This window comes from Nocardioides sp. QY071, assembly GCF_029961765.1.
Classification (GTDB): domain Bacteria; phylum Actinomycetota; class Actinomycetes; order Propionibacteriales; family Nocardioidaceae; genus Nocardioides.
Window position 1 is genome coordinate 2717955 of sequence record NZ_CP124681.1, and the last position, 55661, is coordinate 2773615.

A 55661-nucleotide genomic window follows, 5' to 3' on the forward strand; every position below is an offset into this window, starting at 1 on the left:
CCGGCCTGCCCCGCTCCGGTACGACGGCCCTGCACCGCCTCCTGTGCGCCGACCCGCGCCACCAGGGCCTCCAGCTCTGGCTGGCCGCCGCGCCCCAGCCGCGTCCGCTGCGCGACCACTGGGCGTCGAACCCCGACTTCCAGGCGATGCAGGCCCAGATCGACCGCCGCAACGCCGCCGTCCCCGGCCTGAAGGGCATGCACTTCATGGCGCCCGAGGTGGTCGAGGAGTGCTGGTGGCTGGAGCACCAGTCGATGCGCTCGCTCGCGTTCCCGAGCGTGGCCCACCTGCCGTCGTACACCTCCTGGCTCGGTGAGCAGGACCTCGGCGGCAGCTACCGCCGGCACCGCCGGATCCTCCAGCTGATCGGGATGACCAGCCCCGAGAAGCGCTGGGTCCTCAAGAACCCGGGCCACCTGTTCTCGCTCGACGCGCTGATGGCGGCCTACCCCGACGCGCTGGTGGTGCAGACCCACCGCGACCCGTGCACGGTCGTCGCGTCGGTCAGCAGCCTGACGTCGAAGACCTCGGCCGGGAACTCGACCGTCTTCGAGGCCGCCACCGTCGGGCGCGACAGCCTGGACATGTGGGCCGGCGCCACCGACCGGTTCCTCGACGCGCGGGCGAGTTACGACCCGGCCCAGTTCGCCGACGTGCGCTACGAGGAGTTCGTCGCCGACCCGGTTGGCACGGTCGAGCGGTTGTACGACGCCTTCCGGCTGCCGTTCGACGACGAGGCCCACGCCGCGGTGACGGCGGCCGACGACGTGAGCCGGCGCGGGGACCGCCGACCCGACCACGCCTACTCCCTCGAGGAGTTCGGGCTGAGCGCCGGCGAGGTCACCGAGCGGTTCGACCGCTACCTGACGGCCTTCCCCGAGCTCGCCCTGCGCTGATCAGCCGAGCCCGGCGGCCGGCGTCGCCAGCACCCGGAAGCTCGGCAGGTCGGCCAGCGACACCGAGGTCTCGCAGAAGCGGCGGTAGGAGATCTCGGTGATCAGCCAGCCCCGGTCGGGGTCGCGCCGGTAGCGGTCGGTGGAGAGCGAGGCGCCCTCGACGACGTAGCCGACGTCGGTGCACACGGTCCGGTCCGACACCGTCCAGGTGCCGCTGGCCTCGTCGCCGTCGACCTCGATGCTCGGGTTGCCGACCTGGTGGACGGTGATCCGCTCGTCGGTGAGCCGGCTGCTCAGCTCGGCGACCAGCGCGTCGGCCCCCTCGGTGACCAGGTCGGGCCGGTAGCGCGCGACCATCTCCGGCGCGAGGGTCGCCGCGACGGCGTCCCAGTCATGCAGGTCCACGCTGCGCATGTAGCGGTGGCGGACCTCCATGATCGCCCACCGGTCGGCGGACTGCGGGTCGGACATCGGGACTCCTCGGCTCGGGGACGGTCGAGAGCCGAGCGTGGCGGGGGCGACCGCCCGGGGAGAGGTGTCTCCCGATCAGCGGGACCGACCCGTCATGGCAGCCAGTCCCCCGACCTCAGGATCGTGCGCCCCGCGATCTCGTTGGACTCGCGCCAGGCCTGCATCCGTTCGGGCCGGAGCACCAGGAAGACGTAGCCGGGCAGCCCGCGCGGGTCCCAGTCCGCCTGCGCCGCGTAGGCCTCGCCCAGCCCGGCGTCGTCGTCCACGCCGAGCGAGCGCTCGAGCACCGCGTCGATCATCGTGACGTCGCGCGTCGGACCGACGCCGAGGCGCGCGACGCCGGAGGCGAGCAGGTTGCGCGCGGTGGTCGACCTCGCCTCGACCGCGACCACGATCCGCTCCCCCACCCAGGCCAGGGACACCGGCACGAGGTGGGGTACGCCGGCGGCGGACGCCGTGGCGACCCACACGTCGACCGCGGGGGTCGCCAGCAGGGCTCGCGTGTCGGCCTGCCGGGTCGCACGGTCACGCGCCGGGGGCGGGTCGAAGTCGGCCATGGGCGCGCTGCTCAGCCGGCCTGGTTGATGCGGATGTGGTTGCCGGCCGGGTCGCGGAAGGCGCAGTCGCGCACGCCGTACGGCTGGTCGATCGGCTCCTGGATCACCTCGGCGCCGGTGGCCTGGATCCGGTCGAAGGTGCCGTCGAGGTCGGGGGTGCTGAGCACGAGCGTGGCGTAGGTGCCCTTCGCCATCATCTCGGCGATCACGCGCTTCTCGTCCTCGGTGATGCCGGGGTCCGCCGCCGGCGGGGCGAGCACGACCGACGGGGTCGACTGCCCCTTGGGCGCCACGGTGATCCACCGCATCTCGCCGTAGCCGACGTCGTTGAGGATCTCGAAGCCGAGCACGTCTCGGTAGAAGGCCAGCGAGGCCTCGGGGTCGGTCTGCGGGAGGAAGCTGTGCTGAATGCTGATGTCCATGTCGCTCACGCTAGTGGCGGCTCGAAGTGCGGCGCTTCTCGATTCCTGACCGATGCCGGGCCCGCCCCGGGACCGTCCGGGCTGGTCTGCGCGCCGCCTCGTCGTACCGGCCGGGTGACCTTCTTGGTCACGCACGACGGCGGTTCGACGGCACCGTCCCCGGGCACGGGCGCGTCGTCGCGGTACGCGCTCGGCGGCACCCCGACCAGCTCGGTGAACCGGGTGCTGAACGTGCCGAGCGAGGAGAAGCCCACCTCGAAGCAGATGTCGGTGACGCTCAGGTCGCCGCGGCGCAACAGCGCCATCGCCCGCTCGATCCTGCGGGTCATCAGGTAGGAGTACGGCGGCTCGCCGTACGCCTTCTTGAACTCGCGGCTCAGGTGGCCGGCCGACATGTGCACGTCGCGGGCGAGCGCCTCGACGTCGAGCGGACGGGCGTACTCGCGATCGATCCGGTCGCGCACCCTCCGCAACAGCGTGAGGGTGCGCAGCCGTTCGGGATCGAGGGTGCTCACGCCCCCATGATGGCCGATCGGGTGAGTAGGGTCGCAGCCATGGCCCGCCGGATCGAGCTGTCCGCACCCGTCGGCGTCCGCTGGGAGCCGGACGACCCCGTCGGCGTGGGTGCCCTCGTGCTCGGCGGGTCGAGCGGCCGGGTGGACGAGCAGCGGGCCCGGCTGCTGGCCGAGCAGGGCGTGCTCGCGGAGTCGATCCAGTGGTTCGGCGGCCCCGAGCAGCACGACGGACCGTGGGAGATCCCGCTCGAGACCTTCGCCGCCCGGGCCGAGTCGCTCGCCGCCGAGTGCGACCGGGTGCTTCTCGTCGGTCTCTCCTTCGGCGCCGAGGCCGCGCTCGCGACCGCCTCGCTGACCCAGGCGCCGGTCGACGGGGTGGCGGCCTTCGCGCCCAGCGACGTGGTCTGGGCCGGGGTCACCGGTGACGGCCGGCAGACCTCCCACTGGACCCTGGACGGCGCCCCGGTGCCGTTCGTCCGGTTCGTGCACTGGGAGCCGCCGACCGACCCGCCCGCCTATCGCGACCTCTACGCCCGCTCCCGGGCCGCGGCACCCGAGGACGTCGCTGCGGCGAGCCTGCCCGTCGAGCGGATCCCCGACGTCGTCCTCGTCGCCGGCGACGACGACCAGGTGTGGCCCGCGCGTGAGCAGGCGGAGGAGATCGTGCTTCGTCGGGCCCGGCACGGCCGCGCCACCTCCCTGGTCGCGGATCCGCAGGCCGGTCATCGCGCGGTGCTGCCCGGCGAGGACGTCGTGGAGGCCGGTCTGCGGATGTGTCGCGGCGGCACGGCCGATGCCGACCGCCGGCTGGGGTCCGCCGCCTGGCCCGCGCTGCTCGACCTCGTAGGGTCGCGCGCATGAGCGCGCAGCCCCCTCCGCCCCCGCCCGGCTACCTCCGCGTCAACCTCCAGGGCAACCGGATGCTCACCATGATCACGCCCAGCGTCCAGGTCAACGGCTACCCCGTCCCGGCCCAGTTCGGGCCGAACGTCGTCCCGATGCCGCCGGGCGTGCACACCGTGTCCGCACACGCGCAGTGGATGTGGCGCTACGGGCAGGCCAGCCAGCAGGTCCAGCTGGCGCCTGGCCAGACCGTCGATGTCTTCTACGCCGCTCCCGTGCTGACCTTCATGGGCGGCGCGATGGGGTTCACGAAGCAGAAGGTCCCCGGCCTGCTGCCGTTCGTGCTGCTCCTCGCCGCGCTGCTCGTGGTGGCGATCGGCCTGCCGGTCGTCGCGATCCTGGCCTCTTGACTTCGGTTGACCGATCGGTAAATTACCGATCGGTCAACCGAAGGAGAGGTCATGCCGGCCCACACCGGAAGCACGTCGGGCAGCACCGCGGGCAGCAAGGGCGTCCCCCGCGCCACGCGTGAGCAGCAGATCCTGGACGCCGCGGTCGGCGAGTTCGGACGGCTCGGGTACGCCGGCGCCTCGCTGTCCGCCGTCGCGACCGGCGCCGGCGTCTCCAAGCAGCTCGTCCTCGGCTACTTCGGCTCCAAGGACGCGCTCTTCGCCGCCTGCGCCCGGCGCGCCGGAGACGGCATCGCCGACCGGGTCGACGAGGTGCTCGCCCACGGCGGCGGGGCGCTCGAGCTCGCGGAGGGCACCCTGGCAGCGATCTTCACCGCCCTCGAGCCGCGCCCCCACGACTGGAACGTCCTCAACGACCGCACGCCTCCACCGGGCTCGGCCGCCCACGAGGCCGCGCGCGCCGCCCGGCTCCGGATCGCGGCCCAGGCGGGCGCCGGGGTCGGCTCGCTCGCGGAGGTCGGCGACGCGGACGACGTCGCGATCCTGACCGAGATCTGGATGAGCAGCGTGTCCGCGCTGGTCGCCTGGTGGCTGCGCCACCCCGACCGCAGCCCCACCGAGATGACCGCCCGCGGCCGCCGCGCCCTCACCGCACTCGCCAGGAGCACCTCGTGAACCCGAGCACCGACCGGTCCTGGTGGGGCTGGGGAGCCGACGCCGCCCAACTCACCCCCACCGAGACCGCCGCCCTCGTCGACCGGGTCGCACCGCTGCTGCCCGGCCACGACCTCACCGACCACCAGCCGCCCGACCCGCACGCGCTCGGCGTACCGGCTCCCCGGGTGGCACCGCCCGCGGCGCTCGCGGGCCTGTGCTCGACCGGCGTCGTCGACCGCCTCTCCCACGCCCGCGGCAAGGCGTTCCGCGACGTCGTGCGCAACCTGCACGGCGACGTCGCCCACGTCCCGGACCTCGTCGTGCGGCCGCGCACCGAGCAGGACGTCGTCGACGTCCTCGACTGGTGCACGGCGATCAGCCTCCCCGTGGTCCCGTACGGCGGCGGCAGCTCGGTCGTCGGCGGCGTCGAGCCCCGCTTCGACGGCCCCGCGGTCACCCTCGACCTCGCCGCGCTCGACCGGGTCCTGGAAGTCGACCCGGTCAGCCGCGCCGCCCGGATCCAGGCCGGCGCCTACGGCCCGGCTCTCGAGGACCAGCTGCGCCCCCAGGGCCTCACGCTGCGCCACTTCCCACAGTCCTTCGAGTTCTCCACCCTCGGCGGCTGGCTCGCGACCCGCGCCGGCGGTCACTTCGCCACCCTCACCACGCACATCGACGACCTCACCGAGTCGATCCGGGTCGTCTCCCCCTCCGGCACGGGCGAGTCCCGCCGGCTCCCCGGGTCGGGTGCCGGTCCGTCCCCCGACCGGATGTTCCTCGGCTCCGAGGGCGCCCTCGGCGTCATCACCGAGGCATGGATGCGACTGCAGCGGCGCCCGGAGTGGCAACGCACCGCCACCATCGGCTTCGGGTCGTACGACGACGCGGTGGCCGCGACCCGCGCCATCGCCCAGTCCGGGCTGCACCCCGCCAACTGCCGGCTCCTCGACCCGGCCGAGGCGCTGGTCAATGCCGGGACCGCCGTCGACGGCGGCGTGCTCATCCTCGCGTTCGAGTCCGCCGACCACCCGGTCGACGCCTGGCTGGACCGGGCGCTCGAGCTGGTCGCCGACCACCGCGGCACCGTCCTGGCAACCCGCGACAAGGCGGCCGGCACGACCGGCACCGACGCCTCCCAGGCCTGGCGATCGTCCTTCATCCGGATGCCCTACCAGCGCGACGCGCTCGCCCGCCGCTCGATGGTCGTGGAGACCTTCGAGACCGCGTGCACCTGGGACGCCTTCCCCGCGTTCCACGCCGCGGTCACCGGCGCCGCGCAGCGGGCGATCGACGAGGTGTGCGGCGGCCAGGGTCTGGTGACCTGCCGCTTCACGCACGTCTACCCGGACGGCCCGGCGCCCTACTACGGCGTCTACGCCGGCGGCCGGTGGGGCAGCACCCTGGCCCAGTGGGACGAGATCAAGGCGGCCGTCTCCACCGCCATCGCCGACCACGGCGGCACGATCACCCACCACCACGCGGTGGGCCGTGACCACCGCCCGTGGTACGACGCCCAGCGGCCCGAGCCCTTCGCCGCCGCCCTGCGGGCGGCCAAGTCCGCCCTCGACCCGGGCGGCATCCTCAACCCCGGAGTACTGGTCTGACCCACGCCTCGCTGCGCTCCCACAGCTCGGCGGCGAGCTCGTCGGTGACGACCTTCGACGGCGTCTTCTCCCGCTCCGAGTCGTAGTAGCGCCCGGTGTCGCCGTCGACGTCGGGCGAGGTCGCGCAGTACAACGAGGTCCGGGCGCCCTGCTCGGGCGACTTCATGAACAGCTTCATGACGTGGCGCAGCCCGAACGGCACCTCGCGCCACACGTCGGAGGCGATCGCGCCGGGGTGCAGGGAGTACGTCGTCACGCCCGTGCCCTCCAGCCGTCGGCCGAGCTCGCGGGCGTGCAGCACGTTGGCCAGCTTGGAGACGCAGTACTCGTCGAACGCGGTGCGGGTAGCCGACGGCTGCCGCACGGCGTCCCAGTCGATGCCCGGGGCGCGGTAGTGCCCGGCGCTCGCGACGTTGACGATCCGCCCGGGCCCGGTCTCCACGATCCGGTCGCGGAGCAGCTCGGTGAGCAGGAACGGCCCGACGTGGTTGGTGCCGAAGGCGAGCTCGAAGCCGCTCGCGGTCATCCCCCGCCTGCCGGCGAGCCCGGCGTTGTTGACCAGCACGTCCAGGCGCTCGCCCGAGGCCAGGAACCTCTCCGCGGCCCTGCGCACGGACGCCAGGTCGCCCAGGTCGAGCGGCAGGAAGTCGAGGTCGGTGCTGCCGGTGTCGGACGTGATCTCGCCGATCGCGGCGCGGGTCCTCTCCTCCGAGCGGCCCGCGACCACCACCCGCGCGCCGCGAGCCGCCAGGCCGCGGACGGTCTCCTTGCCGATCCCGGTGTTGGCTCCGGTCACCAGGAAGGTCTTGCCGCTCAGGTCAGGCACGAGGTCACCCATGGCGCGATCCTCGCGGGCGACCGGCCGACATGTCGTCCTCCCCCGGTCGCAATCGGCTGCCGCGCCATGTGACCTGCATCACCCTTGGGATGTGACCTGCGTCATGCGAGGGTGGGACCCATGAGTCTCCTCGCCATCGTCGTCCTGCTGGCGCTCGTGCTGCTGTTCGTCCTCGCCATCGGCGCGCTCTTCGGTGTCGTCCTGGTCGCCGGCCGGTCCGGACGCAAGGCCCAGGCCGCCCAGGTCGCTGAGCCCCGCGGTCAGTCGATCGCCTGACCCAGCACCGCCCCGACGTGGGCGCGCACGTCGTCGTCGCCGGTGATCGTCACCCGCTCGTCGCCGACGCGGTGCCACAGCCACGCGTCGAGGTCGGCGGCGGTGCCGGCGACCACCAGGTCGGCGGGTACGCCGGGATCGGCCACCACGTGCTGGTCGGGCTCGCCGCTGCGCTCGACGCCCTCGGGCGTGGTGCCCGAGAACGTGCCGAGCCGGACCCACACCGACGTGGCGGTGTCGCTGGCCCGGAACTCGGCATGGTGCGGGCCCGGCTCGAACCGCCCCCAGGGCGGCAGGCCGCCGTACATCACGGCGAGGGCCTCGTCGATGCCGTCCGCGGCCAGGGCGTCCGGGAGCGGGGTGACCTGGCCCGCAGCGAGCTCGGCGTCGAGGCGGTGGATCAGCGCCTCGTGGGCCTGACGCCGGAAGGTGAAGCCCACGTGCTGGTCGCCGGGCACGGACCACGACCAGGCCGGTTCGGCGGGGTCGGCCGTCTCGAGGGCCGCCACGAACGCCGCGTGGGTCGCGCCGAAGGCGGCCAGCACCTCGGCGTACGTCGCCGGTCGCTCCGGCTCGGTGTAGGCCTCCGGCGGCGCGGGCCGGTGGGTGATGACGTGCTCCCAGAAGTGCTGGACCTCGGTGAGGTGCCAGGCCAGGTCGGCGGCGTCCCACTCGGGGCACGACGGCACCCGCGCGTCGGGCCGGCAGGCGGCGAGCACTTCGGCGAAGCGGGCCGACTCGGTCCGCATGTGGGCGAGGTAGGTCGCGGGGTCGAGTCGGGTCACGGCTGCAGCAGCACCTTGATCGCCCGGCGCTCGTCCATCGCCACGTAACCGTCGGGCGACTCCTCGAGAGGGAGAGTGAGGTCGAAGACCTGCCCGGGGTCGATCCGGCGCTCGAGGACCATCGGCAGCAGCTCGGGCAGGTAGCGGCGCACCGGCGCCATGCCGCCGCGGACGCCGACGTTCTTGTCGAACAGCCGGCGGGCAGACAGCTCGACACCGTGGGGCGCCCCGACGAACCCGACGCCCCCACCGGGGCGGGTCACCTCGATCGCGGTGGTCATCGCGTCGTTGGTGCCTACGCACTCCAGGGTCGCGTCGACCCCGACACCGTCGGTCAGGTCGCGGACCTCGGCGACGGCGTCGTCACCCCGGGCCGCGATCACGTGGGTCGCTCCGAAGGCACGGGCGACCGCCTGGCGGGGCTCGTGGCGTGACATCGCGATGATCCGCTCGGCGCCCATCACCGAGGCGGCCAGGACGCCGGACAGGCCGACCGCGCCGTCGCCGACCACGACCACGGTGTCGCCGGGCTTCACCCCGGCAGAGACGGCGGCGTGCCACCCCGTCGGCATCACGTCGGAGAGGGCGAGGACCGAGGGCACCAGGTCGGCGTCGGGGACGCCGCCGGTGCGCACCAGGCTGCCGTCGGCCTGGTTGACCAGGGCGTACTCCGCCTGGCCGCTCGCGGTGAAGCCGAGGTTGGTGCACACCGACTGGGCGCCGTTGAGGCAGTGGGGGCAGGTGTTGTCGCAGTGGCAGAACGGGACGACGACGAAGTCGCCGACCCGGACGTCGCGGACCTCGCTGCCTGTCTCCTCCACGACGCCGATGCACTCGTGGCCGATCGTGGCGCCGGGACGGATCGGGTTCTCGCCGCGGTAGGGCCACAGGTCGGAGCCGCAGATGCAGCCCGCGGTCACCCGGACGATCGCGTCCGTGGGCCGGCGCAGGGTGGGGTCGGGGACCTCGTCGACCCGGATGTCCCGGGCGCCGTGGATGGTCGTCGCACGCATGTGAGGATCCTTCCAGATCGTCGTGGCGTCTTGCGTTATCTCATATGTGAGTTACGGTCGTGACATGACCTTCGAGGCGCCCCACGAGGACTACAAGGGCCGGATCGGCAACCTCATCCGCGACGCCCGCAAGCACCGCGGCCTCACCCAGGCCCAGCTCGCCGAGCGGCTCGGCACCAGCCAGAGCGCGATCAACCGGATCGAGAAGGGACACCAGAACCTGTCCCTCGAGATGCTGGCCCGGATCGGTGCCGCCCTCGACTCGGAGATCGTCGCGCTCGGCGCCGGACCGACCCACCTGCGGGTCAAGGGCCCCACCACCTTGTCGGGCAGCATCGACGTCAAGACGTCGAAGAACGCGGGCGTCGCGCTGCTGTGTGCCTCGCTGCTCAACCGCGGGCGCACCACGCTGCGCAAGGTCGCGCGGATCGAGGAGGTCAACCGGCTGCTCGAGGTGCTCGACAGCATCGGCGTGCAGACCCGCTGGATCAACGCGGACAACGACCTCGAGATCATCCCGCCCAAGGACCTCGACCTGACCCGGATCGACGAGGAGGCCGCGCGCCGTACCCGATCGGTCATCATGTTCCTCGGCCCGCTGCTGCACCGCGCCGACACCTTCGAGCTGCCCTACGCCGGCGGCTGCAACCTCGGCACCCGCACGGTCGAGCCGCACATGTCGGCGCTGCGGCCCTTCGGCCTCGAGGTCAAGGCCACCGACGGCTGGTACCACGCCCAGCTCAACCGGGCGATCGTCCCCGGCCGCCCCATCGTGCTCACCGAGCGCGGCGACACGGTCACCGAGAACGCACTGATGGCGGCCGCCCTGCACCCGGGCACCACCGTCATCCGCAACGCCTCGTCCAACTACATGGTCCAGGACCTGTGCTTCTACCTGCAGGCACTCGGCGTCGAGGTCGACGGCATCGGTACGACCACCCTCACCGTCACCGGCCGCGAGTCGATCGACGTCGACGTCGACTACTCCCCCAGCGAGGACCCGATCGAGGCGATGTCGCTGCTCGCCGCAGCGATCGTGACCCGCTCCGAGATCACCGTGCAGCGCGCACCGATCGAGTTCCTCGAGATCGAGCTGGCCGTCCTCGAGGGGATGGGCTTCCGCTACGACCTGTCCGAGGAGTACCTCGCCGCCAACGGCCGCACCCGCCTGGTCGACATCACCACGCACCCCTCCGACCTGGTGGCGCCGGGCGACAAGATCCACCCGATGCCGTTCCCCGGCCTCAACATCGACAACCTGCCCTTCTTCGCGGTGATCGCCGCGGTGGCCGAGGGCACGACGTACCTCCACGACTGGGTCTACGACAACCGGGCGATCTACCTCACCGAGCTCAACAAGCTCGGCGGCCGGGTCACGCTGCTCGACCCCCACCGGGTGCAGATCGACGGACCGACGTCGTGGACCGGCACCGAGCTGGTCTGCCCGCCGGCCCTGCGGCCCGCGGTCGTCGTGCTCCTCGCGATGCTGGCCAGCAAGGGCACCTCGGTGCTGCGCAGCACCTACGTGATCCACCGCGGCTACGAGGACCTCGCCGAGCGGCTCAGCTCGCTCGGCGCGGACATCGAGACCTTCCGCGACATCTGATGCCCTACCTCGCCCCGGGCAAGGTGCTGGCCTTCGCCCATCGCGGCGGCGCCTACCACCCCGAGATCGAGGGCCTCGAGAACACCCTCGCCGCGTTCCGGCACGCCGCCACGCTCGGCTACGACTACCTCGAGACCGACGTCCACCTGACCGCCGACGGCGTGCTGCTGGCGTTCCACGACGAGGTGCTGGACCGGGTGACCGACCAGCAGGGCGCGGTCCGCGACCTCACCCTGGCCGACGTACGCCGGGCCCGGATCGGCGGCCGCGAGCAGGTCCCGACCCTGGTCGACCTGCTCGACGCGTTCCCGGACGCCCGGTTCAACATCGACCTCAAGGCCGACGGCGCGGTCGACGCGCTGGCCGACCTGGTCCGCGAGCGCGGCCTGTGGGACCGGCTGCTGGTCGCGTCCTTCTCGCGCCGGCGGATCCGCCGGTTCCGGGACCTGACCGACGGACGGGTGCCGACGGCCGCCGACCCGTGGCAGATCGTGGCGTTCCGGCTCTCTCCCAGCGTCCGGGTGGCCCGGCTGATCGCGGGCGACGGCTTCGCCGCCTTCCAGGTGCCGCACCGGCAGCGCGGGCTCACCGTCACGACGCCCGGCTTCGTGCGCCGGGCCCACGCCGCGGGCCACCAGGTGCACGTGTGGACCATCGACGACCCGGCCGAGATGACCACCCTGCTCGACCGCGGCGTCGACGGAATCTTCACGGACCGCACCGATCTGCTCAAGGATGTCCTCCAGGGACGCGGCCAGTGGTGGTCCGCGCAGGGAGGGACATCAGCATGAACGCATCGGCGCCCATCGCCGACCTGGGGCCGCTCAACCGCGCCCGGGAGCAGCGGGCCTGGTACTTCACCGACTGGGCTGCATCGGCGTTCCAGACGACCGTCGCGGGCGTGCTGTTCGCGCCCTACCTGATCTCGGTGGCCGAGAACGCAGTCGGCGAGCACGGGCGGATCCACCTGCTGGGCCTGTCCATCGCGCCGGGCTCGCTGCCGTCGTACGTCATCACGCTGTCGACGGTGCTCAGCGTCTTCTTCTACCCGGTGATCGGCGCCTACGCCGACCGGATCGCTCGCAAGCCCGACCTCCTGGTCGCCTTCTCGTGGCTCGGCGCGGCCGCGGCCGGCGGCCTGTTCTTCATGAGCGGCGAGAACTGGCTCTACGGAAGCATCGCGTTCATCGTCGCCAACCTCGCCGGAGGCGCCGCCATCGTGGTCAGCGACTCGATCCTGCCGGTCATCTCGACCGAGGACGAGCGCGACCGGGTGTCGTCGAACGGCTGGGCCTACGGGTACGCCGGCGGCGGGCTGCTGCTCGCCGTGAACTTCCTGGTCGTCAGCTTCCACGACGCGCTCGGGCTCGACAAGGAGATGGCCGTCCGGCTGTCCCTGCTGTCGGCGGCGGTGTGGTGGGCGGCCTTCATGGTCATCCCGTGGCGCGGCATCCGCCGACACGAGCCGGTCGCCGTGGAGGCGGTCGAGGGTGGCGTGCTGACCCGGTCGTTCGGCCAGCTGTGGGCCACGCTGAAGGACCTGCGCAACTACCCGGTCGCGCTGACCTTCCTGGCGGCCTACCTGTTCTTCAACGACGGCATCCAGACCGTCATCAACTCCGCCTCGACCTTCGGCACCAAGGAGCTCGGGTTCGGCGACGGGTTCGTGCTCGGCACCTACCTGCTGGTCCAGCTCGTCGGTATCGGCGGCGCGATCCTGTTCGCCCGCGTGGCCGGCCGCCTCGGCGCCAAGAAGGTGATCCTCGGCGGCCTGGTTGGCTGGATGGCGATCGTGACGGTGGCGCTCGTCGTGCCCGAGAAGACGATGGTGCCGTTCCTGCTGCTCGGCGTCGCGATCGGCATCGTGCTGGGCGGCACCCAGGCGCTGGCGCGGTCCTACTTCTCTCTGTTCATCCCGCGCGGCAAGGAGGCGGAGTACTTCAGCCTCTACCACGCGATGGACCGCGGCACCTCGTGGTTCGGCACGCTCACCTTCGGCCTCGTCTACCAGTTCGCCGACTCCTACCGACCGGCGATCTTCGCCCTCATCGCGTTCTTCGTGCTCGGCGGCCTGCTCCTGCTGCGCGTCGACACCGAGCGCGGCATCCGCGAGGCCGGCAACGCCCGGCCGGCGGTCATCTAGGACGCCGATCCGACACGACCAGGACGGGGTCCCGACCTGCTCGGTTCCGGATTGGAACCTTTTCGGGCTGGGTAGCGTTGAGGGGATAGACGAAACATGGGAGGTGGAGTCTGATGGCTGAGCGCACACTGCGCGGTGCCCGACTGGGGGGCCAGTCCTTCGAGGACGAGCGGGGTATCGAGTTCGCAGCCCGGCAGCAGGTCGGCTACAAGTGTCCCCAGGGGCACGAGTTCGAGATCACGATGTCCATCGAGGCCGAGGTCCCCGCCGTCTGGGAGTGCCCGCGTTGCGGCCTCGAGGCCGAGTCGACCGCCGGCATCGAGCGCGAGGTGAAGGCCGAGAAGCCCCAGCGCACGCACTGGGACATGCTGCTCGAGCGCCGCTCCGAGAAGGAGCTGGAGGAGATCCTCACCGAGCGCCTGGAGCTGCTGCGCGGCGGCGAGATCGGCCCGGCGCACCTGCACCGCGCCAACGCCCGCAAGAAGAAGCCGGCGAAGGCCTGATCGACCGCTCGATCACTGCTCGTCGATGACCTCGCCCCGGACCACGGTCGGTCCGGGGCGAGTGTCGTCTCCGGGCCCGGATGCCGGACCGTACGACACGGTGGCGCGCCGCGCGACCTGGCGGCCGGCGTACGACACCAGCAGGCCGCGGAACAGCGGACGGGTGACCGGCAGGATCAGCAGGATCCCGAGCACGTCGGTGACGAAGCCGGGGCTGAGCATGAACGCTCCGCCCAGTACGACGAGAGCGCCGTCGGCGAGCTCGCGGTGTGGGAGGCGACCGGTCTCGACCCGCTCGCGCAGTGCCTGCCAGGCCTTGCGTCCCTCGCGCTTGATCAGCCAGGCGCCGACGAGGCTGTCGAGGACGAGCAGCAGGATGGTCCACCAGGGCCCGATCACCTGGCCGACCTTGATGAGCACGACGATCTCGAGGATCGGCATCACCACGAAGGCGAGGAACAGCAGCAACGCTGCCCGCCGGCTCCTCCGCCTGCTCATCGCACCCTGCCTCTCAACTCGTCACCTCGTGTCCTGGAGCTCCCGGGTCGAGGCGACCTGCGGCTGGCCCTTGAACCGCTCCCAGCGCTGGCGCAGGCCCCACCAGGTGATCCGCTTCAGCGACTCCAGGGCGACCTGGCCGCTCATCTTCGACTCGCCACGGACCCGCTCGACGAACTCGATCGGGACCTCGCGCACCGTCAGCCCGGCCTGCAGGGTCCGGGTGACCAGGTCGGTCTGGAAGACGTAGCCGGTCGAGCGGACCTCGTCGAGGCGGATGCGCTCCAGAGTGGAGCGGCGGAACAGCCGGTAGCCCGCGGTCGCGTCGCGCACCGCGATGCCCAGCAGCATCCGGACGTAGAGGTTGCCGCCGCGGGAGAGCAGCTCGCGCTGCCAGGGCCAGTTGACGACCGAGCCGCCGGGGACCCAGCGAGACCCGATGACGAGGTCGGCGTCCTGCAGGCCCGCGAGCAGTCGCTGGAGCTGCTCGGGCTGGTGCGATCCGTCGGCGTCCATCTCGCCGATCACGTCGTAGCCGGCGTCGAGGGCCCAGCCGAAGCCGGCGAGGTACGCCGCGCCGAGGCCGCCCTTGGCGGTGCGGTGCAGGACGTGGACCTGCGGGTCGGCCAGGGCGATGCCGTCGGCGACGGCGCCGGTGCCGTCGGGCGAGCCGTCGTCGACGACGAGCACGTCGACGTGCGGCTGGGCCGTGCGGACGCGCTCGACGATCCAGGCGATGTTGCTGGCCTCGTTGTAGGTCGGGATGACCATCACCGTGCGGCCCAGGGTGGAGTGCTGCTCAGACAACGGGTGCCTCACTCGGGGTCGGGGAGAGCGCAGGCGGCTCCTCGGTGGGATCGCCCTGCGCGGGGCCATCGAACTGTCTCCTTCGACGGTACGCCACGGCACCTGACACGAGAGCGGCGAGCGTCAGCAGGGTGAACATCCGGGTCGGCCATGCTCCCAGCCGCATCGCGGGGGTCAGCGCGGTGCTCAGCCCGACCTTCTCGACGAGCACGGCCGTGGTGCGTGGCTCGGCCGAGGCGACGACGCTGCCGTCGGGGGCGATCACTCCGCTCTGGCCGTTGGTGGACGCCACCGCCAGCCACCGGCCCGCCTCGATGGCTCGCAGCCGGGTGATCGCGAACTGCTGCTCGATCTGGTGGGTGAAGATGAAGCTGGCGTTGCTGGTCTGCACGGTCAGCAGCTCGGCACCGTCGCGCACCTGCGGTGGCATCACGTCGTCGTAGGCGACGTCGAAGCAGATCGCGTCACCCACCCGCACCCCGGCGACCCGCAGCGGCGTGGTGCGGGTGCCGCTCTTCATGTCGCGCGTGATGAGGGCGAGCTGGCCGAACTTGGGGTTCCAGATGTCGCGGAAGGGGATGTACTCGCCGTACGGCACCGGGTGGTGCTTGGTGTAGCGGTCCCCCGGCCCGGTCTGCGGGTCCCACACGACGCCCTGGTTGAGGACGTACTTGCGACCACCGTCGACGATCCCGCCCACCACGACGGGCACCTGCGCCGCGTCGACCGCCTCCCGGATCCCGGAGTTGACCTGACCGGGCTCGAACGGGTCGACGGCGGTCGAGTTCTCGGGCCAGAGCACGAAGTCCGGCTCGGGCACCCTGCCGGCGGCGGCGTCGGCCGCGAGCCGCACCGTCGCGTCGACGTGGTTGCGGGTGACCTGCTCGTGGTCCCACAGGATGTCGTTGCCCGGGCCGGGCACGTCACCCTGGACGACCGCCACCGTGGTGGAGCCGGTCTGCGGGACGTCGTACGCAAGCACGGCGGGGGTCACCAGCAACGCGAGGACGCCGACGGCCGCCGCGGCCCACACCCGCCGGCGCTCGCGGGCCAGGGCCGCCTCGGCGAACCGGGCCAGGCAGAAGCCGGACAGGGCGAGCAGGAAGGAGAGGCCGGTCATGCCGACGTACGCGACGGCGGGGGCGGCGGGGGTGTCGATCGCGGCGAACGCCAGCCGGCCCCACGGCATCCCGCTGAAGGGCCACCCGCTGCGGACCGTCTCCATGGTCGTCCACGCGGCGGCCAGCCACAGCGGCCAGCCGGGCAGCCGGCGCAGCAGCGGCACGGCCAGGCCGAGCAGGCCGTAGAACAGGGCCTCGACGCTCGAGAGGGCCAGCCAGGCGTCGGCCCCGATCGAGTCCTTCATCCAGGAGATGTGGCTGAAGTAGAACACCACGCCGAAGACCAGGCCGACCAGGCCGGAGCGGCGTACGGCCAGCCCGCGGGTCGCGAGCGCGAAGCAGGCCACGCCGAGCGGCAGCAGCCACGGCAGCGCCACCGGCTCGTAGGAGGCGGTCAGCAGCACGCCGCCGACGGCGGCGAGGCCGACGGCCGGGATGAGGGGGCGCTGCACCACGGCGTAAGGCTAGACGAGGCCCGGGTGCGCGCTTGCAGGTGTCGGAAGGACCCGGGCCACCTTCGGACCATCCCGGCTCCCGACTGGCTGCCGACGCCCGCGACGTTGTCTAGGGAGACCCGGGCCCTTCCGGCTCGCTCTCGAGGAGCGAACCGACCTCCGCGAACCGTCCCCGTGCGGAGCTGGTGCTACTCCGCCGACATACGGCCACTCGGACGTCGGTCCGCCGGCCACGACCTGCACGAGCGAACGACTCCGTACTCTGGTGACGCGCACCACATCTGTCAACCGCCGCCTGACCTGCGGTGATACACGTTCCCGCAGGTCAGCGAGGGCTCCGCGAACCGCAAGATCTCGCAAAAAGTCGACCGATCAGCGGCGTGTCGCACGGCGACACGCCGGTCAGTGACCGACGGGACGGTTCTCGTAGTACGTCGACAGGACGATCGTCGTGCGCGTCGAGACGTTGGCCGCCGCGCGGATGCGGCCCAGCAGCAGCTCCAGCTCGACGGGGCTGGTGGTGCGCACCTTGAGGAGGTAGGACTCCTCCCCCGCGACCGACCAGCACGACTCGATCTCGGGGATGTCGACCAGCCGCTCGGGGCAGTCGTCGGGCTGCGAGGGGTCGATCGGGCGGATCGCGATGAACGAGGTGAGCGGTACGCCGATCTCGGCGTAGTTGACCGTGGCGCCGTAGCCGAGGATCAGGCCGCGCTGCTCGAGGCGCTTGACCCGCTGGTGCACCGCGGAGGTGGACAGCCCCGTGGCCCGACCGAGGTCGGTGTAGGACATCCGGCCGTCCTTGGCCAGGAGCTCCAGGATCTGCCGGTCCGTCGCCTCGACAGCTGGATTGATGCTCTGACTCACATCGCGCAGCCTAATAGGCTGTGCCGCGATGACTGAGCGCCTTCTACTCCTCGATACGGCCAGCCTCTACTTCCGAGCCTACTTCGGCTCCCCGGAGATCCTCGCGCCGGACGGCACCAACGTGAACGCGGTGCGCGGGCTGCTGGGCTACATCTCCCAGCTGGTCGACCAGTACCGGCCCACCCACCTGGTCTGCTGCTGGGACGACGACTGGCGTCCGCAGTGGCGCGTCGACCTGATCCCGACCTACAAGGCGCACCGGGTGGTCGAGGAGGTCGTCGGCGCACCGGACGTGGAGGAGGTGCCCGACCCGCTCGAGCTGCAGGTGCCGGTCATCCGCGAGGTGCTCGGGGCCTTCGGCATCGCCGTCGTCGGCGCGCCCGGCTACGAGGCCGACGACGTCATCGGCACCCTGGCCACCGGCGCCGGCATGCCGGTCGACGTGGTCACCGGCGACCGCGACCTGTTCCAGCTCGTCGACGACGCCGCCGCCGTCCGGGTGCTGTACGTCGGCAAGGGCGTCGGTCGTCACGAGCGGGTCGACGAGGCCTGGGTGCTCGACAAGTACGGCGTGCGCGCCGACCAGTACGCCGACTTCGCCACCCTGCGCGGCGACGCCTCCGACGGCCTGCCCGGCGTCAAGGGCGTCGGCGAGAAGACCGCCGCCTCGATGCTGCAGAAGTACGACGACCTGGCCGGCATCCTCGCCGCGGTCGACGACCCGGCCAGCGACCTCGGTCCGGGGCCTCGGGCCAATATCCGTGAGGCCGCTCCCTACCTCGCGGTGGCGCCGGAGGTGGTCGCGGTCGCCCGCGACATCGACCTCCCGCGCGACCACCTCGCGCTCCCGTCCTCCCCCGCCGACCCGGATGGGCTCGCTGCGCTCGTCGAGCGCTGGTCGCTGGCCTCGCCGGTGGAGCGGCTGACGGGGATCCTGGCCTCGGTCGGCGAGTAGCACCGCCCGCCGTACCGCCGGCCGGGCGTCGGCCGGGCGTCGGCCGGGCGTCAGCCGGTGGCCACGATCCCGCGCCGCAGCTGCTTGACCAGCTGCCGGGCGGTGTCGCGGACCGGCGTACCGGCGGCGGCGTCGGCGATCTGGCCGGCGAAGTCGATGAGCTGCTTCATCTGGCGCACGAAGTCGCCGGCGGTCTGGTCGTTGCGGGTGATGATCTCGTCGAGCTCCTGTCCCTCGGCCCACCGCCACGCGGTCCACGCGAACCCGGCGTCGGGCTTGCGGAGGAAGTCGAGGCGGTGGTCACGCTCGAGTCGCTCCAGCTCGCCCCACAGCCGCACCATCGCCTCGATGGTGACCGCGATCGCGCCACCCGGCATGTTCGGCGGGCCCTCCTCTGGGCGCCGGGCCTCGTAGACCAAGGCGGAGAGCACCGCGCCGAGCTGGGAGGGCGTGAGGTCGTCCCACAGGCCGGTGCGCAGCGACTCCGCGGCGACCAGGTCGAGCTCGGAGTAGATCCGCATCAGGCCGCGGCCGCGCTCGGTGACCTCGTCGTCGTGGAGGTAGTCGAGCGCCTCGAGCACCTCGCACACCCGGTCGAAGGTCCGCGCGACGGTGTTGGTACGACGCTCGATCCGCTGCGCGAGGAGCTCGGTGTCCTTCTGCAGCTTCGCGTACCTCTCCGCCCAGCGGGCGTGGTCCTCGCGGTCGGCACAGCCGTGGCAGGGGTGCTCGCGGACCTGGGCACGCAGGGCCTGGATCTGGCGGGCGACGTCCTCGTCGACCGGACCGCGCTCGCCGCGCGGCCGGGTGACCGACAGCGGCAGCGCCCGCACCGCCTCGCGGACCTGCTGGGCGATGTCCTTGCGCTGGTGCGGGTTGCGGGCGTCGACCCGCTTCGGCAGCTTGATCCGGGCGACCGGCTCGACCGGCGTCGGGAAGTCCATCATCGCCAGCCGGCGGCCCTGCCGCTCGGCGGTGATGACCAACGGGCGGTGGCCGTGCTCGGACAGGCCGGGGTCGACGACGACGGCCGGCCCGGCGAACTTGCCGACGGGTACGACGATCACGTCGCCCGGCTGCAGCCGCTCGAGGGAGGCCAGCGCCTCGTCGCGGCGATCCTGCCGGCGTACCTTGCTCGACTCCTTCTCGAGCTCCGAGATCCGCCGGCGCAGCCCGGCGTACTCCATGAAGTCTCCGAGGTGGCACTGCGCGGCGTCGGCGTACCCGGCGAGCGCGTCCTCGGCCTTGCGCAGCTGGCGGGCCAGCCCGACGACGGCACGGTCGGCCTGGAACTGGGCGAAGGACTGCTCGAGCAGCTCACGCGCCTGGTGGCGGCCGTAGGAGTGCACCAGGTTGACCGCCATGTTGTACGACGGGCGGAAGCTGCTCCGCAGCGGATAGGTGCGTGTCGAGGCGAGTCCGGCGAGCTCGCGCGGGTTCATCCCCGGCTGCCAGAGCACGACGGCGTGGCCCTCGATGTCGAGGCCGCGACGACCGGCGCGGCCGGTGAGCTGGGTGTACTCCCCCGGCGTGATGTCGGCGTGGGTCTCGCCGTTCCACTTGCTCAGCTTCTCGAGCACCACCGTGCGGGCGGGCATGTTGATGCCGAGGGCGAGGGTCTCGGTGGCGAAGACGATCTTGATCAGCCCGCGCAGGTAGAGCTCCTCGACGCACTCCTTGAAGGCGGGCAGCATGCCGGCGTGGTGGGCGGCCACGCCGCGCGAGGCGGCGTCGAGGAAGTCGTGGTAGCCGAGGACGTGGAGGTCGGCCGACGGCAGCCCGCCGAGGGTGCTCTCGACGTACGCGATCACCTCGTCGCGCTCCTCGGCGGAGGTGAGCCGGAGGTTGGCGTCGAGGCACTGCTGGACGGCGGCGTCGCAGCCGGCGCGGCTGAAGATGAAGTCGATCGCGGGCAGCAGGTTGTCGCGCTGCAGCCGCTCGACGACGTCGAGGCGGCCCGGGATCCAGATCCGGCGCCCGTTGCCGACGTTGCGGCTGCCGGGACCGCCCTGCCGGGACCCGCGCGGCTGCCGGTGCCCCTTGAGCCGGCTCGAGGCCCAGTCGTCGCGGGCCAGCTTCATCAGCTCGTCGTTGACCGGCGCACCCTCGCGGACGAACCCGGCGGCGGCGTCGACGTCGGAGGAGGCGAACAGGTCGAGGAGCCGGCGCCCGACCATCACGTGCTGGAACAGCGGCACCGGACGGCGCTCGGCGACGATGGTGCGGGTCGCGCCGCGGACCGTCTCCAGCCACTCGCCGAACTCCTCGGCGTTGGACACGGTCGCCGACAGCGAGATCACCGACACCGACTCGGGCAGGTGGATGATGACCTCCTCCCACACGGCGCCGCGGGAGCGGTCGGCGAGGTAGTGCACCTCGTCCATCACGACGAACCCGAGCCCGACGAGGGTCCGGGACCGGGCGTAGAGCATGTTGCGCAGCACCTCGGTCGTCATCACGACCACCGGCGCCTCGCCGTTGATCGTGGTGTCGCCAGTCAGCAGGCCGACCTTGTCCTTGCCGTAGCGGGCAGCCAGGTCGGCGTACTTCTGGTTCGACAGCGCCTTGATCGGCGTCGTGTAGAAGCACTTGCGGCCGGTCTCCAGCGCGAGGTGGACCGCGAACTCCCCCACCACCGTCTTGCCCGCGCCGGTGGGCGCGGCGACCAGCACGCCGTCGCCGTCCTCGACCGCCTTGCAGCCCTCGACCTGGAACTCGTCGAGCTCGAAGGGGAAGCCGGCCGCGAAGTCGCGGAAGACGGGATGGCCCTTGTGCTTGCGGTACGACGCGTAGCGCTGCGCCGGGCTGAGGTCGTCGTCGTGCTCGCTCATTGGTGCACCATCCCTTCGGTAGCGGTGATGGATGGTGCGGGATGAGGCTTCCTGACGAACCGCCGGCCGGTGGCTGACCGCCCAGCGCGCTTGTCCCTCGAGGACCAGCGTGAGATCTGCGGCAGCCGCCGGGCCGGGAAGCCACAACCGGCGCTAGGGATATGCGGGTTGGACCGCCACGCAATGAGCATCCGGCACGGCTTCTCGACACCGACGGTGCCACATCCATCATCACCGGAAGGACCGGACGAATGTCCACACATCAAGGCCGGCTGTTCGCTGGCATCGACTGGGCCACCAAGACCCACGCAGTCTGCGTGGTCGACGATCAAGGCGCCATCAAGGTGCGTTTCGAGATCCCCAACACCAACAAGACCTTCACCGGGCTGGTCAAGCGCCTGAGCAAGCTCGATGTCGAAGGAGTCGCCATCGAACGCTGCGACGGGCCCTTGGTCGAGGCGTTCCTCGACGCAGGGCTGCGCGTCGTGGTCATCACCCCACGCCAGGTCAAAGGCCTGCGCAGCCGCTACACCGGCTCCGGCGCCAAGTCCGACGCCGGTGATGCCTACCTGCTGGCAGACGTGCTGCGCACCGACGGCCACCGCCTCACCCCGCTGACCCAAGACAGTGAAGCCACCCAGGTACTGCGATCCCTCTCGCGCACCCGCAAGCAGCTGGTCGAGTCCCGCGTCGGACTGGTCAACCAGCTCCATGCCCAGCTGGAACGCTGCTTCCCCGCAGCGATCGGACTGTTCTCGCGACTCGACAGCGACGTCACCATCGCCTTCCTGCGTCGCTACCCCACCCAGCATGCGGCCAGCCGGCTCACTCCGGCCCGGTTCGCTGCGTTCCTGCGCCGCATCGCCTATTGCGGCCGCAAGCCCGTTGACGAGCTCTACGCCCGCATCGCCGACGCCCCATCCGCAGGCCTGTCCGCGACCGAAGCCGAAGGACGAGCCGTGTGCGTGCTGGCCCTGCTGCGCACCATCGAGACCACCCGCCACGAGGAACGCGAACTCGAGGCCGAGATCATCGAACGCCTCGACGCCCACGCCGACGCGCACATCTTCACGTCCCTGCCCAAAGCCGGACACGGCGTCCGCGCAGCCCTGCTGCTGTCCGAGATCGGCGACGTCCGCGCCCGGTTCCCCGACGAGGAATCCCTCGCCGCCCTGGCCGGCGTCGCGCCCGTCACCAAGGCCAGCGGCAAGCTCCACACCGTCGGGTTCCGCTGGGCCGCGGACAAGAAGCTCCGCAACGCACTCATCGACTTCGCCGACGACTCCCGCAACGCGAGCCCATGGGCCGCGAAGATCTACGCCGACGCCATCGCCCGCGGCAAACGCCACCCCCACGCCGTGCGCATCCTGGCCCGCGCATGGGTCCGCGTGATCTGGCGCTGCTGGCAAGACCACACCGCCTACAACCCCGAACTCCACGGAGGCGCCATGCAACTTCAAGCCGCCTGAGGTTGACCTAGGGAATCTCATGCGATCACCTGCAGCGCCGCGGGAACGGACTCGACGGTCAGGGGCAACGGGCCGAAGCGCTCGCCGTCGGCGTACCCGACGATCCCGGAGCAGGCGACGGTCACCCGGCGCACCCGGTGGCGCTCGTACTGCGGATGGGTCACGTGGCTCCCGTCGAACAGCTTCGGATAGGTCCGCACGAGCTCGCGGCGGCTCAGCGGCTTGATCAGCACCACGTCGAGGAGCCCGTCGTCGAGCAGTGCGCCCTCGGTGATCCGCAGCCCGCCGCCGAAGGACGGGCCGTTGCCGACCGCGACCAGCATCGCCTCGACCTGCCGCTCGACCCCGTCGAGCTCGAGGACGTAGCGCAGCGGCCGGAAGGTGCGCAGCTCGGCGAGCGTGGCGAGGTTGTAGCGCATCTGTCCCTTGGGCCAGCGCATCCGGTTGGCGCGCTCGTTGACGACCGCGTCGAAGCCGGCGGCGAGGACGCCGCCGAAGTACCGCTCGCCGATCCTGGCCAGGTCGATGGTGCGGCGGGTGCCGTGCAGGATGCGTACGGCGGCCGCGGCCCCGTCGCCGCGCGGCAGGTCGAAGTAGCGGGCGAAGTCGTTGCCGGTGCCGGCGGGCAGGATGCCGAGCGGCACGTCAGTCCCGGCGACGGCCTGGATGCCGATGTTGACCATCCCGTCACCGCCGCACACGACCAGCGCGTCCGGCTCCTCGGCCGCGGCCACCCGAGCCAGGTCGAGCGCGTCGTCGGCGTCGCGGCCGGTGAGGACCGTCGTACGCCACCCGGCGCCGTGGAACCGGGGCAGCGCCTCGTCGCGCATCCGCGCACCCCGCCCCTTGCCGGAGGTGGGGTTGGTGAGGACGATCGCGCGGGGCACGGGTGAAGGCTAGCCGCGGGTCACAGCTCGAGCGGGCTGGCCTCGTCGGGCGAGAGCCCGGCGTTGATGGCCTTGCGCGCGCGCCGGCGGTCGTTGAGCCGGGCGATCACCTCGGAGACGAGGAACAGCACGATCATCGGCACGGCCATGAACGTCATCGTGAACGGGTCCGTGGACGGGGTCGCGGCCGCGGCGAAGATGAACGTGCCGATCACGATCCACGGCCGGGCGGCGCCGAGGGCCTTGCCCTTGACCACGCCGGCCATGTTGAGCAGGACGACGAACACCGGGATCTCGAACGCGATGCCGAAGACGAGCAGCGTGCGCGTGAAGAAGCTGAGGTAGTCGTTGAACTCGACCAGGTTGGTGAGGTCGGCCTGGGTGAACCCGATCAGGATCTCCAGGCCCTTGGGCAAGGTGAAGTACCCGAGCGCGATGCCACCGAGGAACAGCGGGCCGGCGATCAGCGCGAACAGGATCGTCCAGCGCTTCTCGTTGGCGTGCAGCCCGGGCAGGATGAACGCCCAGATCTGGTAGAGCCAGATCGGGCTGGTGCCGACGACGGCGGTCAGCCCGCACAGCTTCAGGTAGAGGATGAAGCCGCCCGCGACGCCGCTGGTCGTCGCCATGGTGCGCTCCGCGCCGAGCGCCTCGCGAGCCTTCTGGTACGGGTCGTTGATGACCGCGAAGATCGGGTCGAAGAAGAACAGCGCGACGATGAACCCGACGAGGAGCACGAACGCGGCCTTGAGGATCCGCGCCCGCAGCTCCCGCAGGTGATCGGACAGCGCCATCCGCCCGTCGTCACCGACGGGATGGACGGGCTTCCCGATGAAGAGCTTGAGGAGTCCCGTGTACGCCAAGGGTCAGGCGTTGTTCTCGCGGCGGTCCTCGACGATCTCGCCCTCGGCCACGTCGTCGAGCCGCGTGTCGGCGGCGTTCAGCTCACCGGTCGGCGTCGTGGGCTTCTTCTTGTCGTCCTTGTCCTCGTCGTCGCGGAGCCCCTTGGTCTCGGCCTTGAAGATGCGCAGCGCCTGGCCCGTGCCACGGGCCAGGTCGGGGAGCTTGGCGGCGCCGAAGACCAGCACCACGATCGCCAGGATGACGAGCCACTCGGCGCCCTGGGGCATTCCGATCAGGGGAAACATCGGCGGGGACCAACTCTCGATCGTCGGGTTGTGCAGACGTGGACCATCCTACGCCGCTCTCACCGGTACAGCCTGAGGGTCTCCTGTGCCCGAGCGGTGAAAGTGTCGGTGAATTCCACAGGTCGGACCACCGTCGCGTGCGGCGCCAGGCGCAACAACAGCCGGGTCAGCCACCGCCTGTCGACCACGACCAGGTCGACCTCGGCCGACCCGTCGTCGTGCGGTCGGACGTCGCGCATCGGGTAGTAGTCGGTCGCCCACCGTGCCTGCGGGCCCAGCCGCAGGGTCACGACGGTCGCGTCCGGGGCCGCGTCGTCGGTGAACAGCCCGTCGCTCAGGTCGCGTGGCTCCCGGTCGGGCGCCGTGCGGGCCGACGGGAGTAGCTCGGCCTTGGTGATCCGGTCCAGCCGGAACAGGCGGTCCCCCTCGGCGCGGTGACAGTAGGCGTCGAGGTAGGAGAACACGCCGTGGGTGACCACGCCGTACGCGTCCACGACCCGCTCGGACTCCTCGTCGCGCGAGGGCACGAAGTAGAGCAGCCGGATCTGCCGGTTCGTGGCCACGGCCTCCTCGACCAGGGCGCCCAGCTGGGCGGCGACGACCTGCTGGGCGTCGCGCGGCGAGGGCGTGATCTCGACGTGCGGCGCGCCCGCGGCGGCCTCCAGCTTCGCGAGCACGCGGTCGACGAGCTCCGGGGTCGCACCGGCCGCGGCGGTGTCGCGAAGCATCCGCAGCGCGACGATCATCGCCGACGCCTCCGTCGCGCTCAGCCGCAGCGGCCGCGCGAGGTAGTCGGCGTTCTCGACCCGGATCACCCCCTCGGTGACCGGGCTGCCCTCCTCGGTGACGATGGCGTCCAGGTCGACGTCGATCAGGTCGTCCGGCAGACCCCCGGGCAGGCCGCACATGAACAGGACCTTGAGGTCCCGCACGACCTGCTGGGGCGTCGTACCCAAGAGCTGGGCGGCCTCCTCCAGCCGGACCCCGTCACGGTGGTGCAGGAACGGCACCAGGGTGAGCAGCCGCGCCACCTGGTCGCGGGCTCCCGGTGCGGCAGTGCGGCTCATACCAGGGCTCCCAAGGGATGCGGTTTGGTCCCAAACCGCACACTTTTCCGGCGTGTCGTTGCGGTTTGGGACCAAACCGCAACCGCACTGCCGGTCACGACACCGCCTCGACCAGACGCGCGACGACCTGCTCGCGGACGGCGGCCGGCTCGACCAGCACGACGTCGGGACCGTGCGACAACACCTCGTCGGCCAGCCCCTGGGTGGGCCGGACCAGGACCAGCCGGTCCCAGCGGGTGCGGTCGTCGGGTCCCTCGACGCCGGCCTCGATCCGCTCCGCGGCGCGCCGCAGGCCGTGACCGGCGCCGTCGCGGACGAGCAGCACGGCGGTCGTGCTGGGCGTGGGCGGCGCCATCCGGCGAGCGATCTCGCGCACGTCGGTCTCCGGCGGGACGTCGTACGCGCGCGGTGGACCGACGAGCTCGACCTCGCCCTGGACCCGGGAGAGACGGAAGACCCGTTCGGCGGCACGGTCGGCGTCGTACCCGACGAGGTACCAGCGGCCCGAGTAGCGCACGACGCCCCACGGCTGGACCCGGCGGCGCATCGGCGCGTCGGCGTCCGGGCGCTGGTAGTCGAACTCGATCGCGTTGCGCTCGCACACCGCGACCCAGCACTTCTCGAACGCCGGCTCCTCCGCGGTCAGCAGCGGCCGGGCGATCTCGAGCGCGTCGAGGTCGACGTCGATCCCGGCTGCCGTGAGCTTGCGGACCGCGTCCGTGGTCGCCTGCGCCATGGTGGCGTGCTGCCAGACCCGGGAGGCGATGCCGACCACGGCCGCCTCCTCCGGCGTCAGCTCGACGTCGGGCAGCGCGAACGCCTCGGGCGGGATGCGGTAGCCGACCTCGTCCTCGAAGAGCGGGTCGATGGTCGCGACCTCGACGGGGACGCCGAGGCTGCGCAGCTCCTCCTTATCCCGCTCGAACATCTTCTCGAAGGCGTCGGGGCGGGAGTCCGGGTACAGCAGCTCGCGGATCCGCTCCTTGGCGATCGGTCGGCGCTGCACCAGGAGCATGATCAGCAGGTTGAGGAGACGCTCACTCTTCGGTGCTGGCATCCGTGCTCGGCTCGGCGCTGGGGTCGGTGGCGCCGTCGGTCGGAGCCGCGCCGTCGGTCGGAGCCGCGCCGTCGGTCGGCGTGGCCTCGGGGGCCGGCTCCGGCTTGGGCGGCGTGTCGGCGGCGTCGAGGATGTCGACGACGAAGTAGAGCGTCGAGTTGGCCGGGATGTCCTCGCCCTGGGCCTTGTCGCCGTAGCCGAGCTTCGGCGGGATCTGGATCAGCACCCGGCTGCCGACGGGCAGGCCGACGAGGGCCTGCGACCAGCCCTTGACCACGCTGGCGTCCTTGCCGCCGACGACGGCCTCGAGACCGGTGTGCTTGGAGTAGCTCTCGTCGAACGGCTTGTCGGCGCCGGGGATCTGGCCGAGGTAGCTGGCCAGGATGGTCTGGCCCTTGGTGACGACCGGGCCGGTGCCCTTGACGAGCGTGGCGACCTCGAGGTCACCGGACGGCTTGGGCGCGCCCTTGAAGTCGAGGCCGGTCGGTACGCCGTCCGTCTCGACCACCTTCGGTGCCCAGCCGGGCGCGGGCTCCTCGGAGCCCTCCGGTCCGGCGATGCCGGCGATGTCGGCGACGAACAGCAGTCCGTCCTCGTTGCCGATGTCGAGGCCCGCGAGCAGGCCGGCCGCTTGGCTGCCGAGGTAGCCGCCGAAGGCGACGTCGCTGCCGACGGTGACGGCGATCCGGCTGCCGACCTTCTGGCCCGCCTTGATCTGGTCGGCGAAGCCGAGGGACAGCAGGTCGGTGAGGGTCTGCGGCTCCTTGTCAGTACCGACGGTGACCAGGGTGCTGAGCGAGGTCGCGGCATAGCTGTCGAACGGCACCTTGTGGGTCCAGCCGTCGGCGAGAGTGAACTCGACCCGGACGACGTCGCCCTTCTTCAGCGCCGCGCCGTCGCCCTCGGTGAGCACCTTGGCGACCGGCTTCTTGGCTGTCATCACGGACTTCCAGTCCAGCTTCGGCGCCTCACCGACCGGGCCACTGATCGTGACCGCGTCGAGGCCCTTGGCCTCGTCGGAGTCCGACCCGCCGCAGGCGGCGAGCACGAGGCTCGCTGGGAGCAGGGTCGACAGGAGGAGCATCGAGGGACGTCGCAGGCGCATCAGCACGCGCAAACCCTACCGAGTGCCCGAAGGCTCGTGTCACATGCCGTCGATAAGGCGTTGCACCCGCTCGTCGTACGCCCGGAACGGGTCCTTGCAGAGCACGGTGCGCTGCGCCTGGTCGTTGAGCTTGAGGTGCACCCAGTCGACCGTGAAGTCGCGCCGCCGCTCCTGCGCGCGGCGGATGAACTCGCCACGAAGCCGGGCACGGGTGTTCTGCGGCGGGACAGACTTGGCCTCGAAGATCTTGAGGTCGCTGGTCACCCGCGCGACGGCGCCGCGCTTCTCCAGCAGGTAGTAGAGGCCGCGGCCGCGGTGGATGTCGTGGTAGGCGAGATCGAGCTGGGCGACGCGCGGGTGGCTCAGCGGGATGCCGTGCTTGGCGCGGTAGCGGTCGATGAGCTTCCACTTGATGACCCAGTCGATCTCGCGGTCGACCAGGCTGAGGTCGTCGGACTCGACGGCCTTGAGGCCGCGCTCCCACAGGTCGAGGGCCCGCTCGATGATCGGCGTCGAGAGGCCGCGCCGGTCGACGAAGTCGCGCGCCTTGGAGAGGTACTCGCCCTGGATGTCGAGCGCGCTCGCCTCGCGGCCGTTGGCGAGGCGGACCTTGCGACGGCCGGTGACGTCGTGGGAGATCTCGCGGATCGCCCGGATCGGGTTCTCCATCGTGAGGTCGCGCATCACCACGCCCTCCTCGATCATCCGCAGCACCAGGTCGCACGAGGCGACCTTGAGCATCGTGGTCGTCTCGCTCATGTTCGAGTCGCCGACGATGACGTGAAGACGGCGGTACTTCTCCGCGTCGGCGTGCGGCTCGTCGCGGGTGTTGATGATCGGGCGGCTGCGCGTGGTCGCGCTGCTCACGCCCTCCCAGATGTGCTCGGCGCGTTGGCTCACCGAGTAGCTCGTGCCCCGGGGCGTCTGGGTGACCTTGCCGGCGCCCACGATGATCTGGCGGGTCACCAGGAACGGGATGAGCACGTCGGCCAGCCGGCTGAACTCGCCGGCCCTGGAGACGAGGTAGTTCTCGTGGCAGCCGTAGGAGTTGCCGGCCGAGTCGGTGTTGTTCTTGAAGAGATAGATCTCGCCGGCGATCCCCTCGTCGTGCAGCCGCTGCTCGGCGTCCAGCAGCAGCCCCTCGAGGACCCGCTCCCCCGCCTTGTCGTGCGTGACGAGCTCGGCGACGTCGTCACACTCGGGCGTGGCGTACTCCGGGTGGCTGCCCACGTCGAGGTAGAGGCGGGCCCCGTTGCGCAGGAACACGTTGCTGCTGCGACCCCAGCTGACGACCTTGCGGAACAGGTAGCGCGCGACCTCGTCGGGGCTGAGCCGACGCTGCCCGCGGAACGTGCACGTGACGCCGTACTCGTTCTCGATCCCGAAGATCCGACGGTCCATGTACGCACATTACTGCTGTGCTGGGCAGCGGGTACCGCACACGCATGGACGCGCCCGAAGAGTTCTCGGAGTCATACGACGTGGTCGTGCTCGGCGCAGGTGCCGTCGGCCTGCTCACCGCCCTGCTGCTGGCCCGTGGAGGCTGCTCGGTGGCAGTCCTGGAGGCCCGTCGGATCGGCGACGGGACCACCGGGCACAGCACCGGCAAGGTCAGCCTGCTCCAGGGCACGAAGCTGAGTCGCGCTCTGCGCACCAACCCGTTGCCGGTGGTGCGGCGCTACCTCGAGGCCGGCACGGAGGGCCAGGCCTGGCTGCGCCGGTACTGCGAGGGGCACGGCCTGTCGGTGCCGGGGCGGGTGGCGTCGACGTACGCCGTCACGGACCGGGGCGAGGACCGGGTCCGGGCCGAGCTGGACGCCGCGACGCGAGCGGGCCTCCCCGTCCGATCGACGAGGGACACCGAGCTGCCGTTCGCGGTACGGAGTGCCGTCGAGCTCGACGACCAGTTCCAGGTCGATCCCTCACGGCTGCTGGACCTCCTCGTCGCCGACGTCGAGGCCGAGGGCGGTCAGGTCCACGAGCAGGTCCGGGCGCTCGACGTACGGCACGCCGGTGATGGCGTCCGGGTGCGCACCGAGAACGGCCGGGTGCTCCGTGCCGGGTCCGCCGTGGTCGCCACGAACCAGCCCATCCTGTTGCGCGGACTCTTGTTCGCCCGCCTGCGGACGATGCGGTCCTATGCCGCCACGTTCGCGGACGCGTGGGTGCCGGCCGGCATGCACCTGTCGGCCGACGACGACACGCGCTCGCTCCGCTCGTCCCAATCGGGCGGCGAGCCGCTGCTGATGGTCGGCGGGGCAGGCCACGTCACCGGACGCGGTTCCGCCGCCGCGCACCGCGACCGGCTCCTGGACTGGACCCGGGAGACCTTCCCGGGCGCCTCGCTGCGCCACGCGTGGTCGGCGCAGGACCAGTCCCCCGTCGACGGCCTGCCGTACGTCGGCCCCGCCGTCCCCGGCGACCACCGGATCCAGGTCGCGACCGGCTTCGACAAGTGGGGCCTGAGCACGGCTCCGGCTGCCGCGCTCCTGCTCGCCTCCGACCTGCTGGGCGGCGGCCGGCCCTCCTGGGCGGACGCCCTGCGCACGTGGGCACCACGCCAGGCGCTGGCAGCACCGCGGGCGGCGGTGACCAACGCCGAGGTGGGCTGGCAGCTGGCCTGCGGGCATGCCGGACGGCTGCTCGCGGGTGACCGCCCGCCGCTGTGCACCCACCTGGGCGGCGTACTGCGTTGGAACGACGCCGAGGACTCCTGGGACTGCCCGCTGCACGGCTCGCGGTTCGCCGCCGACGGATCGGTCCTCGAGGGGCCGGCGGTTCGACCATTGCGGTGAGAATTGACGCGGTTTGGTCCCAAACCGCAGCAATTCTGCTCGAAATCACGCGGTTCCTGCCCAATCGACCGGCGTCGTGGAGCGATACCAGCGGTTCATCGCCCGCGCCCTGCCGGTCTCCGAATAGAGCGAGTCGGCGACCAGAGCGCGCCACGCCCGCAGCCGCTTGGGTTTGTGGGGCCGGCCGAGGACGCGGTCGAGTTCGTGCATCAACAACGCCGCGTGGTTCAGGAGGTCGTCAAGGGTGAAGCCGCGACGAACGTAGCGTGTGTTGGCCAACGCACGCTCCCGGCGGAGGTCGCGTCGGTGGACGTTCTTGTCGCGATGCACCTCGCCGTCGTACTCGTGGATGTCGATTCGGCCGGTCACCAACAGATCAGCACGGCACACGAAGGTGCCTTGGTCGTCGTAGATGTCCACCTGCGGCTGTGTCGGGATCTGCATCACCTGGTGGAACCAGTAGAGGAGCGTCTCACCTGCCGACTCCGACCGAGCGTTCCGCCCGTTCCAAACCCGCCGGAGCCGGCGTACTCCTGGTCTTCTCGACGTCAGGACCTCCTGGATGTCGCCATCCGTGACGTGGCCTTCACGGACGGCGGACTCGACCATGATCGCGAGGTCCAGGTCGCCCATGTCGCGCGCGCTGCGCAGCAGGATCTCCGCGGGAGGGTCGACGGGCAGGTCAAGCACAGTCAGGGCTTTCGTCTCGTGTGTCAGGCGAGAGCAGATGAGGCCCGGTCGCCGGGGTCGCTTGTTCCCGCGTACGGCCGCGAAGTGAGGTACCTGTTCCGGGAGCGCCGGCAGGTCCCAGCCGAGCAGCCGAGCTCCCGTGATGTGCGTGAAGGCGGCGCCCTCCGGGAGCACGAGCAGCAGTGCGCTCAGATCCTTGAGGAAGTTGTCCCACGGGCTTAGGCCCGGAGTTTCAGGACGGAAGAGACCATGAGCGACGCGCTGGCTGCCCGCGCTCCTCACCTCGCCACGTACGGCGCCGTCGGACCCGATCTTCATGCCCAAAGCGTCGAGGGCAAGGCCGTCGCGATCAACCGCAGCTTTGGGACCTGTGGAGAAGCCGGCGGCCGCGCTGGCACTCGAACCGTGGATTGGGCACAAACCCCAGGTTCCGATCCCGAATTCATGCGGTTTGGGACCAAACCGCATGAATTCGGGCCGTGACAACCTAGAGCGGGGGCGCGACCGGCGGCTCGCCGGAGGGCGCCTCGCCGCTGGTCGGGTTCTCTAGCGGCGGGATGTTGCCGGAGACCTGGTCGGTCGGGTCGGCCGGGTCGTCGGTGGCCGAAGCGGAGGCACCGGTGCCGGGGGCGCCGTCGTCAGGGAGCGGGGCAGCGTGCTCCGGGGTGCCGCGGGGGCCGAGCAGCTCGGCGACCCGGGTGGGACGCAACCGCGAGAACTTCCGCGGCTGGGTGCGGGTCCGGTCGAGCACCGCGACCTCGAGGTCCTCGACGGGGATGACCCGGTCGCCGTCGCCGGTGTGCCCCAGAGCGGCCACGGCGACGGTGAGCGCCTCGGCGAGCGACGCGCCGGCCGTGTAGTGCTCGGAGAGGTACGACGACACGGTCTCGCTGTCGCCGCCCATCACCGCGAACCCGTGCTCGTCGGCGACCCGGCCCTCGTAGGTCAGCCGGTAGATCTGGTCGTCGGCGGCGGTGGCACCGACCTCGGCGACGAAGATCTCGACCTCGTAGGGCTTCTCGCCACCCGAGGAGAAGATGGTGCCGAGGGTCTGGGCGTAGGCGTTGGCGAGACCGCGGCCGGTCACGTCGCGGCGGTCGTAGGCGTAGCCGCGCATGTCGGCGAGTCGGACGCCGGCGATGCGGAGGTTCTCGAACTCGTTGTAGCGGCCGACCGCGGCGAACGCGAGGCGGTCGTAGAGCTCGGACACCTTGTGCAGCGCCTGCGACGGGTTCTCGGTCACCAGCAGCACGCCGTCGGCGTACTGCACGGCGGCGAGGGACCGGCCGCGGGCGATGCCCTTGCGGGCGAAGTCGGCCCGGTCCTTCATCAGCTGCTCGGGCGAGACGTAGAAGGGGGTGCTCATCTCAGGCCTCCTCCCCCGCGCCGGGCAGGGGTGCGAGCGGTCCGTCGGGTCGGTCCATCCGGGCGCCCACGACCTGGTCGGCGAGCGCACCGATGGCGGCCTCGTCGAGCTGGACGGCGCCGTCGGCGGTCACGACCCACACGATCGGGAAGATCCGGCGGGTCAGGTCGGGCCCGCCGGTGGCGGAGTCGTCGTCGGCGGCGTCGTAGAGCGCCTGCAGGCAGACCCGGACGGCGTCGTCGGAGGACAGCCCGTCGTGCCACAGCTTCTTCAGCGCGCCGCGGGCGAACAGCGAGCCCGAGCCGACAGTGAAGAAGGAGGCCTCCTCGTGCCGGCCGCCGGTGACGTCGTAGCCGAAGATCCGGCCGGTGCCGCTGTCGAGGTCGAAGCCCGCGAACATGGGGACGACGGCCAGGCCCTGCATGGCCATGCCGAGGTTGGCGCGGATGAGGGCGGAGAGCCGGTTGGCCTTGCCGTCGAGGGAGAGGATCGAGCCCTCGATCTTCTCGTAGTGCTCGAGCTCGACCTGGAACAGGCGGACCATCTCGACCGCGAGGCCCGCGGTGCCGGCGATGCCGACCACGGAGTACTCATCGGCCGGGAAGACCTTCTGGATGTCGCGCTGGGCGATCACGTTGCCCATCGTGGCGCGGCGGTCACCGGCCATGACCAGGCCGCCGGGGAAGGTCACCGCGACGATCGTCGTACCGTGCGGGGCGATGTCTCCAGCGCCGCCGGAACCGGCCGGCAGCGAGCGGCGGGCGGGCAGCAGGTCGGGGGCGTTCTCGGCCAGGAAGTCGCTGAACGAGGAGGTGCCAGGGCGCAGGAAAGAGCCCGGGATGCGTGCGTCGCTCATCGGGGGCTACTCGCCACCCTTCTGGATGAACGACTTCACGAAGTCCTCGGCGTTGGTCTCGAGGACGTCGTCGATCTCGTCGAGGATCGCGTCGACGTCGTCGTCGAGGGCCTCCTTGCGCTCGGCCACGTCGGACTCGGGAGCGACCTCGGTCGTCTCCTCCGTCTCGTCGGACCTGCGCGGCTGCTTCTGCTCCTGGGCCATGACGCCAGCCTATCCACTTAGGCCCGGACGCGTCGGCGGCTGGCTACTACGCGTCGCCCCAGCGGCGCGCTCGCCGCGTTGCGGTCGCTCGACAGTGCAACCAGACTGCCCTCACGCCCGCGCCTTGCGATCGCACCGCTGGGACGACGCTCGCTACGCCACCCGCCGACCCATCCCGGCCTAACGGCTGAGCGCGCGGACCAACTCGTCAGCCGTGGCACACCGATCGATCAGCTCGCCGACATGGGCCTTGCTGCCACGCAGCGGATCGATCGTGGGGACCCGCTGCAGCGACTCGCGTCCGGGCAGGTCGAAGATCACCGAGTCCCACGACGCGGCGGCGATGTCGGGCGCGTACTTCTCCAGGCAGCGGCCGCGGAAGTACGCGCGGGTCTGCTCCGGCGGGTTGGTCATCGCCTGCTCGACCTCGTCGTCGGTGAGGAGACGCTGGATCCGGCCGGCGCCGACGAGGCGGTGGTAGAGGCCCTTCTCGGGACGGATGTCGGAGTACTGGTAGTCGATCAGCTGCAGCTTCGCGTCGTCCCACGCCAGCCCGTCGCGGGAGCGGTACTGCTCGATCAGCTTCAGCTTCGCGACCCAGTCGAGCTGGTCGGCCAGCGACATCGGGTCGGCCTCGAGGCGCGCCAGGACGTCCTCCCACCGGTGGAGTACGTCGACGGTCTGGGGGTCGGCGTCCGCGCCGTAGCGGTCCTCGACGTACTTCTTCGCCAGGTCGAGGTACTCCAGCTGGAGCTGGATGCCGGTCAGCCGCCGGCCGTCGGCCATCGTGACGGTCTGCCGCAGCGACGGGTCGTGGGAGACGGCGCGCAGCGCGGCGACCGGCGTGTCGACCGCGAGGTCGCGCCCGATGAAGCGGTCCTCGATCATCGCCAGCACCAGGGAGGTGGTGCCGACCTTGAGGTAGGTCGCGATCTCGGAGAGGTTGGCGTCGCCGATGATGACGTGCAGCCGGCGGTACTTCTCCGGATCCGCGTGGGGCTCGTCGCGGGTGTTGATGATCGGCCGCTTGAGCGTGGTCTCGAGGCCGACCTCGACCTCGAAGAAGTCGGCGCGCTGGCTGATCTGGAAGCCGTGGTCGCGCCCGTCCTGGCCCTTGCCGACCCGTCCGGCGCCGCAGAACACCTGGCGGCTGACGAAGAACGGCGTGAGGTGCCGGACGATGTCGGCGAAGGGAGTCGAGCGGCGCATGAGGTAGTTCTCGTGCGCGCCGTACGACGCACCCTTGTTGTCGGTGTTGTTCTTGTAGAGCACGATCGCCGGGTTGCCGGGCAGCTGTTGCGCACGACGGGCGGCGTCGAGCATCACCTGCTCCCCTGCCTTGTCCCACCGCACGACGTCGAGCGGGGTGACCACCTCGGGCGTGGAGTACTCCGGGTGGGCGTGGTCGACGTAGAGCCGAGCGCCGTTGGTCAAGATGACGTTCGCGAGCCCCAGGTCCTCGTCGGTGAGCTGCGTGGGATCCGCGATCTGCCGCGACATGTCGAAGCCGCGGGCATCACGCAGCGGCGACTCCTCCTCGAAGTCCCACCGGGCCCGGCGGGCCCGCACGGTCGCCGTCGCGTAGGCGTTGACGACCTGGGACGACGCCACCATCGGGTTGGCGGTCGGCTGGCCCTGGACCGAGATGCCGTACTCCACCTCGGTGCCCATCACGCGGCGCACGCTCATGCGTCCAGCCTACGGTGTCGGACCGACCGTGCGGCGGGATGGCGCACCCCCGATCGGGTAGCGAACAGCCACGGGGAAGAGGGGGGTGAGCCCGGTGGCGGGTGTGGAGCAGCGCACGGAGCAGGCCGCGCGCGAGGCGCGCGACAATCCCGCGGTCACCGGCGTGGCGCGGGCCGGGATGGCGGCGTACGGCGTGGTCTACGTGATCGTGGCGTGGCTGGCAGCGCAGCTGGTGCTCGGCAGCCCCGCCGGCCCGGCGTCCGGGCAGGGCGCGCTGGAGCAGCTCCGCGACCAGCCGCTGGGCGCCGTCGTGCTGTGGCTGGTGGCCGCGGGCCTGAGCGGACTCGTGCTGTGGGAGGCATGCCAGGCCGTCGGCGGCCATCGCGACCAGGAGGGCGCCCAGCGCTGGGCCGCCCGCGGGGTCTCGGCCGGCCGCGGCGTCGTGTTCGCCGTGCTGGCCGTGCTGGCGATCCGGACGGCGAGTGGCCACGAGAGCTCCGGCAGCGGCTCGGGCGGCGCTACTGGCCGGCTGATGGCGTTGCCGGTCGGACCGGTGATCGTCGTGCTGATCGGCCTCGGCATCGCCTGCGTCGGCGTGTTCAGCATCGTCCACGCGGTGTCGGACCGGTGGCGACGCGGCCTCGAGCCGGAAGCCCGCGCGGGTGTGCTCGGGCAGGTGGTGACGGTGCTGGCCAGGATCGGCTTCGGCGCCAGGGGCGTGGCCTTCCTGGTGCTCGCCGGGATGTTCGTCTGGAGCGCGATCACGCACGACCCGGAGAAGTCGGGAGGCCTGGACCAGGCCATCGTCCGCTTCCGCGACGAGCCGTACGGCCCGCCGTTGATGCTGGTGGTCGCCGCGGGACTGGGGTGCTACGGCGTGTTCCACGTCCTGCGCGCCGGCTTCCTCCGCGGGAACTGAGCCGGCCGCTGACGCGACGTGCCGGGCCCGGACCGGGCCCGGCACGTCGAGGAGTCAGCGGCTCTTCGCGACCTTGACGGCGGCGGTGACGCCGAGCGCGACGAGAGCGACGATGATGAGCTTCTTCATGGGATGGCTCCTTCGGGAGTCGGGGGTGGTCGGGACCATCATGGCAAGCCGGTGGGAATCGACGCGCGGCGACGCGCGGCCCCGCCCGCCCCGGTCAAGCCCCGAGCACCGCACCCAGCGCGGTGAGCGCGCGGTCGACGTCGCTCCGGTCGTTGTAGGGAGCCAGCCCGAACCGGAGTCCTCCGCCCACGGGCAGGCCCAGCGCCCGCGCGCCCTCGGCGGCGTAGAAGGTGCCGGCCGACGCGACGACGTCGTGCTCCGCGAGCCCGGCGACGAGCTGCTGCGGGTCGCATCCCTCGACGGTGAGCAGCAGGGTCGGGGTTCGCCGGGCGGCTCGAGAGTGGACCCGCACCCCCGGCAGCCCGGCCAGGCCCCGCTCCAGGATCCGGCGGAGCCCGTCCTCGTGCTCCTCGACCGCGCTCATCGCGCGCGCCAGCCGGCTCCTACGGTCCTCGCCCTCCTGCGCGGGCGCCAGGGACGCCAGCAGGTCGATGGCCGCGGTGGTGCCCGCAAGCAGCTCGTAGGGCAGGGTGCCGAGCTCGAACCGCTCGGGAACGGCGTCGGTCGACGGCGCCGGCCGGCCGCAGGGGCTCCAGGGCCTCGGGACGGGCGATGAGCACGCCGCAGTGCGGCCCCATCAGCTTGTACGGCGAGCAGACCAGGAAGTCGACGTCGAGCTCCCCGAGGTGCACGGGGGCGTGGGCGGCCAGGTGCACACCGTCGACCCACACCTGCGCGCCGTGGGAGCGGGCGAGCGCCGCCGCGGCGGGCAGGTCAGGGCGGGTGCCGACCAGGTTGGACGCACCGGTGATCGCGAGCAGCCGGGTCCGCCCCGAGAGCTGGGCGGCGATCCGCTCGACCGGGATCTCGGTGGTCTCCGGGTCCGGGTCGACCCGGCGTACGACGGCCCCGGCGGCGGCCGCTGCGAGTACCCAGGGCCGGATGTTGGAGTCGTGGTCGAGGGTCGAGACGACCACCTCGTCGCCGGGCGCCCAGTCGGCGGCGATGGTGCGGGCCAGGTCGAAGGCGAGCTGGGTGGCGCTGCGGCCGGTGACCACGGCGTGGTCGGTGGTGCCGAACAGGTCTCCGACGGCGCGGCGGAAGCCCTGGACGACGGCCTCGGCGTTGCGGGCGGATGCGGTCGCCGAGCCACGGTTGGACAGCGGCGCGAGCAGCACCGCGCGCATGGCGTCGGCGACCGGGAGCGGCGTCTGGGTGCCGCCGGGACCGTCGAGGAAGACGGTCCCGGCGGCCAGCGCCGGAACCAGGGACCGCAGCCGGGCGACGTCGTAGGTCACCGGACCACCCCGTCCTGCAGCACCAGTCGGAGGTTGTCGGCGAAGCGACCCAGGTCGGCCCAGTCGCCGTCGAGGACGACCAGGTCGGCGCGGGCGCCGACGGTGACCGTCCCGACGTCGTCGAGCCCGAGCAGCTCGGCGCCGGCACGGCTGGTGGCCAGGACCTCCTCGGGCCGCATCCCGGCCTCGGCCAGCAGGGCCAGCTCACGATGGTTCTGGCCATGGGCGAACACACCGCTGTCGGTGCCGAGCGCGATCCGCACGCCGGCATCGTAGGCGCGGGCGACGGCGGCGAGATGACCCTCGGCGATCCGGCGGGCCTTGGCCTCGACCTCCGGCGGCACCCGCATCCCGGCGTCGATCGACTCGACGAGGGCGACCGGCGCCAGCAGGGTCGGGACCAGCCAGGCGTCGCGGTCCAGCAGCAGCTCGATGCCGGCGTCGTCGAGGTACACGCCGTGCTCGATCGACCGCACGCCGGCGCGCAGCGCGCGGTGGATCCCCTCCGCGCTGTGCGCGTGCGCCATCACACCGAGGCCGTGGTCGGCGGCCTCGGCGACGCAGACCGCGAGTTCGTCGTACGAGAACTGCGGGTGGTGCGGGTCGTCACGGGTCGACATGACGCCGCCGGAGGCGCACACCTTGATCACGTCCGCGCCGGCTCGGGCCAGCTCGCGCACCCGCAGCCGCATCGCCTCGACGCCGTCGACGACGCAGGCCGGACGTCCGGGATGCGGAACCAGCAGGCGTACGTCGTCGCCGTGGACAGTCCAGCCGTCGGCGTGGCCGCCGGTGGGGCTCAGCACCGACACCGCGGTCCGCAGCCGGGGCCCGGGCAGCAGTCCACGCTCCTGGGCGACCTTCATCCCGAGGTCCGCGCCGCCCGCGTCGCGCACCGTCGTCACGCCGGTGGCGAGGGTGGCGGCCATCGCCCGGGCGGCCTGGAAGTACTGCAGCGAGAACGGCTCGGCCTGCAGCCGCTGCGAGTCCATCCCGTCGAAGACGAGGTGCACGTGGCAGTCGACGAGGCCCGGCGCGACCACGGCGCCGGCGATGTCGAGGACCTCGCCGGCGGCGGCCGCCAGCGGCCCGCCGAGGGCCACCTCGGCGATCCGCCCGTCGGCGACGACCACGTCGGCCCGCACCGGGGTGGTCCCGTCCCCGACGAGGACGCGACCACCCCGCAGCAGGGTGCTGGTCATCCAGCGATCTCCTCGACCGCCCGGAAGTCGGTGTCGTAGCCGAACCGGCGCGGACCGCTGATCTCGACGCCGGCCGGGGTGCGCCAGTGCGCGTCGGCCGGCAGGCCGATCACCGCGACCCGGTAGCCGTAGCGGATCACCTCGGACGGGATCGGCTCACCGGAGTCCAGCTCCATCGCCATGATCAGGTCCGGAGTGGTCGCGACGAACTCGCCGTTGCGCGTGGCCGCCAGGTTCTCGTTCTGGAAGTACATGACGAACTCCTGGCCCTCGAACGCGTCGAGACCCACCATGGTCGCCTCGCCGATGGTCCAGCCGTCCTTGTTCTGCCGTTGCACGGACTGCACCTTGCCGGTGAACAGCAGCACGCCGTCCTGCTGGTCGAGCACCGCCTGCACCGGGTTGACGTGCTGCTCGCGGGCCTCACGGATGGCGCGGCCGATGTCGGAGGCCGTCGTGAGCGCGCCGCGGACCAGCCGCTGCTTCGCCTCGGCGCCCGTCATCGGGTAGAGCGCCATCGCGGCGTTCGCACCGCTGGCCAGGACGCCGGCCCGGGCGTAGTCCTCGGCCCAGGCGTTCGTCGCGGTCTCGGCGAACATGGTGTTGCCGTGCTCGTCGAGCATCACGAAGGGCGTCGCCTTCCCGCCGTAGAGGGTCGGGGTGACCATCTCCAGCTTCGGGAACGCGCGGCCCATGCCGTCGGCGTCGATCACCGGCACCCCGGACGGCGCGGCGCACGCGAACGGCGTGACCGCGTTGAGGCCGCCGGCCTCGGCCGGGCAGACGTAGTCGTACCGCTGGCCGGTGAACCGCTCCAGCTCCTGCAGCACCCGCTCGTACTCGGCGGCCCGGGGCAGCTTCTCGATGAGCACGCCGGGCGCGCCGATGCCCGCGATGAACACGATGTTGGCGTCGTCGGGCACCTCCTCGAGGTCGACCAGCGGCACCGGGCCGTGCTTGCGGATCGCGTCGCGGGCCAGCAGCATCCCGACGTGCGGGTCGCCACCTCCGCCCGAGCCGAGGATCGTCGATCCGAGGGTCATGTCGAGCAGCGCCTGCTCGTCGATCAGCTTCATGCCAGTGCACCTTCCAACTCGCTCTTGGTGGCCGTGAACGGCCCGACTGCCTTGATCCGGACGTGCACCGCGCCGCCGCCGGGCAGGTGGGTGAGCGGCACGTCCTCCACGTCGATGACCCGGACGAGGTCCGGGTCGGCGCCGGCCTCGACGGCGAGGCGGCAGGCCTCCTCCTCGGCCTCGGCGAGCACCTCGGCCCGGGTCCGGGTGGCCAGCGAGTAGGTCCGGTCCACCTCTCCCCCGGCCTCGGCGAAGGCGGCGCCGACGGCGTTCGCGACGCCCGCCTGGTCGGGGATGACCAGGTCCTCGAGTCCCGGCACGGCCTTGAGCAGCGGGGCGCCGCCGCCGACCACGATCACGGGTACGGCGTCCTCGCTCAGCTTGGTCCGCTCGACAGCGTGCACCAGCCGGTCGCGTACGACGGCCAGCGCCTGCTCGATGGTCGCCAAGTCGATCCCGGCGGCCCGGGCGGCCTCGCCCACCTCGGGTGCGCCCGCCGCGACGGCGACATCGGTGAACGTGACGGTGGAGCCGCCGAAGACCAGCGCCTCCTCGGTGATGCGGTAGCCGACGCTCTCCGGGCCGACCACGGCGCCGGCGTCGGAGACGATCGTGCCGCCGCCGAGGGCCAGCGAGAAGACGTCGGGGATCCGGAAGTTGCTGCGGACCCCGGCCAGGCTCATCGCGACCGTGGACTCGCGGGGGAAGCCGTTCTGCAGCAGGCCGATGTCGCTCGTCGTGCCGCCGACGTCGACGACCACGCCGTCCTGGAGGCCGGTCAGCAGGGCCGCGCCGCGCATCGAGTTGGTGGGCCCTGACGCGATGGTGAAGATCGGGTAGGCGCGGGCCCGGTCGAGGGACATCACGGTGCCGTCGTTCTGGGAGAGCAGCACCGGAGCGGCGATCCCGACCCCGGCCACGACCTTCTCGAGACCGTCGACGACGTTCTCCGCCAGCCCGAGCAGGGCGGCGTTGAGGATGGTCGCGTTCTCCCGCTCGAGGAGGCCGACCCGGCCGACGTCGGCCGACTTGGTGATGGTCGCGTCCGGCAGCTCCTCGGCGAGGATCACCGCGGCCCGGTCCTCCGGCTCGGGGTTGACCGAGGAGAACACCGAGCTGAGCGCGACCCGGCGCAGGCCGGCGGACCGGATCTGCGCCGCGATGGCACGCAGCCCCGGCTCGTCGAGGTCCGAGAGCAGCCGCCCGTCGAACTGGGAGCCGCCCGCGCACACGAAGATGTGCTCTCCGACGACCGAGCGCAGGTGCTCGGGCCAGCCGTTGTGCGGGAACATGCTCTGCGGCGGCGTCGCCAGCCGCACGAAGGCGACCGGCTCGAGGCCGCGGGCCTGGGCGATGGCGTTGATGAAGTGGGTCGTGCCGATGAAGACCGACGAGACGTCGGGGGCATCGACCTCGCGGAGCACCTCGGTGAGGGCGGCGAGGATGCCGGACGTGACGTCGGGGGTGGTCGGGCTCTTGGTCGAGGCCACCACCCGGGAGCCGTCGAGGACGGCTGCGTCGGTGTTCGTGCCACCGACGTCGACTCCGATGCGCAGGGACATGGGGACTTCCTCTCGAGGGTGTGGACGCGCGGATGCGCAGGGTCAGTCGCGCCGGGCGCGGTCGATGCCGACGGCGACGAGGAGGACGACGCCCTGCACGGCGCCGATCCAGAACTGGGGCATCCCACTGAGCAGCAGGATGTTGGCGAGGACGACGAGGAACAGGATCCCGAGCAGGGTGCCGAACAGGCTGCCCTGGCCGCCCGAGAACCGGGTCCCGCCGAGGAGGACCGCGGTGAGGGCGAAGAACTCGTTGCCGAGCCCGGCCGAGGGGTCCGCGGCGCCGAGGTTCCCGAGCAGCAGCAGGCCGGCGACACCGGCGCACAGCGAGCAGATGCCGTAGCAGGCCATGGTGATCGCGGTGACCGGGAGCCCGGCGAGGCGGGCGGCCTCGCGGTTGCTGCCGACGGCGTACACGTTGCGGCCGAACACGGTGCGGTTGAGCACCACCCACAGCAGTGCGAACACGACAGCGGCGACCACGATCGGGGTGCGGATGCCGAGCACCTCGCCGTTGGCAAGGGTGTCCAGCGCGGGGCTGTGGACCGGCTTGCTGGCGCCGTCGAGGATCACCCGCAGCAGGCTCGGCAGGATCGTGTACGTCGCCAGCGTGACGATGAAGTAGTTCATCCGGGCCCGGGTGATCAGCAGGCCGTGCACGACCGCGCCGATCGCGGTGGCCGCGAGCAGGCACACGACGATCATGAGGCCGTCGGTGAAGCCGTGGCCGACCAGCAGGTAGACCAGTCCCCCGGTGAAGCCCTGGACCGCTCCGGTCGACAGGTCGAAGCCGACCTGGAGGACGACGAACGTCTGCCCCAGCGCCATGACCAGCACGGCGGAGTAGGTCGCGAGCTGGAGCATCAGGAAGTCGGCGTCCCGCATCTGGGCGACGAACGGCATCGAGCCCAGGAACATCGCGAGCAGGATCAGGCCGAACAGGGTCTGCTGGCGCAGCGTCGGCGGGAGGGCGCGGACCCGGTCGAGCAGCGGGCTGCCCGAGCCGGAGGGCTCCACGGGAGCGGTCACGGCAGTCATGCGAGCACCTCTTCCAGGTTGTCGGTGGGATCGGTCGGAGGTACGACGGCCGGCGCCGTCGAGCCGAGCGAGGCGGCGAGCACCTCGTCGGGGGTGGTGGCCGAGCAGTGCCGGTCCAGGACCACGCGGCCGTCGTAGAGCACGACGATCCGGTCGGCCAGCGCGAACAGCTCCTCGAACTCGCTGCACACCACGAGCACCGCGGTGCCCTCCTCGGCGCTGGCGACCAGCGCGTCGTGGATGGCGCTGCGCGCGGCAGCGTCGACGCCCTGGGTGGGCTCGTCGGCGATCACGACCTTGGGCCGGCCGGCCAGGGCGCGGGCGACCACGACCTTCTGCTGGTTGCCGCCCGAGAGCAGGCCGGCCTGCTTGTCGGGCAGCGGGGGCCGGATGTCGTACGACGCCACCAGGCCCCGCCCGACCCGGCGCTCGCCGCGCCGCGACCGGAACAGCCCGGTCCGCAGGGTCGGGTCGACCTGCCCGAGGAGCAGGTTGGCCTCGACGGTCTGGTTGCCCATGATCGCGGCAGCGTGCCGGTCCTCCGGGATGTAGGCGATGCCCGCGGCCCGCGCCGAGCGGATGCTGCCGGTGCGCACCGACGTCCCGTCGACGGTGACCGTGCCCTGCGCCGGGTGTGACCCGGCGAGCGCCGCGGCCAGCCGGGAGCGGCCGCTGCCGCTCTGCCCGGCGACGCCGACGATCTCGCCGGCCCGGACGGCCAGTTCCGGCACGTCGAGCCCGCGCCAGCCCCGCAGGCCGGCGGCCCGCAGCACGGCCGGGGCGTCGTCCACGGCCCGGTGGTCGCGGTCGACCCGGGACTCGGCGGACAGCAGGGCGACGATCTCCCGCTCGGTCTGCGGCGTGACCGCGCAGTCGAGCTGGACCCGCCCGTTGCGCAACGCCACCACGTCGTCGGCGAGCTCGAGCACGTCCTTGAGCCGGTGCGACACGATCAGCACCGTGCCGCCGCGCTCGCGGAAGGAGCGCACCAGCGCGTGCAGCGCGACCACGCCGTCCTCGTCGAGCACGGCGGTCGGCTCGTCGAGCAGCAGGACCTGCGGGTCCCGGGCCATCGCCGCCGCGAGCTGCACCAGCTGGCGGGAGGACTTGTTCAGCGAGCCGGTCGGGCGGTCCAGCATCTCGGCCGGCAGCAGGCCCGCGACGTGCTGGGCCGCGAACCGGCGGGCCCGGCGGTCGTTGAGGAAGAACCCGGTGCGCCGCGCCGCGCTGACCAGGCTGACGTTCTGCCACACGGTGAGGTGCCCGGCCAGGGTCGGCTCCTGGGGAACCAGGACCACGCCGGCGTCGAGCGCCGAGTGGACGGACCGGACCTCGTGCGCGCCGAAGGCCAGCACCCGCCCCGCTGACGGAGCCAGCAGGCCCGCGAGGATGCGGAGCAGGGTGCTCTTGCCGGAGCCGTTCGCGCCGACCACGGCGGTGACCCGGCCGGGCGCGAAGCTGAGGTCCACCTCGTCGAGGGCGAGGGTCGGACCGAACCTGCGGGACACGGACACGACCGACAGCGCGGGTGTCGTCTCGAGACGGTGCGCGTTCACGGCCGGCGCCTCAGTAGGTGTGCGGGAGCTCGACGTACTGGATGCGCTCGGGCCACGGCACGAAGTCGGCCACGTTGTCCTGCGTGAAGATCTTGCCCAGCGGCGCCTCGACGACCTCGTTGTCGAGCTGCTCCCCCTCGAGCGAGCGCGCGACCAGCTGCGCCATCTCCTTGCCGTAGTTGGTGCCGTCGAAGTCGTACGACAGCGCCAGCTCGCCGGTCCTGAGCTGCTCGATGTTGGCGTCCTCGCCGGCCATCGTCGCGATCTTGACCTGGTCGAGCATGCCGGCCTGCTTGGCGGCGGCGATCGCGCCGGTCGCGGAGGCCGAGTTGTAGACGACGAGGGCGTCGAGGTCGGGGTGCTGGGCGAAGATGCCCTGCGCGATCTGCTGGGCGCCGGGAGCGTCGTCCTTGAGGTTGCGCTGGTTGGCGGGGTCGCCCACGATCTTCAGTCCGCCGGCCTCGAGCCCCTCGACGGCGCCGGCCACGGCGTTCTCGATGTTGTCGGTGGGGATGCCCGAGAGGACCGTCGCCTCTCCCTCTCCGCCGACGATCTCCGCGAGTGCCTTGCCGGTGTCGCGACCCCGCTCCTCGTCGGGGAAGGCGAGCTTGCCGGTCACGTCCAGGCCACCGAGGTCCTGGAAGATGAACAGCGGGATGCCGGCCTTCTTGGCGGCCGCGACGCCGGGGCTGATCGAGTTCACGTCGAGCGGGAAGGCGACGATGGCGTCGACGTCCTGCGCGATCGCCTCCTGGATGCGCTGGTTGGCGACGGCGAGGTCCAGCTGGTTCTGCGCGTTCGTCTGGTAGACGTCGACGACTTTCGCGCCCTGGGCGTTCAGCTCGGTCGCGAGCCCCTGGGCGATGCCCTCCATGAGGGCGTTGCCGGGCAAGCCGTCGATGTAGGTGACGGTCTTGCCGGCCAGCGGGCCCGAGGCGTCGATGGTCGCGGCCTTGACCTCGGGGGCGGCGGCGCCGTTCCCGGAGCCGCCGGTCGAGCCGCTGCTGCACGCGGTGATGGCGAGCGTGGCCGAGGTGGCGAGAGCGAGGAGGAGTGGACGGTTCATGATGTCTCCCGGTGGAGGGGCTGTTCGGTGTGGCGGCAGTCAAGTCCCGCCGGCCCCCGGGCACAGGAGGCATTGAGCACTGCGTCGCGTCCCGCACTGAGCACATCGCCCGATCTGCGCCCGCACCGTCGCCCACGATCCGGTCTACTGCGCCGCGACGGCCGTCACACGACTGTGCAACCAGCCCAGCGACCTCCGAGAGTGCTGTGCGGGATGCATGGTCAGCGCCCACCCCGCATCACTAGGCTGCCGCTCGTGGACCGCGTGCTGCGCCTGGGCATCGACGTCGGCGGAACCAACACCGACGCGGTGCTGCTCGCTGGCGACACCGTCGTCGCCAGCGCCAAGGAGGCCTCCACCGCCGACGTCACCACCGGCATCGCCCGCGCCATCAGCGCCGTGGTCGCCTCCCGGCCCGGCCTGGCGCGCGAGGTCGCGGCCGTGATGATCGGCACGACGCACTTCCTCAACGCGCTGGTCGACGGCTCCCACCTCGCACCGACCGCCGTCATCCGCCTCGGCCTGCCGGCGGCCGCCGCGGTGCCCCCGCTGTCGGGCTGGCCGGAGCGGCTCCGCGCGTCGGTCGGCGGTCACGTCTTCCTGTGCCACGGCGGTCACGAGTACGACGGCCGGCTGATCGCGCCGTTCGACCCTGCCGAGTTCCGCGCCGCGCTGGACGCCGCCCACCACGCCGGCGCCCGGTCCTACGCCATCTCGTCGGTCTTCTCCCCCGTCGCCCCCGACCTGGAGCTGGCCGCGGCGCAGATCCTGGCCGAGGAGCTGCCCGACGCGCCGGTCAGCCTGTCCCACGAGATCGGGACGCTCGGCCTGCTCGAGCGGGAGAACGCGACCGCGATCAACGCCGCCCTGCGCGAGCTCGCCGAGCGCGTCACCGACGGCCTCGTCGCCGCCGTACGGGCCGCTCGGGTCGACGCGCCGATCTTCCTCAGCAGCAACGACGGCGCACTGATGGGCGTCGAGTACGCCCGCCGGTTCCCCGTCACGACGCTCGCGTCCGGCCCCGCGAACTCGATGCGCGGCGCGGCCGTGCTCGCGGGCCGGAGCACCTGCACCGTCATCGATGTCGGCGGCACGACCGTCGACATCGGCGTGCTGGAGCAGGGCTATCCGCGCGAGGCTCCCGACGACGTCAGCGTCGCGCTGGTACCGACCAACGTCCGGATGCCTGACGTGATCTCGCTGAGCTTCGGCGGCGGCAGCGTCGTGGGCGGGTCGGCGGAGCGACCGACCCTGGGCCCGCGCAGCGTCGGCCTCCGCCTGCGCCAGGACGCCCTCGTCTTCGGCGGCGACGTCCTCACCGCGACCGACATCGCGGTCGCGGCCGGACGGTGCGACCTCGGCGACCGCAGCCTGACCCGCGGTGTGCCGCGCCCCCTGGTCGACGCCGTGCTGGGAGGGGTCCGGCAGTCCGTCGCGGACGCCGTCGACCGGATGCGGCTCTCGGTCGACCCGGTGACCGCGGTCGTGGTCGGCGGCGGCGGTGCCATCGTCCCCGACGACCTGCCCGAGGTCGCCGAGGTGCTCCGGCCCGATCACCACGAGGTCGCCAACGCGGTCGGCGCGGCCGTCGCGCGCGTCAGCGGCGAGGTCGACCGGGTGGTCACCGTCACCGGCACAGGGGCGCGCGACGCCGTCGAGGCCGCCGCCCAGGAGGCGGTCGACCGCGCCATCGCCGCCGGGGCCCGGCCGAGCACGGTGCAGGTCGTCGACACCGTCCGGCTTCCCCTCAACTACCTGCCCGGCGAGGCCTACCGGGTGCGGGTGAAGGCCGTCGGCGAGCTGGCCCTCCAGGACCCGCCGCCGGAGCTGCGCCATGGCTGAGCGCCGTATCGAGCGCCGTATCGAGCGCGAGGACGTCGACGCCTTCGCCGCCGGCGCCGCGGTCCTCGGCGCGGGCGGCGGGGGCGACGTGCGGGTCGGGGCCCACCTCCTCCGGCACCTGCTCGCGGACCGCTCCCTGCGGCTGGTGCCCGCCGCGGACCTCGCGCCTGACGGCATCGTGGTCCACACCGGCGCCGTCGGCTCCCCGGACGTGATCTCCGAGCGCCTGCTCAGCCCGGTCGACCTGGCCCGGGCGGCGGCCGCCGTCGCCGAGCAGGTCATGGGGCCGATCCGCGCCGCCGCCGCCTTCGAGATCGGCGGACTCAACGCCCTCGTCGGCGCGATCGGCGCCATCGAGCTCGGCCTGCCGTTCGTCGACGGCGACCTGATGGGCCGCGCCTTCCCGAGGCTCACCCAGAACACACTGGCCCTCAACGGAGTCGCGCCGGTTCCCCTCGCGGTGGCCAGCCCCGCGGGCGACGTGGTCGTCGTACCGCTGATGGGGCCGCGGGCGGTCGAGCCGATCCTGGCGGGCATCACCGCCGGCATGGGCGGAGCCGCCTCGGTCGCGGGCTACCCGATCGCCGCCGGCGACCTCGACCGGATGGGCGTGCGTGGCAGCGTCAGCGCCTGCATCGAGCTCGGTCGCCGGTTCCTGGCCGCCCGATCCGCCGCGCTGCCCGTGCTCATCGCCGACCTCGGCGCCCGGCTGCACGGGGTCGGCCGGGTCGAGGAGATCGTCCCGCGCAGCAGCGACGCCCCCGGGACGCTGACCGTGATCGACGGCGGCGACGGCGCGGTCGTGCGGGTCGACCACCAGGAGGAGTTCCTGGCGACGACCGTCGACGGCGTGCCGGGCGCGCTGACGCCCGACGTCGTCGCGGTCCTCGACAACCGCAGCCGGCGCCCGCTCCAGGTCGAGGAGGTCCGGGTCGGGCAGGCGGTCGTCGTCTGCTCACTGCCGGCGCTGCACGCCTGGCCCGAGAGCGCCCGCCACCTGGTCGGGCCGAGTGCCTTCGGCCTGGTCGAGACGGAGGAACGATGAGCGAGACGCTGCGGGTTGCGGACCTGTTGGGCGAACCGGAGCTGCGCGACGCCCGGGTGGTCGCGGGCGCCGCCGGCCTGGAGCGGCTGGTCCTCGATGTCGCCTGGTACGACGCCGACGACCCCGAGGCCGTCGCTGACAGCCTGCTGCTGTGCCGCCCGGAGGCGGTCGCCCCGGCGTACCGGCTCGACGCGCTGGTGCGCCGGGCCCACGACGCGGGGGTCGCCGGGCTGCTCGTCATCGCCCAGGCCGAGCTGCCGCTGCTGGCCACCAGCCGGCTCGCCGACCGGCTCGCCGTACCCCTGGTGTGGCTGCCGCACGGCCGCCCGGTGCAGGTGCTGCAGGAGCTGACCGTGCGGGTGCGGGCACCGGAGCTCGCCGAGGCGCGGGTGGTGAACCGGGTGGTCCGCCGGATCCACGGCCGGCACACCGCGCCGGAGATCCTCGGCGCCGTCGCCGACGAGCTCGGCATCGCGGTGTCGATGCTGACCGCCGACGGACGCAGCCTGGTCGGTCCCGAGGTGGAGCTCCCCCCGGACATCCACCTGGACCGGGCCATCCCCCAGCGCGACGACGGCTGCCTGGTACATCCGGTGCACGACCCCGACAGCCCGCGAGTCACGGCCTGGCTGGGCTGCCGGCTCCCCCTGCCCTCCCACGGCCGGATGAACCAGGTCGCCAGCGCCCTCGCCGTCGCCGAGCCCCACGTGCGCAGCTGGCTCACGACGCAGCGGGCACAGAGCCGGCACGACGCTCTCGTCGAGCGGCAGACCCTCGCCGAGATCGTCGCGCACCGCGACGGCGTCAGCCGCGGCGTCGTGGAGAGCGCGGTGTCCCTGGGCTGGCAGCTGCAGCAGTGGCATGTCGGTCTGCACGCGGTGCCCCGAACCGGGCTCGACGACAGCGAGCGGGAGCGGGCCCGCGCCCGGTGGGCGGCCGAGCTCGCCGCCCAGGGCATCGCCGTGGTCGCCTGCCAGGACGACGGCGACCGCTGGCTGGCCTGGTCCTCCGCGGAGGCCGAGCCGCCGACCGCGGACGCGCGCGCCGTGCTGCAGCGGGTCCGCCGGGCGGCGGCCGCGATGCCCCGCGATCTCGGCATCGCGGTCGGCATCGGGCGTCCCCACCGCGGTCCCGGCGGCCTCGTCGAGACGCTCGACGAGGCGCGCAATGCGGCGCTGCTGGCGCTGAGCCACGACTACCGACCCGTCGTCGAGCACTCCGACGAGCTCGGCGTCGCGCGACTGCTGGCCACCTGGCAGGAGTCGGAGGTGACCCGGTCCTTCGCCGAGACCGCGCTCGCTCCGCTGATGGATACCGCGTCCCAGGGCCTGCTCGCGACCCTGCGCGCCTATCTCGAGTGTGGCGGGTCCGTGGTCGAGACGGCCGCCGCGACCGGGGTGCACCGCAACACGATCACCACCCGGCTGCAACAGATCCGCGAGCGGCTCGGCGTCGACCTCAACGACCCCAGCCAGCGGCTCGCGCTCCAGGTGGCCTGCCGGTCGCTGCGGGCCTGAGCCGGTCCCGATGCGGCCACCGGCCCAGCCGCTCCCCCGGGTCTGTGCACCTCGCCCATGCCCCGTGGCCGGGACCCGGACCTAGCGTCGGAGGTCCCCGAACAACAGGAGCCCTTCATGCACATCCGAGTCATCCTGCCCGCGATCGGCGACACCTTCCTGCAGGCCGCCCTCGACGACGCCACATCCTGGGCGCTGCCCGACACCAAGATCGACGCCGTACCGCTGTTGCGCGGCACGGCCAGCATCGAGTCGGAGTACGACGAGGCGCTCGCCGCGCCCGGCATCCTGGACCGGATCGCCGAGGCCAAGGCCGACGGCGTCGACGGCGTCTTCATCACCTGCTTCGGAGACCCGGGCGTGCACGCGGCGCGCGAGGTGATCGACGTACCCGTGGTCGGCGGCTTCGAGCCAGCCATCTTCACCGCGATGGCCCACGGCGAGCGGGTCGCGATCATCACCGTGCTGCCGAACGTGCTGCCCATGCTGCGCTCCCTCGCGCGCCGCTACGGCGTGGAGGACCGCATCTCCGCGATCCGGGTCATCGATCTCCCGGTCCTCGGCCTCGACGACCACGAGCTGATGATCCAGCGCCTCTCCGAGCAGGCCATCGACCTGGTCGAGTCCGGGGAGGCCGACGTCATCGTCCTCGGCTGCACCGGCATGCTCGGCGTCGTCGACCGGATCCGCGAGGCACTCGCCGAGGCCGGCCACCGGGTCCCGGTCGTCGACCCGACCGGAGCGGCGATCTCCTGGCTGGAGAGCAGCGTGCGGCTCGGCCTGTTCCCGAGCCGCACGACCTACATGGTGCCGCCGGAGAAGGCCCGCAACGCGTGAGTCAGACCTTCCCCCAGAGCCCCGGCACCGTTCCCGTGCCGGGGCTCTGGCTCACCGTGCTCGGCGCCGCGGCGCTCGCCGCCGTCCTCGCCGACGAGGGGACCCGGCCGCGCTGGCTCGGCATCGACCTCCAGCACGGCGAGATCGCCGAGTCCGGCCTGCCGGACCTGCTGCGCTGCGCCGAGCTCCACGCCACTCCCGTGCTGGTCCGGACCGCCGACCACAACCCCGCCGCCATCGGCCGCGCGCTCGACCTCGGCGCCCGCGGGGTCGTGGTGCCCGCCGTCGAGAGCGTCGCCCAGGCGCAGGCCGTCGTCGCGGCGACCCGGTTCGCGCCCGAGGGTGTGCGCAGCGACGGCTACCGACGCAACCGGACAGCCCGGGCGCCCGGGTCGCTCGACGACCTCCCCGACCCGCTGGTGCTGCCGATGGTCGAGACCGCCGCCGGGCTCGACGCCGCCGCCGGGATCCTCGGCGTCGACGGCGTCAGCGGCGTCTTCGTGGGCCCGATCGACCTGGCCCGCTCGTCTGGCTGGCGTCCCGACGGCCCCGAGCTGCTGGCCGCCGTCGCGGGCCTGTCCGTCCGGACCCGGAACTCCGGCCGCCTGCTCGCGATGTTCGCCCTCTCCGCGGAGCACGCCGCGACCCTGCCGCCCCTCGACCTCGTCGCCCTCGGCACCGATCTCGGCCTGCTCGGCACGGCGGTCGCCCGCACCTTCGGAGGCGCCCGATGACCCTCGACTTCGCCAGTGACCACGCCGCCCCGGCCCATCCCGCGGTGCTCGCCGCGGTGGCCGAGGCCAACCGGGGCCGGGCGCCGTCATACGGCGCCGACCCGTGGACCCGGGAGGCCGAGCGCCGACTCCGCGAACTGCTCGGGCCGCGGGCGTCGTACGTCCCTGTCTTCAACGGCACCGGCGCCAACCTGCTGGTCCTGTCGGCGATGACGCGGCGCTGGGAGTCGGTGCTGTGCGCCGAGGACGCGCACATCCACACCGACGAGACGGCGGCGCCTGAGAAGGCCGGGCTCAAGCTGGTGCTGACGCCGTCGCCGGACGGCCGGATCCGGCCGGGCCGCCTCGCCGAGCACCTCGCCCACGGCAACCGGCACCGCGCCCAGGTGGCGGTGCTGTCGCTGACCCAGAGCACCGAGCTCGGCACCTGCTACTCGGTCGCCGACCTGCGGGCGCTGTGTGCCGAGGCCCACGACCTCGGCCTCGCGGTGCACCTCGACGGGGCGCGACTCGCCAACGCCGCCGTCACCCTCGGCGTCTCCTGGGCCGAGCTCACGACCGCCGTCGGCGTCGACGTGGTGTCGTTGGGCTCCAGCAAGAACGGCGGGCTCCTCGGCGACGGAGTGGTGATCCTGGATCCCGACGCCGTGCCCGGCATCGACTACCTGCACAAGGCCGTCGGCCAGCTGCCGGCGAAGACGCGGTTCATCTCCGCCCAGCTCCTCGCCCTGCTCGACGACGACCTGTGGCGGCGCAACGCGGACCACGCCAACCACCAGGCGCTGCGGCTGGCCGCCGGGCTCGCGCCGCTCGACGATGTCGCCCTGCCGGTGCCCACCGAGGCGAACGCCGTCTTCGCCGATCTCGCGGCCCCGGTCGCCGAGCAGGTCGCCCGGGAGGTCGCGCTGACGACCTGGCGTGGCCGCGGCGATCGCCGGCTGGTGCGGCTGATGACCGCGTGGGACACCGATCCGGCCGACGTCGACCGTGTCGTCGAGTGCGTCGCACGAGCCGTGGAGGCGTGCCGCCCGAACCACGCCGAACCGGTGTGCAGCTCGCCCACTGCCCCGGACGCGGCGCGTCCCTAGGGTCGCCGACATGACCGACACATCGCTCGCGGCCTACCCGAGCACGACCTTCGGCGCCGCGCTCGCCGACCACATGGTCACCCTGCGCTGGACCGCAGACGGCGGCTGGACCGCCGCGCGCCTCGGCCCGCTCACCGACCTGCGACTGTCACCGGCCGCGATGGTCCTCCACTACGGGCAGGCGATCTTCGAGGGGATGAAGGCCTACCGCGGCGAGGACGACGCGGTCCGCCTCTTCCGACCCGAGGTGAACGCCGCCCGGCTCCAGTCGTCCGCGCGCCGGATGGCGATGCCCGAGCTGCCCGTCGCCGACTTCGTCGCGGCCGTCGAGCTGTTCACCGCGGCCTGCGCGGACGTCGTACCGGTGGGATCGGGGCGCAGCCTCTACCTCCGCCCGTTCATGATCGCCACCGAGCCCGCCCTCGGCACCCGGCCCTCCCGGGAGTACGCGTTCCACGTCATCGGCTCGCCCGCCGGGTCCTACTTCGCCTCCGGGTACGACGGCATCCGCGTCTGGGTCGAGGAGCACCAGCCCCGGGCCTTCCCCGGTGGCACCGGCGCCGCCAAGTGCGCCGGCAACTACGCCGGCGGCATGCTGGTCCAGCAGGCCGCCACCGACCGCGGCTGCCAGCAGGTGCTCTACCTCGACGCCCGCGAGGGGCGCCACCTCGAGGAGCTCGGCGGGATGAACGTCGTCGTCGTCCTCGAGGAGCCGAGCGGAACGACCCTGGTCACGCCACGGACCAGCGACACCATCCTCGCCGGGGTCACCCGGGACTCGATCCTCACCCTGGCCCGCGACCTCGGCGCCCGGGTCGAGGAGCGCCAGGTCGCCTTCGCCGAGATCGAGGCCGGTGCCCGGTCCGGGCGGGTGGCCGAGCTGTTCGCGTGCGGGACCGCCGCGGTCGTCACGCCGATCGCGGAGCTGTGCTGGACCGGCGGCTCCGTGCGGATCGGCGACGGACGCCCGGGCCGCTGGACCACGGCCCTGCGCGACGACCTGCTGGGCCTGCAGGAGGGCCGCACGCCCGACCGCTACGGCTGGACGCGGGTGGTCCGGTGAGCGCGCGCACCGCGGAGCTCGCGGGCCGCCTCGAAGCGGTGCTGCCGACGGTGCTGGAGCGGCTGGCCGACCTGGTCGCCGTGCCGTCGGTCAGCGTGGACCCGGCGCATCGCGCCGACGTGCTGCGCAGCGCCCGGCAGAGCGCCGAGGCGTTCAGCGACCTCGGGCTCGAGGTGTCGGTCGTGAGCGTCGACGGCGGACAGCCGGCTGTGCTCGGCCGGTCCCGGCAGGTCGAGGGGCCGACCGTGCTGCTCTACGCCCACCACGACGTGCAGCCCACCGGCGAGGCCGGCTCCTGGACCAGCCAGCCGTTCACGGCGACCCGCCGCGGTGACCGGCTGTTCGGGCGGGGCGCCGCCGACGACAAGGCCGGCATCGGCGTCCACCTGGCCGCGCTGGCCGTGCTCGGCCCGGAGCTGGGCTGCAACGTCCGGATCCTGGTCGAGGGCGAGGAGGAGATCGGCTCCCCCAGCCTGCCGAAGCTGCTCGTCGAGCACGGTGAGGCACTCGCCGCGGACGTCGTCGTGGTCGCCGACTCGGTCAACTGGGCCGTCGGGACACCCTCGCTCACCACCTCACTGCGCGGCATCCTCGACCTCGAGGTGGCCGTCAGCGTCCTCGACCACGACCTCCACTCGGGCGCCTGGGGCGGCGCCGTGCCGGACGCGGCCGGCGCTCTGGTGCGCGCCGTGGCGAGCCTGTACGACACCGACGGCTCCGTCGCGGTCCCGGGCCTCGCGGGCCCCGGTCTCACCCCCGGCGTCGAGTACGACGAGCAGGTGCTGCGCGCCGACGCCGGCATCCCGGCCACCAGCTCCCTGCCCGGCCGCGGCTCGCTCACGTCGCGGCTGTGGCGCCAGCCGTCGATCACACTGATCGGAACCGACCTGCCGGCTGTCGGCGACGCCGCCCACGTGCTCCGTGCCCGCGCGACGGCCCGGCTCTCGGTGCGGATCCCGCCGGGCGTCGTACCCGAGGCGGCGGTGGATGCGGTCACCGCCCACCTGCGGGCCCACGTGCCGCACGGCGCGACCGTCACTACCACTGTGCGCGCGTGCGCGCACCCGGTGGACCTCGGCGACGACAGCCCCGCCCACGCGGTGATGACCGGTGCCCTGCGCGACGCCTGGGAGGCCGAGCCGGTCGACATCGGCGTCGGCGGCTCGATCCCGCTGATCCACCTGCTCGCCGAGTCCTTCCCCGAGGCGACCGTGCTGGTCACCGCCGTCGAGGACCCCGACACCCGGGCGCACGGCATCGACGAGAGCTTGCACCTCGGCGAGTTCCGCAGGGCGTGCCTCGCCGAGGCGCTGCTGCTCGACCGGATCGGTTCCGGTCTCGCCGGCTCCTAGAGGTACTGGCCCGTGTCGTTGACCGTGTCGATCGATCGACCCGGCTCGGTGCCCTGCTTGCCGGTGATGAGGGTGCGGATGAAGACGATCCGCTCGCCCTTCTTGCCCGAGATCCGCGCCCAGTCGTCGGGGTTGGTCGTGTTGGGCAGGTCCTCGTTCTCCTTGAACTCGTCGACGCACGCCTGGAGGAGGTGGGAGACCCGCAGCCCCTTCTGGTCGTGCTCGAGGAAGTCCTTGATCGCCATCTTCTTGGCCCGGTCGACGATGTTCTGGATCATCGCGCCGGAGTTGAAGTCCTTGAAGTAGAGGACCTCCTTGTCACCGTTGGCGTAGGTGACCTCGAGGAAGCGGTTCTCCTCGGTCTCGGAGTACATCCGCTCGACCGTGGCCCGGATCATGCCGCCGACGGTGGCCTTGCGGTCGCCGCTGAACTCCGCGAGGTCGTCGGCGTGCAGCGGCAGGCTCTGGGTGAGGTACTTGCTGAAGATGTCGCGTGCCGACTCGGCGTCGGGGCGCTCGATCTTGATCTTCACGTCGAGCCTGCCCGGGCGCAGGATCGCCGGGTCGATCATGTCCTCGCGGTTGGAGGCACCGATGACCAGGACGTTCTCGAGCAGCTCGACGCCGTCGATCTCGCTGAGCAGCTGGGGCACGATCGTGTTCTCGACGTCGGAGGAGACACCCGACCCACGGGTGCGGAACAGCGAGTCCATCTCGTCGAAGAACACGATGACCGGCGTACCGGTGCTCGCCTTCTCCCGCGCCCGCTGGAAGACAAGCCGGATGTGGCGCTCGGTCTCACCGACGTACTTGTTGAGCAGCTCGGGGCCCTTGATGTTGAGGAAGTACGACTTCCCCTCCTGGCCGGTCTTCGCGGCGACCTTCTTGGCCAGCGAGTTGGCGACGGCCTTCGCGATCAGCGTCTTGCCGC

General features: G+C 72.3%; 55 protein-coding genes (2 of these 55 cut by a window edge). 22 read left to right on the forward strand and 33 right to left on the reverse strand.

Going from position 1 to position 55661, the window contains the following annotated elements:
* Positions 1-896: the 3' portion of a sulfotransferase gene (locus tag QI633_RS13080; RefSeq protein ID WP_282429245.1), read on the forward strand. It extends 268 nt beyond the left edge of the window; only the last 896 of its 1164 coding nucleotides appear in the window; the start codon falls outside the window, past its left edge; it ends in the stop codon at positions 894-896.
* Here QI633_RS13080 and QI633_RS13085 read toward each other — a convergent pair whose 3' ends face one another.
* The 4 genes from QI633_RS13085 to QI633_RS13100 all read right to left on the reverse strand — a co-directional run bounded on the left by QI633_RS13085 (position 897) and on the right by QI633_RS13100 (position 2861).
* A complete protein-coding gene (locus QI633_RS13085; protein ID WP_141798800.1) occupies positions 897-1367 on the reverse strand; it encodes a nuclear transport factor 2 family protein in 471 nt (156 codons plus the stop codon).
* A 92-nt stretch (positions 1368-1459) separates the two neighbouring features.
* Complete coding sequence (locus QI633_RS13090; RefSeq protein WP_141798799.1) at positions 1460-1924, reverse strand: pyridoxamine 5'-phosphate oxidase family protein; 465 nt, start codon at positions 1922-1924, stop codon at positions 1460-1462.
* A gap of 11 nt (positions 1925-1935) precedes the next feature.
* Positions 1936-2346, reverse strand: coding sequence for a VOC family protein (locus QI633_RS13095; protein WP_174245213.1), 411 nt, complete (start codon positions 2344-2346; stop codon positions 1936-1938).
* A gap of 5 nt (positions 2347-2351) precedes the next feature.
* Positions 2352-2861 (reverse strand): helix-turn-helix transcriptional regulator, encoded by a 510-nt coding sequence (locus QI633_RS13100; RefSeq protein WP_141798797.1) that lies wholly within the window; start codon positions 2859-2861, stop codon positions 2352-2354.
* A gap of 39 nt (positions 2862-2900) precedes the next feature.
* On the opposite strand from QI633_RS13100, the gene QI633_RS13105 reads away from it, so the two are divergent.
* From QI633_RS13105 to QI633_RS13120, 4 genes are read left to right on the forward strand one after another with little or no spacing between them, the layout of a single operon-like run.
* Positions 2901-3722 carry an alpha/beta fold hydrolase gene (locus tag QI633_RS13105; protein ID WP_282429246.1) on the forward strand — a complete coding sequence of 274 codons (822 nt, stop codon included), beginning with the start codon at positions 2901-2903 and terminating at the stop codon, positions 3720-3722.
* Positions 3719-4114, forward strand: a complete 396-nt coding sequence (locus QI633_RS13110; RefSeq protein ID WP_282429247.1) for a hypothetical protein — start codon at positions 3719-3721, stop codon at positions 4112-4114. Before QI633_RS13105 ends, QI633_RS13110 begins: the two co-directional genes overlap by 4 nt.
* Positions 4115-4165: 51 nt before the next feature.
* Complete coding sequence (locus QI633_RS13115) at positions 4166-4789, forward strand: TetR/AcrR family transcriptional regulator (protein ID WP_282429248.1); 624 nt, start codon at positions 4166-4168, stop codon at positions 4787-4789.
* Positions 4786-6375: an FAD-binding oxidoreductase gene (locus QI633_RS13120; protein ID WP_282429249.1), complete on the forward strand. Its 1590-nt coding sequence runs from the start codon at positions 4786-4788 to the stop codon at positions 6373-6375. The genes QI633_RS13115 and QI633_RS13120 overlap by 4 nt, the downstream gene beginning before the upstream one ends.
* Here the strand turns inward: QI633_RS13120 and QI633_RS13125 are convergent.
* Positions 6353-7213, reverse strand: coding sequence for an SDR family oxidoreductase (locus QI633_RS13125; RefSeq protein ID WP_141798792.1), 861 nt, complete (start codon positions 7211-7213; stop codon positions 6353-6355). The genes QI633_RS13120 and QI633_RS13125 overlap by 23 nt on opposite strands.
* 120 nt (positions 7214-7333) lie before the next feature.
* Between QI633_RS13125 and QI633_RS13130 the strand changes: the two genes are divergently transcribed.
* Positions 7334-7489 carry a hypothetical protein gene (locus QI633_RS13130; RefSeq protein WP_160158242.1) on the forward strand — a complete coding sequence of 52 codons (156 nt, stop codon included), beginning with the start codon at positions 7334-7336 and terminating at the stop codon, positions 7487-7489.
* Here QI633_RS13130 and QI633_RS13135 read toward each other — a convergent pair.
* Positions 7474-8274, reverse strand: a complete 801-nt coding sequence (locus tag QI633_RS13135) for a maleylpyruvate isomerase family mycothiol-dependent enzyme (protein ID WP_260805972.1) — start codon at positions 8272-8274, stop codon at positions 7474-7476. The genes QI633_RS13130 and QI633_RS13135 overlap by 16 nt on opposite strands.
* Positions 8271-9287 (reverse strand): zinc-dependent alcohol dehydrogenase family protein, encoded by a 1017-nt coding sequence (locus QI633_RS13140; protein WP_141798791.1) that lies wholly within the window; start codon positions 9285-9287, stop codon positions 8271-8273. Before QI633_RS13140 ends, QI633_RS13135 begins: the two co-directional genes overlap by 4 nt.
* Positions 9288-9351: 64 nt before the next feature.
* On the opposite strand from QI633_RS13140, the gene QI633_RS13145 reads away from it, so the two are divergent.
* From QI633_RS13145 to QI633_RS13160, 4 genes are all read left to right on the forward strand, one after another.
* Positions 9352-10893 (forward strand): UDP-N-acetylglucosamine 1-carboxyvinyltransferase, encoded by a 1542-nt coding sequence (locus tag QI633_RS13145; protein ID WP_141798790.1) that lies wholly within the window; start codon positions 9352-9354, stop codon positions 10891-10893.
* Positions 10893-11684: a glycerophosphodiester phosphodiesterase gene (locus QI633_RS13150; RefSeq protein WP_141798789.1), complete on the forward strand. Its 792-nt coding sequence runs from the start codon at positions 10893-10895 to the stop codon at positions 11682-11684. The genes QI633_RS13145 and QI633_RS13150 overlap by 1 nt, the downstream gene beginning before the upstream one ends.
* Complete coding sequence (locus QI633_RS13155; protein WP_141798788.1) at positions 11681-13036, forward strand: MFS transporter; 1356 nt, start codon at positions 11681-11683, stop codon at positions 13034-13036. Before QI633_RS13150 ends, QI633_RS13155 begins: the two co-directional genes overlap by 4 nt.
* A 113-nt stretch (positions 13037-13149) precedes the next feature.
* Entirely contained in the window at positions 13150-13539 is a 390-nt protein-coding gene (locus tag QI633_RS13160; protein WP_141007454.1) for an RNA polymerase-binding protein RbpA, read from the forward strand.
* Positions 13540-13551: 12 nt separating this feature from the next.
* Here QI633_RS13160 and QI633_RS13165 read toward each other — a convergent pair whose 3' ends face one another.
* The 4 genes from QI633_RS13165 to QI633_RS13180 all read right to left on the reverse strand — a co-directional run bounded on the left by QI633_RS13165 (position 13552) and on the right by QI633_RS13180 (position 17287).
* Entirely contained in the window at positions 13552-14037 is a 486-nt protein-coding gene (locus QI633_RS13165; RefSeq protein ID WP_282429250.1) for an FxsA family protein, read from the reverse strand.
* 21 nt (positions 14038-14058) lie between these two features.
* Positions 14059-14808 carry a polyprenol monophosphomannose synthase gene (locus QI633_RS13170; protein WP_282429303.1) on the reverse strand — a complete coding sequence of 250 codons (750 nt, stop codon included), beginning with the start codon at positions 14806-14808 and terminating at the stop codon, positions 14059-14061.
* A 28-nt stretch (positions 14809-14836) separates the two neighbouring features.
* Complete coding sequence (lnt, locus tag QI633_RS13175) at positions 14837-16420, reverse strand: apolipoprotein N-acyltransferase (protein WP_282429251.1); 1584 nt, start codon at positions 16418-16420, stop codon at positions 14837-14839.
* Positions 16421-16822: 402 nt separating this feature from the next.
* Positions 16823-17287, reverse strand: coding sequence for an Lrp/AsnC family transcriptional regulator (locus QI633_RS13180; protein WP_141798784.1), 465 nt, complete (start codon positions 17285-17287; stop codon positions 16823-16825).
* Between the two features lie 28 nt (positions 17288-17315).
* On the opposite strand from QI633_RS13180, the gene QI633_RS13185 reads away from it, so the two are divergent.
* The gene (locus QI633_RS13185) at positions 17316-18242 is read left to right on the forward strand and encodes a 5'-3' exonuclease (RefSeq protein WP_282429252.1); all 927 of its coding nucleotides are present in this window, start codon (positions 17316-17318) and stop codon (positions 18240-18242) included.
* 50 nt (positions 18243-18292) lie between these two features.
* Here the strand turns inward: QI633_RS13185 and QI633_RS13190 are convergent, their stop codons facing one another.
* Positions 18293-21073 carry a DEAD/DEAH box helicase gene (locus tag QI633_RS13190; RefSeq protein ID WP_282429253.1) on the reverse strand — a complete coding sequence of 927 codons (2781 nt, stop codon included), beginning with the start codon at positions 21071-21073 and terminating at the stop codon, positions 18293-18295.
* A 251-nt stretch (positions 21074-21324) separates the two neighbouring features.
* On the opposite strand from QI633_RS13190, the gene QI633_RS13195 reads away from it, so the two are divergent.
* Entirely contained in the window at positions 21325-22542 is a 1218-nt protein-coding gene (locus QI633_RS13195) for an IS110 family transposase (RefSeq protein ID WP_282426105.1), read from the forward strand.
* Between the two features lie 17 nt (positions 22543-22559).
* Here QI633_RS13195 and QI633_RS13200 read toward each other — a convergent pair whose 3' ends face one another.
* The 7 genes from QI633_RS13200 to pafA form a co-directional block, all read right to left on the reverse strand.
* Positions 22560-23429 carry a diacylglycerol kinase gene (locus QI633_RS13200; RefSeq protein WP_141798770.1) on the reverse strand — a complete coding sequence of 290 codons (870 nt, stop codon included), beginning with the start codon at positions 23427-23429 and terminating at the stop codon, positions 22560-22562.
* 20 nt (positions 23430-23449) lie between these two features.
* Entirely contained in the window at positions 23450-24292 is an 843-nt protein-coding gene (gene tatC / locus QI633_RS13205; RefSeq protein ID WP_141798769.1) for a twin-arginine translocase subunit TatC, read from the reverse strand.
* Between the two features lie 3 nt (positions 24293-24295).
* Positions 24296-24559 carry a twin-arginine translocase TatA/TatE family subunit gene (gene tatA, locus QI633_RS13210; protein ID WP_313901095.1) on the reverse strand — a complete coding sequence of 88 codons (264 nt, stop codon included), beginning with the start codon at positions 24557-24559 and terminating at the stop codon, positions 24296-24298.
* Positions 24560-24636: 77 nt separating this feature from the next.
* Positions 24637-25644, reverse strand: a complete 1008-nt coding sequence (locus QI633_RS13215) for a WYL domain-containing protein (RefSeq protein ID WP_141798767.1) — start codon at positions 25642-25644, stop codon at positions 24637-24639.
* Between the two features lie 94 nt (positions 25645-25738).
* Entirely contained in the window at positions 25739-26701 is a 963-nt protein-coding gene (locus QI633_RS13220; protein WP_141798766.1) for a WYL domain-containing protein, read from the reverse strand.
* The gene (locus QI633_RS13225) at positions 26682-27806 is read right to left on the reverse strand and encodes an FKBP-type peptidyl-prolyl cis-trans isomerase (RefSeq protein ID WP_282429304.1); all 1125 of its coding nucleotides are present in this window, start codon (positions 27804-27806) and stop codon (positions 26682-26684) included. Before QI633_RS13225 ends, QI633_RS13220 begins: the two co-directional genes overlap by 20 nt.
* A 39-nt stretch (positions 27807-27845) precedes the next feature.
* A complete protein-coding gene (gene pafA / locus QI633_RS13230; protein WP_141798764.1) occupies positions 27846-29207 on the reverse strand; it encodes a Pup--protein ligase in 1362 nt (453 codons plus the stop codon).
* Positions 29208-29251: 44 nt separating this feature from the next.
* On the opposite strand from pafA, the gene QI633_RS13235 reads away from it, so the two are divergent.
* Positions 29252-30601, forward strand: a complete 1350-nt coding sequence (locus QI633_RS13235; RefSeq protein ID WP_282429254.1) for an FAD-dependent oxidoreductase — start codon at positions 29252-29254, stop codon at positions 30599-30601.
* 45 nt (positions 30602-30646) lie between these two features.
* Here the strand turns inward: QI633_RS13235 and QI633_RS13240 are convergent, their stop codons facing one another.
* The 5 genes from QI633_RS13240 to dop all read right to left on the reverse strand — a co-directional run bounded on the left by QI633_RS13240 (position 30647) and on the right by dop (position 35406).
* Positions 30647-31609, reverse strand: coding sequence for a hypothetical protein (locus QI633_RS13240; protein WP_282429255.1), 963 nt, complete (start codon positions 31607-31609; stop codon positions 30647-30649).
* Between the two features lie 169 nt (positions 31610-31778).
* Positions 31779-32657 (reverse strand): proteasome subunit alpha, encoded by an 879-nt coding sequence (gene prcA, locus QI633_RS13245; RefSeq protein ID WP_282429256.1) that lies wholly within the window; start codon positions 32655-32657, stop codon positions 31779-31781.
* Between the two features lies 1 nt (position 32658).
* Positions 32659-33513 (reverse strand): proteasome subunit beta, encoded by an 855-nt coding sequence (prcB, locus tag QI633_RS13250; RefSeq protein WP_282429257.1) that lies wholly within the window; start codon positions 33511-33513, stop codon positions 32659-32661.
* Positions 33514-33519: 6 nt separating this feature from the next.
* Positions 33520-33717: a ubiquitin-like protein Pup gene (locus QI633_RS13255; protein WP_282429258.1), complete on the reverse strand. Its 198-nt coding sequence runs from the start codon at positions 33715-33717 to the stop codon at positions 33520-33522.
* Between the two features lie 180 nt (positions 33718-33897).
* The gene (gene dop, locus QI633_RS13260; protein ID WP_141798758.1) at positions 33898-35406 is read right to left on the reverse strand and encodes a depupylase/deamidase Dop; all 1509 of its coding nucleotides are present in this window, start codon (positions 35404-35406) and stop codon (positions 33898-33900) included.
* A gap of 103 nt (positions 35407-35509) precedes the next feature.
* Here dop and QI633_RS13265 point away from each other — a divergent pair, with 103 nt between their 5' ends.
* Complete coding sequence (locus QI633_RS13265; RefSeq protein ID WP_282429259.1) at positions 35510-36325, forward strand: DUF1206 domain-containing protein; 816 nt, start codon at positions 35510-35512, stop codon at positions 36323-36325.
* Positions 36326-36548: 223 nt separating this feature from the next.
* On the opposite strand, the gene QI633_RS13270 is transcribed toward QI633_RS13265, so the two are convergent.
* The 8 genes from QI633_RS13270 to QI633_RS13305 are packed head-to-tail and all read right to left on the reverse strand — an operon-like array spanning position 36549 to position 45252.
* Positions 36549-36983, reverse strand: a complete 435-nt coding sequence (locus QI633_RS13270; protein ID WP_349016731.1) for an aminotransferase class V-fold PLP-dependent enzyme — start codon at positions 36981-36983, stop codon at positions 36549-36551.
* The gene (locus tag QI633_RS13275; protein WP_282429260.1) at positions 36898-37752 is read right to left on the reverse strand and encodes an aminotransferase class V-fold PLP-dependent enzyme; all 855 of its coding nucleotides are present in this window, start codon (positions 37750-37752) and stop codon (positions 36898-36900) included. Before QI633_RS13275 ends, QI633_RS13270 begins: the two co-directional genes overlap by 86 nt.
* Positions 37749-38954, reverse strand: coding sequence for an amidohydrolase family protein (locus QI633_RS13280; RefSeq protein ID WP_282429261.1), 1206 nt, complete (start codon positions 38952-38954; stop codon positions 37749-37751). Before QI633_RS13280 ends, QI633_RS13275 begins: the two co-directional genes overlap by 4 nt.
* Complete coding sequence (locus QI633_RS13285) at positions 38951-40030, reverse strand: DUF917 domain-containing protein (protein WP_282429262.1); 1080 nt, start codon at positions 40028-40030, stop codon at positions 38951-38953. The genes QI633_RS13280 and QI633_RS13285 overlap by 4 nt, the downstream gene beginning before the upstream one ends.
* Positions 40027-41592 (reverse strand): hydantoinase/oxoprolinase family protein, encoded by a 1566-nt coding sequence (locus QI633_RS13290; RefSeq protein WP_282429263.1) that lies wholly within the window; start codon positions 41590-41592, stop codon positions 40027-40029. Before QI633_RS13290 ends, QI633_RS13285 begins: the two co-directional genes overlap by 4 nt.
* Positions 41593-41634: 42 nt before the next feature.
* The gene (locus tag QI633_RS13295) at positions 41635-42630 is read right to left on the reverse strand and encodes an ABC transporter permease (protein WP_141798753.1); all 996 of its coding nucleotides are present in this window, start codon (positions 42628-42630) and stop codon (positions 41635-41637) included.
* The gene (locus QI633_RS13300; protein ID WP_141798752.1) at positions 42627-44186 is read right to left on the reverse strand and encodes a sugar ABC transporter ATP-binding protein; all 1560 of its coding nucleotides are present in this window, start codon (positions 44184-44186) and stop codon (positions 42627-42629) included. Before QI633_RS13300 ends, QI633_RS13295 begins: the two co-directional genes overlap by 4 nt.
* A gap of 10 nt (positions 44187-44196) precedes the next feature.
* Entirely contained in the window at positions 44197-45252 is a 1056-nt protein-coding gene (locus tag QI633_RS13305) for a sugar ABC transporter substrate-binding protein (protein WP_141798751.1), read from the reverse strand.
* A 255-nt stretch (positions 45253-45507) separates the two neighbouring features.
* On the opposite strand from QI633_RS13305, the gene QI633_RS13310 reads away from it, so the two are divergent.
* From QI633_RS13310 to QI633_RS13345, 8 genes are all read left to right on the forward strand, one after another.
* Positions 45508-47094, forward strand: a complete 1587-nt coding sequence (locus QI633_RS13310) for a hydantoinase/oxoprolinase family protein (protein ID WP_260805968.1) — start codon at positions 45508-45510, stop codon at positions 47092-47094.
* The gene (locus QI633_RS13315) at positions 47087-48139 is read left to right on the forward strand and encodes a DUF917 domain-containing protein (protein WP_141798750.1); all 1053 of its coding nucleotides are present in this window, start codon (positions 47087-47089) and stop codon (positions 48137-48139) included. Before QI633_RS13310 ends, QI633_RS13315 begins: the two co-directional genes overlap by 8 nt.
* Entirely contained in the window at positions 48136-49656 is a 1521-nt protein-coding gene (locus QI633_RS13320) for a PucR family transcriptional regulator (RefSeq protein ID WP_282429264.1), read from the forward strand. The genes QI633_RS13315 and QI633_RS13320 overlap by 4 nt, the downstream gene beginning before the upstream one ends.
* A gap of 117 nt (positions 49657-49773) precedes the next feature.
* On the forward strand, positions 49774-50493 hold the full coding sequence (locus tag QI633_RS13325) for an aspartate/glutamate racemase family protein (protein WP_141798748.1): 720 nt from the start codon (positions 49774-49776) through the stop codon (positions 50491-50493).
* Positions 50490-51227, forward strand: a complete 738-nt coding sequence (locus QI633_RS13330; protein ID WP_282429265.1) for an aldolase/citrate lyase family protein — start codon at positions 50490-50492, stop codon at positions 51225-51227. The genes QI633_RS13325 and QI633_RS13330 overlap by 4 nt, the downstream gene beginning before the upstream one ends.
* Positions 51224-52315, forward strand: coding sequence for a beta-eliminating lyase-related protein (locus QI633_RS13335; RefSeq protein WP_282429266.1), 1092 nt, complete (start codon positions 51224-51226; stop codon positions 52313-52315). Before QI633_RS13330 ends, QI633_RS13335 begins: the two co-directional genes overlap by 4 nt.
* A 10-nt stretch (positions 52316-52325) precedes the next feature.
* On the forward strand, positions 52326-53378 hold the full coding sequence (locus QI633_RS13340) for a branched-chain amino acid aminotransferase (protein ID WP_282429267.1): 1053 nt from the start codon (positions 52326-52328) through the stop codon (positions 53376-53378).
* The gene (locus QI633_RS13345; protein WP_282429268.1) at positions 53375-54730 is read left to right on the forward strand and encodes a M20/M25/M40 family metallo-hydrolase; all 1356 of its coding nucleotides are present in this window, start codon (positions 53375-53377) and stop codon (positions 54728-54730) included. Before QI633_RS13340 ends, QI633_RS13345 begins: the two co-directional genes overlap by 4 nt.
* Here the strand turns inward: QI633_RS13345 and arc are convergent.
* A protein-coding gene (gene arc / locus QI633_RS13350; RefSeq protein WP_141798744.1) for a proteasome ATPase crosses the window boundary here: on the reverse strand, positions 54727-55661 show its 3' portion. Its footprint extends 829 nt past the window's final position; only the last 935 of its 1764 coding nucleotides appear in the window; its start codon lies beyond the right edge, outside the window — the gene reads right to left on this strand; it ends in the stop codon at positions 54727-54729. The genes QI633_RS13345 and arc overlap by 4 nt on opposite strands.

What these genes read in the sequence shown, in the direction of transcription:
- QI633_RS13085 (WP_141798800.1), bottom strand. Translation starts at nt 1,367, where the DNA reads ATGTCCGACCCGCAGTCCGCCGACCGGTGGGCGATCATGGAGGTCCGC.
- QI633_RS13090 (WP_141798799.1), bottom strand. Translation starts at nt 1,924, where the DNA reads ATGGCCGACTTCGACCCGCCCCCGGCGCGTGACCGTGCGACCCGGCAG.
- QI633_RS13095 (WP_174245213.1), bottom strand. Translation starts at nt 2,346, where the DNA reads ATGGACATCAGCATTCAGCACAGCTTCCTCCCGCAGACCGACCCCGAG.
- QI633_RS13105 (WP_282429246.1), top strand. Translation starts at nt 2,901, where the DNA reads ATGGCCCGCCGGATCGAGCTGTCCGCACCCGTCGGCGTCCGCTGGGAG.
- QI633_RS13110 (WP_282429247.1), top strand. Translation starts at nt 3,719, where the DNA reads ATGAGCGCGCAGCCCCCTCCGCCCCCGCCCGGCTACCTCCGCGTCAAC.
- QI633_RS13115 (WP_282429248.1), top strand. Translation starts at nt 4,166, where the DNA reads ATGCCGGCCCACACCGGAAGCACGTCGGGCAGCACCGCGGGCAGCAAG.
- QI633_RS13125 (WP_141798792.1), bottom strand. Translation starts at nt 7,213, where the DNA reads ATGGGTGACCTCGTGCCTGACCTGAGCGGCAAGACCTTCCTGGTGACC.
- QI633_RS13130 (WP_160158242.1), top strand. Translation starts at nt 7,334, where the DNA reads ATGAGTCTCCTCGCCATCGTCGTCCTGCTGGCGCTCGTGCTGCTGTTC.
- QI633_RS13140 (WP_141798791.1), bottom strand. Translation starts at nt 9,287, where the DNA reads ATGCGTGCGACGACCATCCACGGCGCCCGGGACATCCGGGTCGACGAG.
- QI633_RS13145 (WP_141798790.1), top strand. Translation starts at nt 9,352, where the DNA reads ATGACCTTCGAGGCGCCCCACGAGGACTACAAGGGCCGGATCGGCAAC.
- QI633_RS13150 (WP_141798789.1), top strand. Translation starts at nt 10,893, where the DNA reads ATGCCCTACCTCGCCCCGGGCAAGGTGCTGGCCTTCGCCCATCGCGGC.
- QI633_RS13155 (WP_141798788.1), top strand. Translation starts at nt 11,681, where the DNA reads ATGAACGCATCGGCGCCCATCGCCGACCTGGGGCCGCTCAACCGCGCC.
- QI633_RS13160 (WP_141007454.1), top strand. Translation starts at nt 13,150, where the DNA reads ATGGCTGAGCGCACACTGCGCGGTGCCCGACTGGGGGGCCAGTCCTTC.
- QI633_RS13165 (WP_282429250.1), bottom strand. Translation starts at nt 14,037, where the DNA reads ATGAGCAGGCGGAGGAGCCGGCGGGCAGCGTTGCTGCTGTTCCTCGCC.
- QI633_RS13170 (WP_282429303.1), bottom strand. Translation starts at nt 14,808, where the DNA reads ATGGTCATCCCGACCTACAACGAGGCCAGCAACATCGCCTGGATCGTC.
- QI633_RS13185 (WP_282429252.1), top strand. Translation starts at nt 17,316, where the DNA reads ATGACTGAGCGCCTTCTACTCCTCGATACGGCCAGCCTCTACTTCCGA.
- QI633_RS13190 (WP_282429253.1), bottom strand. Translation starts at nt 21,073, where the DNA reads ATGAGCGAGCACGACGACGACCTCAGCCCGGCGCAGCGCTACGCGTCG.
- QI633_RS13195 (WP_282426105.1), top strand. Translation starts at nt 21,325, where the DNA reads ATGTCCACACATCAAGGCCGGCTGTTCGCTGGCATCGACTGGGCCACC.
- tatA (WP_313901095.1), bottom strand. Translation starts at nt 24,559, where the DNA reads ATGCCCCAGGGCGCCGAGTGGCTCGTCATCCTGGCGATCGTGGTGCTG.
- QI633_RS13215 (WP_141798767.1), bottom strand. Translation starts at nt 25,644, where the DNA reads ATGAGCCGCACTGCCGCACCGGGAGCCCGCGACCAGGTGGCGCGGCTG.
- QI633_RS13220 (WP_141798766.1), bottom strand. Translation starts at nt 26,701, where the DNA reads ATGCCAGCACCGAAGAGTGAGCGTCTCCTCAACCTGCTGATCATGCTC.
- QI633_RS13225 (WP_282429304.1), bottom strand. Translation starts at nt 27,806, where the DNA reads ATGCGCCTGCGACGTCCCTCGATGCTCCTCCTGTCGACCCTGCTCCCA.
- pafA (WP_141798764.1), bottom strand. Translation starts at nt 29,207, where the DNA reads ATGGACCGTCGGATCTTCGGGATCGAGAACGAGTACGGCGTCACGTGC.
- QI633_RS13235 (WP_282429254.1), top strand. Translation starts at nt 29,252, where the DNA reads ATGGACGCGCCCGAAGAGTTCTCGGAGTCATACGACGTGGTCGTGCTC.
- QI633_RS13240 (WP_282429255.1), bottom strand. Translation starts at nt 31,609, where the DNA reads ATGAAGATCGGGTCCGACGGCGCCGTACGTGGCGAGGTGAGGAGCGCG.
- prcA (WP_282429256.1), bottom strand. Translation starts at nt 32,657, where the DNA reads ATGAGCACCCCCTTCTACGTCTCGCCCGAGCAGCTGATGAAGGACCGG.
- prcB (WP_282429257.1), bottom strand. Translation starts at nt 33,513, where the DNA reads ATGAGCGACGCACGCATCCCGGGCTCTTTCCTGCGCCCTGGCACCTCC.
- QI633_RS13255 (WP_282429258.1), bottom strand. Translation starts at nt 33,717, where the DNA reads ATGGCCCAGGAGCAGAAGCAGCCGCGCAGGTCCGACGAGACGGAGGAG.
- dop (WP_141798758.1), bottom strand. Translation starts at nt 35,406, where the DNA reads ATGAGCGTGCGCCGCGTGATGGGCACCGAGGTGGAGTACGGCATCTCG.
- QI633_RS13280 (WP_282429261.1), bottom strand. Translation starts at nt 38,954, where the DNA reads ATGACCAGCACCCTGCTGCGGGGTGGTCGCGTCCTCGTCGGGGACGGG.
- QI633_RS13285 (WP_282429262.1), bottom strand. Translation starts at nt 40,030, where the DNA reads ATGAAGCTGATCGACGAGCAGGCGCTGCTCGACATGACCCTCGGATCG.
- QI633_RS13290 (WP_282429263.1), bottom strand. Translation starts at nt 41,592, where the DNA reads ATGTCCCTGCGCATCGGAGTCGACGTCGGTGGCACGAACACCGACGCA.
- QI633_RS13295 (WP_141798753.1), bottom strand. Translation starts at nt 42,630, where the DNA reads ATGACTGCCGTGACCGCTCCCGTGGAGCCCTCCGGCTCGGGCAGCCCG.
- QI633_RS13305 (WP_141798751.1), bottom strand. Translation starts at nt 45,252, where the DNA reads ATGAACCGTCCACTCCTCCTCGCTCTCGCCACCTCGGCCACGCTCGCC.
- QI633_RS13315 (WP_141798750.1), top strand. Translation starts at nt 47,087, where the DNA reads ATGGCTGAGCGCCGTATCGAGCGCCGTATCGAGCGCGAGGACGTCGAC.
- QI633_RS13320 (WP_282429264.1), top strand. Translation starts at nt 48,136, where the DNA reads ATGAGCGAGACGCTGCGGGTTGCGGACCTGTTGGGCGAACCGGAGCTG.
- QI633_RS13325 (WP_141798748.1), top strand. Translation starts at nt 49,774, where the DNA reads ATGCACATCCGAGTCATCCTGCCCGCGATCGGCGACACCTTCCTGCAG.
- QI633_RS13335 (WP_282429266.1), top strand. Translation starts at nt 51,224, where the DNA reads ATGACCCTCGACTTCGCCAGTGACCACGCCGCCCCGGCCCATCCCGCG.
- QI633_RS13340 (WP_282429267.1), top strand. Translation starts at nt 52,326, where the DNA reads ATGACCGACACATCGCTCGCGGCCTACCCGAGCACGACCTTCGGCGCC.